The 45,263-nt window shown below is 33.7% G+C and carries 42 protein-coding genes, 1 tRNA gene and 1 riboswitch; of the genes, 42 read left to right on the top strand and 1 reads right to left on the bottom strand.

What is annotated here, in order from left to right:
* Positions 1 to 51: 51 nt before the first annotated feature.
* From BX659_RS15650 to BX659_RS15670, 5 genes are all read left to right on the top strand, one after another.
* Entirely contained in the window at positions 52 to 1,029 is a 978-nt protein-coding gene (locus BX659_RS15650) for a TRCF domain-containing protein (protein ID WP_106231943.1), read from the top strand.
* 161 nt (positions 1,030 to 1,190) lie between these two features.
* On the top strand, positions 1,191 to 1,745 hold the full coding sequence (gene spoVT / locus BX659_RS15655) for a stage V sporulation protein T (RefSeq protein ID WP_097017874.1): 555 nt from the start codon (positions 1,191 to 1,193) through the stop codon (positions 1,743 to 1,745).
* 368 nt (positions 1,746 to 2,113) lie between these two features.
* Positions 2,114 to 3,718, top strand: a complete 1,605-nt coding sequence (locus tag BX659_RS15660) for a putative polysaccharide biosynthesis protein (RefSeq protein WP_097017875.1) — start codon at positions 2,114 to 2,116, stop codon at positions 3,716 to 3,718.
* A 1-nt stretch (position 3,719) separates the two neighbouring features.
* Complete coding sequence (gene mazG / locus BX659_RS15665) at positions 3,720 to 5,177, top strand: nucleoside triphosphate pyrophosphohydrolase (RefSeq protein ID WP_097017876.1); 1,458 nt, start codon at positions 3,720 to 3,722, stop codon at positions 5,175 to 5,177.
* A 1-nt stretch (position 5,178) separates the two neighbouring features.
* Positions 5,179 to 6,342 carry a D-alanyl-D-alanine carboxypeptidase family protein gene (locus BX659_RS15670; protein WP_097017877.1) on the top strand — a complete coding sequence of 388 codons (1,164 nt, stop codon included), beginning with the start codon at positions 5,179 to 5,181 and terminating at the stop codon, positions 6,340 to 6,342.
* Between the two features lie 236 nt (positions 6,343 to 6,578).
* Here BX659_RS15670 and BX659_RS15675 read toward each other — a convergent pair whose 3' ends face one another.
* On the bottom strand, positions 6,579 to 7,760 hold the full coding sequence (locus BX659_RS15675) for a cation:proton antiporter (RefSeq protein WP_097017878.1): 1,182 nt from the start codon (positions 7,758 to 7,760) through the stop codon (positions 6,579 to 6,581).
* Positions 7,761 to 7,856: 96 nt separating this feature from the next.
* A riboswitch (Fluoride riboswitch) is annotated at positions 7,857 to 7,936 on the bottom strand.
* Between the two features lie 108 nt (positions 7,937 to 8,044).
* On the opposite strand from BX659_RS15675, the gene BX659_RS15680 reads away from it, so the two are divergent.
* From BX659_RS15680 to BX659_RS15855, 37 genes are all read left to right on the top strand, one after another.
* Positions 8,045 to 8,947 (top strand): SpoIID/LytB domain-containing protein, encoded by a 903-nt coding sequence (locus tag BX659_RS15680; RefSeq protein WP_253250727.1) that lies wholly within the window; start codon positions 8,045 to 8,047, stop codon positions 8,945 to 8,947.
* A gap of 104 nt (positions 8,948 to 9,051) precedes the next feature.
* Positions 9,052 to 9,159, top strand: a complete 108-nt coding sequence (locus tag BX659_RS15685; RefSeq protein WP_106231945.1) for a MetS family NSS transporter small subunit — start codon at positions 9,052 to 9,054, stop codon at positions 9,157 to 9,159.
* A 165-nt stretch (positions 9,160 to 9,324) separates the two neighbouring features.
* The gene (locus tag BX659_RS15690) at positions 9,325 to 9,744 is read left to right on the top strand and encodes a PPC domain-containing DNA-binding protein (RefSeq protein WP_097017880.1); all 420 of its coding nucleotides are present in this window, start codon (positions 9,325 to 9,327) and stop codon (positions 9,742 to 9,744) included.
* A gap of 362 nt (positions 9,745 to 10,106) precedes the next feature.
* Positions 10,107 to 11,261: a CdaR family transcriptional regulator gene (locus BX659_RS15695; protein WP_097017881.1), complete on the top strand. Its 1,155-nt coding sequence runs from the start codon at positions 10,107 to 10,109 to the stop codon at positions 11,259 to 11,261.
* Positions 11,262 to 11,881: 620 nt separating this feature from the next.
* Positions 11,882 to 12,880: a tripartite tricarboxylate transporter substrate binding protein gene (locus BX659_RS15700; RefSeq protein WP_097017882.1), complete on the top strand. Its 999-nt coding sequence runs from the start codon at positions 11,882 to 11,884 to the stop codon at positions 12,878 to 12,880.
* A 190-nt stretch (positions 12,881 to 13,070) separates the two neighbouring features.
* Entirely contained in the window at positions 13,071 to 13,529 is a 459-nt protein-coding gene (locus BX659_RS15705) for a tripartite tricarboxylate transporter TctB family protein (RefSeq protein ID WP_097017883.1), read from the top strand.
* Positions 13,530 to 13,588: 59 nt separating this feature from the next.
* Positions 13,589 to 15,082, top strand: a complete 1,494-nt coding sequence (locus BX659_RS15710) for a tripartite tricarboxylate transporter permease (protein ID WP_097017913.1) — start codon at positions 13,589 to 13,591, stop codon at positions 15,080 to 15,082.
* A 27-nt stretch (positions 15,083 to 15,109) separates the two neighbouring features.
* Positions 15,110 to 16,456: an enolase C-terminal domain-like protein gene (locus BX659_RS15715; protein ID WP_097017884.1), complete on the top strand. Its 1,347-nt coding sequence runs from the start codon at positions 15,110 to 15,112 to the stop codon at positions 16,454 to 16,456.
* 48 nt (positions 16,457 to 16,504) lie between these two features.
* Positions 16,505 to 17,674 (top strand): glycerate kinase, encoded by a 1,170-nt coding sequence (locus BX659_RS15720; RefSeq protein ID WP_097017885.1) that lies wholly within the window; start codon positions 16,505 to 16,507, stop codon positions 17,672 to 17,674.
* A 105-nt stretch (positions 17,675 to 17,779) separates the two neighbouring features.
* A complete protein-coding gene (dapA, locus tag BX659_RS15725; protein WP_097017886.1) occupies positions 17,780 to 18,664 on the top strand; it encodes a 4-hydroxy-tetrahydrodipicolinate synthase in 885 nt (294 codons plus the stop codon).
* 45 nt (positions 18,665 to 18,709) lie between these two features.
* Complete coding sequence (gene garR, locus BX659_RS15730; protein WP_097017887.1) at positions 18,710 to 19,600, top strand: 2-hydroxy-3-oxopropionate reductase; 891 nt, start codon at positions 18,710 to 18,712, stop codon at positions 19,598 to 19,600.
* Positions 19,601 to 19,817: 217 nt separating this feature from the next.
* On the top strand, positions 19,818 to 21,095 hold the full coding sequence (locus tag BX659_RS15735; RefSeq protein ID WP_097017888.1) for a lactate racemase domain-containing protein: 1,278 nt from the start codon (positions 19,818 to 19,820) through the stop codon (positions 21,093 to 21,095).
* Between the two features lie 30 nt (positions 21,096 to 21,125).
* Positions 21,126 to 22,637: a galactarate dehydratase gene (gene garD / locus BX659_RS15740; protein ID WP_097017889.1), complete on the top strand. Its 1,512-nt coding sequence runs from the start codon at positions 21,126 to 21,128 to the stop codon at positions 22,635 to 22,637.
* Positions 22,638 to 22,695: 58 nt separating this feature from the next.
* Complete coding sequence (gene garR, locus BX659_RS15745; RefSeq protein WP_097017890.1) at positions 22,696 to 23,586, top strand: 2-hydroxy-3-oxopropionate reductase; 891 nt, start codon at positions 22,696 to 22,698, stop codon at positions 23,584 to 23,586.
* A 226-nt stretch (positions 23,587 to 23,812) separates the two neighbouring features.
* Positions 23,813 to 24,901 (top strand): DUF362 domain-containing protein, encoded by a 1,089-nt coding sequence (locus BX659_RS15750; protein ID WP_097017891.1) that lies wholly within the window; start codon positions 23,813 to 23,815, stop codon positions 24,899 to 24,901.
* A 32-nt stretch (positions 24,902 to 24,933) separates the two neighbouring features.
* Complete coding sequence (locus BX659_RS15755; RefSeq protein WP_097017892.1) at positions 24,934 to 25,614, top strand: redox-sensing transcriptional repressor Rex; 681 nt, start codon at positions 24,934 to 24,936, stop codon at positions 25,612 to 25,614.
* Positions 25,615 to 25,643: 29 nt separating this feature from the next.
* Positions 25,644 to 26,585: an AEC family transporter gene (locus BX659_RS15760; RefSeq protein WP_172431889.1), complete on the top strand. Its 942-nt coding sequence runs from the start codon at positions 25,644 to 25,646 to the stop codon at positions 26,583 to 26,585.
* A gap of 42 nt (positions 26,586 to 26,627) precedes the next feature.
* Positions 26,628 to 27,911 (top strand): cation:proton antiporter, encoded by a 1,284-nt coding sequence (locus tag BX659_RS15765; RefSeq protein WP_097017893.1) that lies wholly within the window; start codon positions 26,628 to 26,630, stop codon positions 27,909 to 27,911.
* A gap of 13 nt (positions 27,912 to 27,924) precedes the next feature.
* Complete coding sequence (locus tag BX659_RS15770; protein WP_097017894.1) at positions 27,925 to 28,392, top strand: hypothetical protein; 468 nt, start codon at positions 27,925 to 27,927, stop codon at positions 28,390 to 28,392.
* 31 nt (positions 28,393 to 28,423) lie between these two features.
* On the top strand, positions 28,424 to 29,665 hold the full coding sequence (locus BX659_RS15775) for a DUF1576 domain-containing protein (RefSeq protein WP_097017895.1): 1,242 nt from the start codon (positions 28,424 to 28,426) through the stop codon (positions 29,663 to 29,665).
* 4 nt (positions 29,666 to 29,669) lie between these two features.
* Positions 29,670 to 30,017 carry a hypothetical protein gene (locus tag BX659_RS15780; protein ID WP_106231947.1) on the top strand — a complete coding sequence of 116 codons (348 nt, stop codon included), beginning with the start codon at positions 29,670 to 29,672 and terminating at the stop codon, positions 30,015 to 30,017.
* Positions 30,018 to 30,046: 29 nt separating this feature from the next.
* Positions 30,047 to 31,024 carry an NAD(P)-dependent oxidoreductase gene (locus tag BX659_RS15785; protein WP_172431890.1) on the top strand — a complete coding sequence of 326 codons (978 nt, stop codon included), beginning with the start codon at positions 30,047 to 30,049 and terminating at the stop codon, positions 31,022 to 31,024.
* 422 nt (positions 31,025 to 31,446) lie between these two features.
* Positions 31,447 to 31,599, top strand: coding sequence for a hypothetical protein (locus BX659_RS19100; RefSeq protein WP_172431891.1), 153 nt, complete (start codon positions 31,447 to 31,449; stop codon positions 31,597 to 31,599).
* Positions 31,600 to 31,909: 310 nt separating this feature from the next.
* Positions 31,910 to 33,625, top strand: a complete 1,716-nt coding sequence (locus tag BX659_RS15790; RefSeq protein ID WP_097017898.1) for a phospho-sugar mutase — start codon at positions 31,910 to 31,912, stop codon at positions 33,623 to 33,625.
* Positions 33,626 to 33,937: 312 nt separating this feature from the next.
* Positions 33,938 to 34,942, top strand: coding sequence for a LacI family DNA-binding transcriptional regulator (locus tag BX659_RS15795; RefSeq protein ID WP_097017899.1), 1,005 nt, complete (start codon positions 33,938 to 33,940; stop codon positions 34,940 to 34,942).
* Positions 34,943 to 35,217: 275 nt separating this feature from the next.
* Positions 35,218 to 36,210 carry a LacI family DNA-binding transcriptional regulator gene (locus BX659_RS15800; RefSeq protein ID WP_097017900.1) on the top strand — a complete coding sequence of 331 codons (993 nt, stop codon included), beginning with the start codon at positions 35,218 to 35,220 and terminating at the stop codon, positions 36,208 to 36,210.
* Between the two features lie 33 nt (positions 36,211 to 36,243).
* Complete coding sequence (locus BX659_RS15805) at positions 36,244 to 37,356, top strand: ABC transporter ATP-binding protein (RefSeq protein ID WP_097017901.1); 1,113 nt, start codon at positions 36,244 to 36,246, stop codon at positions 37,354 to 37,356.
* A 394-nt stretch (positions 37,357 to 37,750) separates the two neighbouring features.
* On the top strand, positions 37,751 to 37,936 hold the full coding sequence (locus BX659_RS15810; protein WP_097017902.1) for a hypothetical protein: 186 nt from the start codon (positions 37,751 to 37,753) through the stop codon (positions 37,934 to 37,936).
* Between the two features lie 141 nt (positions 37,937 to 38,077).
* Positions 38,078 to 38,341, top strand: coding sequence for a sporulation protein YabP (yabP, locus tag BX659_RS15815; RefSeq protein ID WP_097017903.1), 264 nt, complete (start codon positions 38,078 to 38,080; stop codon positions 38,339 to 38,341).
* Between the two features lie 61 nt (positions 38,342 to 38,402).
* Positions 38,403 to 38,819: a spore cortex biosynthesis protein YabQ gene (gene yabQ / locus BX659_RS15820; RefSeq protein WP_097017904.1), complete on the top strand. Its 417-nt coding sequence runs from the start codon at positions 38,403 to 38,405 to the stop codon at positions 38,817 to 38,819.
* 70 nt (positions 38,820 to 38,889) lie between these two features.
* Positions 38,890 to 39,210: an FtsB family cell division protein gene (locus tag BX659_RS15825; protein ID WP_172431892.1), complete on the top strand. Its 321-nt coding sequence runs from the start codon at positions 38,890 to 38,892 to the stop codon at positions 39,208 to 39,210.
* Positions 39,211 to 39,269: 59 nt separating this feature from the next.
* Entirely contained in the window at positions 39,270 to 41,441 is a 2,172-nt protein-coding gene (locus BX659_RS15830) for a Tex family protein (protein ID WP_097017906.1), read from the top strand.
* A 92-nt stretch (positions 41,442 to 41,533) separates the two neighbouring features.
* On the top strand, positions 41,534 to 41,905 hold the full coding sequence (locus tag BX659_RS15835) for a S1 RNA-binding domain-containing protein (protein WP_097017907.1): 372 nt from the start codon (positions 41,534 to 41,536) through the stop codon (positions 41,903 to 41,905).
* 211 nt (positions 41,906 to 42,116) lie between these two features.
* Positions 42,117 to 42,683 (top strand): DUF501 domain-containing protein, encoded by a 567-nt coding sequence (locus BX659_RS15840; RefSeq protein WP_097017908.1) that lies wholly within the window; start codon positions 42,117 to 42,119, stop codon positions 42,681 to 42,683.
* 2 nt (positions 42,684 to 42,685) lie between these two features.
* Entirely contained in the window at positions 42,686 to 43,573 is an 888-nt protein-coding gene (locus BX659_RS15845; RefSeq protein ID WP_097017909.1) for a Ppx/GppA phosphatase family protein, read from the top strand.
* Positions 43,574 to 43,691: 118 nt separating this feature from the next.
* Positions 43,692 to 44,798, top strand: coding sequence for a GerAB/ArcD/ProY family transporter (locus tag BX659_RS15850; RefSeq protein ID WP_097017910.1), 1,107 nt, complete (start codon positions 43,692 to 43,694; stop codon positions 44,796 to 44,798).
* Between the two features lie 371 nt (positions 44,799 to 45,169).
* Positions 45,170 to 45,258: transfer RNA gene (locus BX659_RS15855), tRNA-Leu, on the top strand.
* The last annotated feature ends 5 nt before the right edge of the window (positions 45,259 to 45,263 follow it).

A 45,263-nucleotide genomic window follows, 5' to 3' on the forward strand; every position in this document is an offset into this window, starting at 1 on the left:
TATAAAATATAAACGATGTCCTGTAACAAAATAATCACTAGTGAATAAACGATGTCTTGGAATTTTTACCGTAAACGATGTTCTGGAACATATCACTTAGTTCCTGATGCTAGAGTAGCGATTGCCCATGGTCAGATGAGTGAGTTGAAGTTAGAAGAGCTAATGTTAGATTTTTTAGAAGGAAACTTTGATGTGCTGGTCTGCACAACGATTATTGAAACAGGTATGGATATATCAAATGTAAATACTATTATTATTAATGAAGCTGATAAGCTGGGATTATCACAGCTTTATCAACTGCGTGGTAGAGTTGGAAGGACTAATAGAATTGCCTATGCTTATTTATTATATAAGCCAGAAAAGATACTTTCTGAGATAGCAGAGAAGAGGTTGAAGGCAATTAAAGAGTTTACTAACTTAGGTTCAGGATTTAAGATTGCTATGAGAGATTTAGAGATTAGAGGAGCAGGAAATATATTAGGTCCTGAACAGCATGGGCATATTGAAGCGATTGGCTTCTCTTTGTATTGTAAGCTATTAGAAGAAGCGGTGAATAATTTAAAGAATGAAGGAATAGAAGAAGATGTAGAGGTATCCTTAGAGCTGAAGGTAGATGCTTATATACCTGATGAGTATATCAGTGATTCAAGACAGAAGATTGAAGTATATAAGAAGATAGATGCTATTTCAGATATGGAAGAGTATAGTCGATTAAAGAAAGAGTTGCAGGATAGATTTGGTGATTTGAAAAAAGAAGTAATAATTTTATTAGAATTGGCTAAAATTAAGATAAAGGGAAGGGAGATGTCCCTAGTACAGATCAAAGAAAAGGGTCAAGCTTTGGAGCTGCAGTTTAGCAAAAATCATTCTCTATCAGGAGAGAAGTTAGTGGCTATAAGTCAAGAGTTTGATGGACTAAAATTTGTGGCAAGTAATGAACCTAAAATAAAAATGTCAAATAGTAATTTAAGTGATCAAGATAAAGTTAACTTAATAATAGATATCTTAAATTTTTTGTCACCCCAATAAAATTTCCAGAATTATTCAAGTGATTTTTTACATTAGTTGGCATAATAAGAATAAAATTTTTAAAGTAATTATATACTAATAGTGAGTGATAAGGAAATAAAACTATTAGGAGGTGACAATTACTTAGTATTCCTGCTTTTAGGATGCTAAATAATTAAAAAATGAAAGCAACTGGAATAGTACGTCGTATAGATGATTTAGGTAGAGTTGTAATCCCCAAAGAGATTAGAAGAACAATGAGAATCAGAGAGGGAGAGCCTTTAGAAATATTTGTAGATCGTGATGGTGAAGTGATTTTAAAGAAGTACTCTCCAATTGGTGAGCTAGGAGAATTTGCTCAAGAATATGTTGATTCCTTATCAGAGGTAACAGGACATATGGCATGTGTTCTAGATAGAGATGCTATTGTTGCAGTAGCCGGTGGTAAGAAGAATAAGTTTATCGATAAGCCTGTTAGTTCAATTACAGAAGATGTAATGAACAGTGGAGAAATTAAGATTATCAATGAAAAAACAGAAGAGATTTTCTGTGAAGGAATTTATGGAGAAGAAGAGAGTACCTTTACAGCACAAGTGATAGTACCGATTATGATGGATGGTGATGCAATTGGTGCTGTTGTATTAGCTTCTAAAAAAGATAATGCAGAAATGGCTGACCTTGAAGTTAAGTTAGCCAGTACAGCAGCTGGTTTTTTAGCAAAACAGATGAAAAGTTAGTTTCTCGGTGGGCGTATAGCTCACCTTTTTTTATTTTAATAATGGTAAGTAGATAATAGAACTTATTTATATATTGGCGGAAAGGTTTATAGATAGTTATAATATGAGTATATTGCGATACTTTCGATATTAGGTTGGTAGGTAGTTGGATGGTTAGGGTTTTTCCTAACTATCTACCCCCAAACTATCTGACTACCAAAGTAAAAAGTGTCGTAATACCTCTCTTTTGTATCACTATTTCCATATTACGATTAGTAAATTGAGGTTTTGCTCTATAATAAAAGCCTAGGTAAAAGGGTAGCATAATTGGTGAAAATCTGTTATCATTAATATTTGAAAGGAATAGTATTCAAGGAAGGAAGATGTAGTTGAGTACAACAAAAAAGGACTCATTATTAAAAGGAACAGCTATTTTAGCTGCTGCTGGTTTTATTAGTAAATTTTTAGGATTTATCTATAGATCTTTTTTGGGAAGAGTTATTGGTGATCAAGGTTTTGGTCTTTATGAGAAGGCTTATCCTATCTATACTATGATCTTAACAATCTCTACAGTAGCTATTCCTATTGCTATTTCTAAGTTAATATCTGAGAAAAGAGCTGAAGGAAGGCATGATTTAGCTTATTACATATTTAAAGTAGCTTTAAGATTCAGTTTTATCTTTGGTTCTTTTGCAAGTATAATAGTTGCAATCTTTGCCAAACCTCTAGCTAAGTATTTATTGGGTGATATTAGAGTCTATTACTCTATTTTAGCAATAGCACCAGCTATATTTATCGTATCAATTATGGCAACCTATCGGGGATATTTTCAAGGTTGGCAACAGATGAAGCCTACAGCAATTTCGCAGGTTGTCGAACAGGTACTTAGAATGACAACTATGATCTTATTGGCTTATTTTCTTCTGCCTTATGGTGTAGAGTACGGTGCAGCTGGAGCAGCCTCTGGAGCTTTTTTTGGAGCTATTGCAGGTTTAATTATTATTTTAGTCATTTACTATAGATTTCAGAAAAAACATCAAGATAAGTTCGATGATTCTGCTGATCATCCTCCAGTCAAGGAAGTCTTAAATAAGATAGCTTCTCTAGCTATACCTGTAACTGTAGGTGCCTTAATTTTACCATTAATGAGACTAATCGATGCAATTATGATTACACCTAGGTTGGAAGTGGCAGGTTTTAGTCTACAAGAAGCTACGAGTTTATATGGTCAATTCAATGGGATGGCGATGACATTAGTTAGATTTCCTACAGTTATCGCTGCTTCTTTAGCGGTCAATTTAGTCCCTGCTATTTCAGAAGCTTATACTCTTGGTTCGGACAAGCTAGCTAAAAATAGAATTGCTAAAGCTTTTAAATTAAGCATATATATATCAATACCTGCTGCTATTGGTTTAATGACTTTGGCTGAACCATTATGTAGAGTTATTTTTGCAAATGAACAGGCAGCAATCTCTTTGCGTTATGTAGCTCTAGGGGTAGTCGCAGTCAGTTTACAACAGGTTAGTTCTAGTATGTTACAGGGCTTTGGTAAACCTAGATTGCCAGCTAGAAACCTCTTTTTTGGTGCTTTAGTCAATGTTATTTTAAATTATACACTAACAGCTATGCCTATTCTAGGAATTAGGGGAGCAGCTTTAGGTACAGTAGTTGGGTTCTCTGTTGCAGCAATTTTAAATATGGTAGCTGTATTTAAGATAGTAAAGCCAGATTTTGACTATAATATGCTCTTGATTAAGCCATTATTAGGTGGGGGAATGATGTTTTTAGTTATTTTATCAACTTATAATCTACTATCCTCTGTTTTGGAATTTGAAGTCTTTACTATTTTAGCAACAGTTATTATAGGAATGTTAGCTTATGGAATAGTACTAATATTGACCTCTGCTATAAAGAAGGAAGATTTAAGGATGATACCTAAAATTGGAGTTAGATTGGCAGATTTTTTAGATAAATTAGGATTAGTGAGGGGATAAAATGTTACAGATACTTGGTTTGGGAGCTGGTGGATTAAAACTATTGACCTTAGAGGCTTATCAGGCATTAAAGCAGGCTGATAAGGTTTACTTGCGAACTAAAAAACATCCAGCAGTAACAGACTTAGAGCGAGAGGGTATAGTTTTTGAGAGCTTTGATTATTTGTATGAAGACTGTGAAAGCTTTGATCAAGTTTATCAGACTATAGCTGAGAAAATCATAAATTTAGTAGATAGCGGAGATAATATCATTTATGGAGTGCCAGGACATCCTCTGGTAGCTGAAGATACAGTCCAAAAGATTATCAGCAATTTAGATGATAGTGATTATCAAATTATTGCAGGTCCTAGCTTTATAGATGCGATCTTTACTACTTTAGAAATTGATCCTATTACAGGTATTAAGATAATAGATGGGCTGAACTTTACAGCTAGGGATTTGGAGCCATCGATTGCCACTATTATCAGTCAGGTTTATAATCAAATGATAGCTTCTGAAGTTAAATTAACTTTGATGGAGATTTATCCAGATGATTTTATGGTAACAGTTATAAGAGGGGCAGGGCTTGTAGATCAGAGGATAGAAGAAGTACCTTTATACCAATTGGATCGTTTAGAGTGGATTGACCATCTAAGCTCTATCTATCTTCCAATAGATCAAGATAATAATCGAAGGTTTAACCGATTACTGGAGATTATGGAGATTCTAAGAAGACCTGATGGCTGTCCGTGGGACTTAGAGCAGGATCATTATTCTTTAAAGAAGCATTTAATCGAAGAAGCCTATGAAGTTGTAGAAAGGATTGAAGAAGATGATCTTTGGGGAATGGCCAATGAACTTGGAGATGTGTTGTTGCAGATAGTCTTTCATGCTCAAATAGCTAAACAAGAAGGAATTTTTACTATTTATGATGTAATTGAGGAGATAAATGAGAAGATGATTAGACGCCATCCCCATATCTTTGCTCAGGTTCAAGTGGAGGACTCTGATGAGGTAGTAGATAATTGGGAAGAGATTAAGCGTCAAGAGAAGGCTAGAAACGGTAAAGAAGAATTGGTTTCTATTTTAGATAGTGTTCCAATTCAATTGCCTGCTTTAATGCAAGCTCAAAAAATTCAATCTAAAGTAGGCAAAGTTGGCTTTGAATGGCCAGAGGTTGATGGAGCTTTAGACAAGGTAGAAGAAGAGATAGCTGAGCTTAAAGCAGAGATAAAGAAGAATAATTCTAAAGAGATTAAAGAGGAGTTAGGAGATTTATTATTCTCTTTGGTTAATATAGCAAAATTTTTAGGAATAGATGCTGAATTTAGTTTGCGACAGACAATCAATAAATTTAAGAGTAGGTTTAACTATATAGAAGAGAAGGTAGCTGAGCAAAATAAAGAATTAACGAATTTCTCTTTAGAAGAATTAGACAAATTCTGGGAGGAAGCTAAGGAGATTAGAAGGAGGAACTAAGATGTTGGAGATGCGAAGAAATATTAGTATCCTATTATTTTTACTATGTATATTCATACCAGCAACTGCTTATGGACAAGCAGGTAATTTTGATGTTAATGCTAAGTCTGCTATTTTGATGGAGGCAGAAAGTGGTCAAGTATTATTTGCTAAGAATGAACATTTGGAGTTACCGCCAGCTAGTATCACCAAAATTATGACTGCATTACTGGCGATGGAGGCGATTGACCATGGCGATGTGACTCTAGAAGATAAGGTTAAAGCCAGTGCTTTAGCAGAGTCTATGGGGGGGTCACAGATTTGGCTAGAAGCAGGCGAGAAGATGCCTTTAAAGGATTTATTAAAATCTATTTTGATTCCTTCTGCAAATGATTCAGCTGTTGCAGTAGCTGAACATATTGGGGGAACAGAACAGAATTTTGTAAGAATGATGAATCAGAAGGCTAAACAGCTAGGAATGAAAAATACATTATTTATTAATACAACTGGTTTGCCAGTAGAACATGGGGATCACCATAGTAGCGCTTATGATATAGCAGTTATGGGTAGAGAGTTGGTAAAACATGAGCAGATTTTTGATTGGACCAGTAAACGTTTGGCTTATATCAGAAATGGTAGCTATCCTATCTATACGACCAATGAGTTGTTAGGTCATTTTCCAGGTGCAGATGGTTTAAAGACTGGGTGGACTGAGGAAGCCGGATATTGTTTAGCAGGAACAGCTAAGCAAGGTGATTTGAGGCTGATTGCAGTGGTAATGGGAACTGATAGTCCTAGTGCTAGAGTAGATGAGACTGCTAAATTATTAAACTATGGGTTTAGAGCCTTTACTAAGGCTATTTTAATCAATTCTGGGATTGAAGTCTCTACAGTAGAGGTCAAGAAAGGAAAAGAATTAGAAGTTCCAGTTGAAACTGCTCAAAGTTTCTCAGCTATGATTGAACGAGGAACTAAAGAGTTGGTTGAGCAGGAAGTTGAGATTACTAAAGAGCTTGAAGCACCAGTTAAGAAGGGTGAGCAAGTTGGAAAGTTAATCTTTAAGAAGGATGATAGAGTTTTAGGAAAGGTTGATTTAGTAGTTGCTAAGGATGTTGAGAGGGCTGGATTCTTTACTTTGATTTGGCGATGGATAGTTGATTTTGTAATGGGGTTTTTTGAGAAGTAAAAATTAATTTTAAAATAGGGTAAGTTCTCAATTGAGAATTTACCCTATTTTCATATTTTAATTGAGTTTTAATGGGTATATTGCGACACTTTTTGAGTTTAAGTATAAGTCTAAGGATAGTTTAAGCAATGTTTTTATGATTTACTCAAACTTAATCTTAGCCTTATACTTAGTTGCAAAGTGTCGTAATATCTCTCTATTATACCAAATTCTATATTATTAAAAGATATTAATCATCAATTGCTCTGAGGTTGACTCAATAACTTGGGAGCAAAATAATCAATCCCAATAGCTCCAAGAGGTGCAGTTAAGATAATTGACATTACTGCTAAAGCTAAGATTAACTCTCCATTAGGCACTCCATTAGCTAAGGGGACAGCTCCGATAGCAGCCTGTACCGTTGCTTTGGGGATATAAGCAATTACACAAAAAACCCTCTCTTTGAAATTAAGGTAACTATTAGTTGTTGAAATTAACACACCTATACTTCTAGCAATCAATCCAAGGAATATCAATAAGATGCCTAGCCAGCCTGCATGCAAGGCTACTTGCACCTTAACAGCTGCTCCGATTAAGACAAATAAGAATATCTTAGCAGGAATCCATAATTTATTTAAAGCCAAAGATAAGTTAGTAGCCACCTCTTTGTTCTTCTCCAACAACCAATATCCAATAGTCATCAGTCCTAATAGACTGGCTACTCCTAAGTAATCTCCTAAAATTGTAGTAAAGATTGCTACAACCATTAAGATGATAGTTTGGTAGCTCAGGTTGAGTTTATTATACCTTCTAAAGAATTTTTCTAAAAGATAGCCAATAATTAATCCTAAGAGAACTCCTCCAATAATTTTAATAGGGATCTCTGTTAAGATGCTAAAGATTTGAACTTCACCACTTTTAAATAATCCTAAGAAGATACTGAAGATTGTGATAGCAAAGACATCATCAATAGAAGCTCCTGCTAAGACTAGAGTTGGTACCTCCTTATCCTTTCCTAGCTTCTTCTCTATTAACTGTAGCATTGATGGTACAATCACAGCTGGTGAGACAGCAGCAATGATAAAGGCCAACATTCCTGCAGACTGCCAATTTAGCTTAAAGATATGGGTAGCTATTAAGAAGATGGCAGCTCCTTCTAATAATCCAGGGATGAAACTAAGCTTAAAGGCGGTTTTACCAATCTTCTTTAAGGTCTCCTTACTGATTCCTAATCCTGCTCTAAGCAGAATAATAATCAAGGCTAATTCTCTAATCTCCTGAGAGATACCCATTAATTCTTGACTTAACAATCCATAGCCTGATGGTCCTAAGATGATTCCTGCCAATAACATTCCTAACAAACTAGGTAGATTTAATCTTTCAAAGATGAATCCTAAAATTAGTCCAACAATTAAAATTAAAGCAATACTCAATAACATTTTATTCCTCCTTAAATTAGTAATTAGTGATGAGTAGCATAATAATATCAGCCATTGTATAGAAATAAATGGAAAATAAAAATAGCTTCTACTCCCTAAGAAGTAGAAGCTATTAGCCTAAAAGACGGTTTTGATATATCTAGATTATCAAGGTGAGCCTCATCACCAATTTTATGTAATTTATGTTGCTATTATATTTACTTTTCTTAGCAAAGTCAAGGGCAGATTGAATAGAAGTGAAATTAAGATGAGATAATATCTTTATAAAGGGGAGGAATAAAATGATGATGAAATTATTAAAAAGGAGTATCATCTTGCTTGCTATAGTAATTTTAACAGGATGTGGTCAACAAGGAACTCAGGGAGAAGAGCCTACAATTCAAGTTAAGTTGGTTGATGGTCAGATAAATAAGATAAATATAGAAGAATATGTAGCAGGAGTAGTTGCAGGGGAGATGAAGAAGGGGTGGCTCAAAAATGCCTATGCAGCCCAAGCTATTATTGCTAGAACCTTTACCCTAAAACGTCTAGAGGAGAATGGAAATAATACAATCAGTGCTAGACATGAAGAGGCTCAAGCCTATCGACCAGAGAATATTAGCTCTGAAATTAGAGAGGCTGTTAAGATGACTAGAGGGGAAGTAGCTACTTATCAAGATAAATATATTCAGGGCTGGTTTCATTCAAGTGCAGGGGGGCAGACTACCAGTGCTAAAGTAGGACTGGCTTATAAAGAAGCAGAGCCACCTTATGTACAAAGTGTTGAATCTCCCGATGATGCAGCTCCTAGAGATATTCAAAATTGGCAAGTTAGTATTGGAAGAGAAGAGATAGCAGTGGCTTTAGAAAAAGCAGGAGAGAGAATGACACAGATAAAGGATATTAAAGTTCTCAAAAGGGACAGCACAGGGAGAATAATTCAAATAGCAGTTATACATGACCAAGGGAGTAAAGAGTTGCAGGGAGCAGAGTTTAGAACTTTAATCGGTCCTGATAAATTAAAGTCTACACTAATCAAATCTATTGAAAAATCTGGAGATAAGTTTATTTTTACCGGCAGTGGTTATGGGCATGGAGTGGGGATGAGCCAATGGGGAGCTTATAAGTTGGCCAAAGAAGGTAAGACACCTGAAGAGATAGTCAATTACTACTTTAAAGATGTTAAGATAGTAAAGAAATGGGACTGATTATTTTGATTATCTAAAAGAGGAATTAAAATATAGATTATCGAATAATTAATAAGGATTGATTCTTCTTTTGTACTATTACCTAAAAAAGGAGGAGAGCTACAATGACTGCTTCAGCAATTGGAATGCTTATCTTTGGTTCTGTAGTTCTTTATGGCGGATTAGGGTATTGTATTTATAGGTTCATCAAAGGAGAAAGAGAAAGAAGTTAATGATTAGTTTATATCAGTAATTGGATTAGTCCAGTTACTGATTTTTTATTATTTGGTGAAATATTTAATTAGCAATAAAATTAGAGGGAGAGATTAGAACTTATAGAAGAGTATACATAGATAATTAGTCAAAATATGAAAATTCTTTAACAAGGAGGTAGAGAGATGATTTATAAAGTATGTGAGAATACAGTGGTGTTACGCTTAGAAAAAGGTGAAGAGATTCTTAGTTCAATTAAGAAGGTCTGTGAAGCTGAAGATATTAAATTGGGAACTATTTCAGGCTTAGGAGCTGTTGACTATCTTTCTGTGGGGCTATATAAGACTAAGGAGAAGGAGTATATTTCTAATGTTTATCAGGGAGAGTTTGAAATTTCAAGTCTAATTGGAAATGTGACAACTAAAAATTCTAAAGTTTATCTACACATTCATGCTACCTTTTCAGATGTAAAGAATAAAGTTGTAGGAGGACACTTAAATAAAGCTATAGTCAGTGCAACTGCTGAGATATTTATTCTTAAGGTAAAGGGTACTGTTGAGCGAGAACTTGATGATACAATTGGATTAAATCTAATGAAATTTTAGGTTAAAAAGATCCAGAGTCAATAATATGGATTCTGCTTCTTTTTTAACAGATTAAGAATAGATTAATATACTGATCTCATAAGATATCTTAGCCAATAAGATTATAATAAGGTAAGGTGGTTAAAATGAGAGAGGATATTTTAGTTATTTTAGGTAGTTTATTAGCTACAGCAGGTATTGTTACAGTTTTAGCATTTATTTATTAACTAAGATAAAAGGGTTGTCCCAATTGGGGCGACCCTTTTATCTTAAGATCTTAGATTTATATAAAAAGAGGTTTCTTAAGTTTATAGATGAATATTGTAAAATAATAATAAAAAATAAAGTTGTTTTAGAATATATCTCTTTAAAGGAGGAGAAATATGAGATTAAATCGTTCTTTGGCACAAAAGATTGTAGAAAATACTGTACATGTATTGGGCAGGAATATCAATATTATGAATCATCAAGGGATAATCATAGGTAGTGGTGACTTAAATCGAATCGATACCTTTCATGAGATAGCATATGAGGTAATTAGAACTGAAGCTCCTTTTATTATTAAAAGAGAGGAGATTGATAAATTTAAAGGGGTGAAGGAAGGGATAAATCTACCAATAATATTTCATGATTCAATAATTGGGGTAGTAGGAATAACTGGAAGAATAGAAGAGGTCTCTGGTTATGGTCAGATCGTTAAAAACATGGTAGAGTTAATCCTAGAACAGGAATTTTTGCGCCAAGAGATAGAACTTAATAATAGAGCTTTGGAGAATTTTTATCAGCAGTTAATTACTAATAATATTCTAGATAGAGAGTCATTAAAGGATCGGATTAAATTATTTAAGATTAATCCTAACTTGGATAGAGTCGTGTTTTTGATCAGCTTTAAAAGTTTTGACAATCAATTGGTAACTAATGCAATTAATAAACTTAATAATCTCTCCTGTATAAATAATGAGGATATCTTCTTAATGTGGGGAGATAACCTTGTCTTAATTAAGGCTCTAAACTTCAAAGGTACCGAACTACAGAACAATCAAATTTTAAACTTGGCTAAGACTTTGGAATTTCAAATCAAGAAGTTCATTTCAGCTCCAATAATTGGTATTGGGCGAATTGTACATGACTTAAGTAAGCTTCATCTCTCCTATGAAGAGGCTAAATTCTCCTTAGAAATTGGCAACAAGGTCTATCGAGCCAAGGATAAAGAGAAGAGAATTTTTTATATTAATAACTTAGGTTGTGACTATATCCTACCTTTTATAGATTATTCTCATGCAGAGTATTATCTCCACAATCTATTTGATAGAGATATTGAGAAGGTATTCTCTGAAACCGATATAGGTGATATTATTGAATCTTTAGTTGATAATAATTTAAATATCAGCAAGGCAGCAGAAGAGCTGTATATCCATCGCAATACCCTGTTATATAGAATAAAGAAGATTGAAAAGGATACTGGACTGAATATTAAGAATTCAAAGGACTTATTTACCTTATTGTTGGCTTATCACCTTTATCTCTTTAATAAATAATGCTTTAGTGCAAGTTGCACAAAAAAGGCCTATTTATTTTTGTTTAATTGTGATATTTTAGACATTGTTTAGATGGAGAAACTATAGTAAACTTATATTAATAAGTGAAATTTAACACAATTTTATAATTATCTTAATATTCAATCAAGATATAATTTATCTAATTGCTTACTCTAATGTGCAGTTAGTACAATTAAATACAAGGCCATAATAATAACCAATAATAAGCTAATAAGAGCCTACTATTTAGACATTGAAGGAATCTATGTCTATTAGTGGCTCTTTATTTTTGAATAATCAATTAAATTATAACTATATTGTTGTATAATGTAAATTTTGAAATTGAGATAGATTAGCTATCTTTAATTTTGATAACAACTTAATTAAGTATAATCTGCAAAGAACTATAAGAACTTAATTAATATAAGATATATAAGCTTGATAGATTTAAGAGATTATAAAGCGGCCAATAATCCAAAATAGACACAAGTAGATATGGGAATATAAGAGGATTATTGGCTGTAAAGATTGGAGGGCTGATACTTTAAATTAAAGAGGTCCTATGGGGAAAGATAGTACTTTTATAACTATTAATTAAAATCATAAGGGAGGCTTATTAAATGAACAAGAAATCGTTAGTTATTTTATCATTAGCAATGGTTGCTACTTTAATATTTGCTGGTATGGCTAATGCTTGGTGGATATTTGGTGATGAAAGCAAAAAAGAGGGTGGATCAACTTATCCATCTAAACCAATTCAGATAATTGTACCTGCTGGACCAGGTGGAGATACTGATACTAATGCTAGAACAATTGCTAAGTATCTTGATGATACTTTAGGGGCTAATATCGCTGTTGTTAATATGGAGGGAGCTGGAAGTACTATCGCATCTCAACATGTTAAAAATTCTAAACCAGATGGACATACAGTAATGTTCTTTCACAGTTCTCTTTATTTAGCTAAAATCTTTGGAGTAGCAGAATATGATTTTGAAGCCTTTAAACAAGGACCAATGGTTACTTTAGAGCCAAGTAATACCTTCTTAATCAAAGGAGATGACCCTAGATTCAGCAATCTAGACGAATTAGTTGCTTATGGCAAGAAACATCCAGGTGAACTAACAATTGGTATTGAAACTGGTGGAATGTCTCATATGGTAAGCTTAGCTTTTGCTGATGCAGTTGGTGTAGAGTTTAATTTCGCTGATGTAGGTGGACAATCAGCTAAGAATGCTGCTTTATTAGGTGGTCATGTTGATTTAATTTATGGTATTGTATCTCCTGTTTTATCTTATATTAAGAGTGGTGATATGATCTCTTTAGGAATTACTGCAGAAGAGAGACAAGAGGCTTATGACTTTATTCCAACCTTTATTGAACAAGGTTATAAACTTAATATTGGTAAACCATATTACTTCTTATTCCCTAAAGATACTCCACAAGAGATAGTTGATACTTTTACCGCAGCTGTTAAGGAAGCTACAGAAGAACAAGGCTATAAAGATGACTTAGCTAAAGTTAAATTAAAGCCTAACTATAAGGATCCTGAAGAAGCAAGATCATTTATAACTCATCAAAGGGATTACTTCCAAATGCTATATAACAAGTTAGCATTTTAATTATGAATTAAGTCTATTAGACTATAAAAAGATAAATTAAAATGTTCTAAAATTACATGTTTAAAATTCTAAGGAAGAGAAATTTCTCTTCCTTAGTTATAAATCATCTATTATTAAAGTAAAAAATCTATTTCTAAATATAATCTATTTTGATGATAGAACTTAAGACAATCAGGATAGGAGGTAAAAGATGGCTAAAAAGAGGATTGGATTTGGAATCTTTCTGATATTGTTCTGTACTATAGCTTATATTATGACCTATTCAATTCCACAAAGAGTACAGATGGAAGTTTCAGCTGCATTCTTTCCTAGAGTAGTTTTGATAGCTTTAGCAGTATCTGCTCTTTTAGTAATTATAGGTGGCTTGAAGGAATATCGCCTTGAAAAAGTTCAAATAAAAAAAGAAGAGAAGGGAGAATTTCATTATAAATTATTGGTTCTTTCTCTGATAAATTGTCTAGGTTATGGCATATTATTAAAACCATTAGGTTTTGTCTTTACATCAAGCGTATTTCTAATCTTACAGATGTGGCTTATGACAGCTGATATAACTAAGAAAATCTTTATTAGAAACACTATTCTTTCAATTACTGTGGTTGTAGCACTTTATGTTCTTTTCACTACAGTATTTTATGTACCTTTACCATAATATAAGTAAAAATTTTATGTACTAATTATTTATTCTATAAGGAGGTAGACACAGTGGGAATGTTTTTAACAGGGCTTTTAGCTGTATTAAATATTAAGACCCTTATTTTAATGATTATAGGTGTAGCTGTGGGAATTATCTTTGGCTCTGTACCAGGTATGACTGCAACTATGGCTGTAGCATTATTTATTCCTGTTACTTTTTCTATGGATACAATCCCAGGAATGGCTGTTATGATTGCCCTTTATGTAGGTGGTATCAGTGGAGGTCTAATCCCTGCTATATTACTTAATATGCCTGGAACCCCTTCATCAATTGCTACAACCTTTGATGGTTATCCTTTAACTCAACAGGGTAAAGGGGGTAAGGCTCTTGGTACTGCAGTAGTTGTATCCTTTTTTGGTGGAGTTATCAGTTTCTTAATCTTAAGTTTTGCTTCTCCTTTATTGGCGAAAATAGCCCTTAAGTTCGGCCCTTTTGAGTATTTTTCTTTAATGCTCTTTGCTTTAACGATTATAGCTACAGTAACTAGAGGCTCCTTTATTATGGGGATTGTTAGTGGATTAATAGGAATGGTATTTACCTTTGTTGGTATGGCACCTGTAGATGGTGTAGATCGCTTTACCTTTGGCTTATATCAATTAAAGGGTGGATTTAGTTTACTTCCAGTATTGATTGGTTTATTTGCTGTTTCAGAGATATTTAAGGCAGCAGAGTCAGGCTTTAAAGAAGAAATTCAAGAAGTACCTGAGGTTAGTGGTTTCGGAATGACCTTCCAAGAGATAAAAGAACAGGCAGTTAATATTTTTAGATCAGGGGTTGTAGGAACTATAGTTGGGATTTTACCAGGTATTGGTGGAAGTACTGCTTCTATCTTATCCTATAGTCAAGCTAAAAAGGCTTCTAAGACACCTGAAAAGTTTGGTACGGGAATTGTTGATGGATTGATTGCTAGTGAGGCTGCAAATAATGGTTTAACTGGTGGAGCTTTAGTTCCGTTACTGGCTTTAGGTATTCCAGGTGATAGTACAACAGCTGTATTGCTTGGTGCCTTAATGATTCAAGGTGTGCAGCCTGGACCGTTATTATTTAGATCGAATCCAGATGTTATCTATGGAATCTTTGGTGCGTTATTAATTGCAAATGTTATTATGTTACTTATTGAGTTCTTTGGAATTAAGATATTTATCAATATTCTTAAAGTTCCTAAGAGTATCTTATTACCGATAGTATTTATTACTTGTGCTCTTGGAGCCTTTGCTGTTAATAATACCTTATTTGATGTTTGGGTAGTAATTATCTTTGGTATCCTTGGTTATGTACTATCTAAATTTGGAATACAGCTAGCACCATTAATCATTGGATTTATCTTAGGACCAATGGCTGAAGGTAACTTAAGAAGAGCTTTAATGTTAAGTTCAGGTAGTATTACACCGATGTTTACAAAGCCAATTTCATTATTATTTGTAGTAGCAACAGTTATTTCAGTAGGCTCTGTAATCTATAAAAGCTTTAAGAATAAAAACAAGGAAGAATCAAACATTTTAGCATAAAAGAAGATAATGTTAGGAGTGTGAAATATGGGAAAAATACCTGAGATAGTTGAAATGCAAGTCTTTCCTGTAGCAGGAAGAGATAGTATGTTATTAAATTTAAGTGGAGCTCATGGACCTTATTTTACTAGAAATATTGTTATTTTAAAAGATAGTTCAGGAAATACCGGAGTTGGAGAAGTTCCAGGTGGAGAGAAGATTACAAAAACTTTAGAAGAGGCTAAAGAGTATGTTATAGGTACAAGTATAGGTGCTTATAAGAATACTTTAAAAACAGTTCGAGAAAAATTTGATAATCCTAATGATGTAAGGGGATTACAAACCTTTGATCTTAGAACAACAGTACATGTGGTAACAGCTATAGAAGCAGCACTTTTAGATCTTTTAGGAAAGCATTTGGATGTACCAGTTGCTGCTTTATTAGGAGATGGACAGGTCAGAGATAAGGCTCTTATGTTAGGGTATCTTTTCTTTATAGGAGATCCTGATAAGACAGATCTGCCTTATTTAAGAGAACAAGATTCTGATTGCGAATGGTATAGAGTTCGTAGAGAAGAAGCCCTTACTCCTGAAGCTGTAGTAAAGTTAGCTGAAGCATCAAAGGAGAAATATGGATTTAATGATTTCAAATTAAAGGGTGGAGTATTAGCACCTATGGAAGAAGCAGAAGCTGTAAGAGCATTAAAAGATAGATTTCCTGATGCAAGAATTACTTTAGACCCAAATGGTGGCTGGATGCTAGATGAAGCAGTAGAAGTAGCAAATAGCTTAAAAGATGTGTTAACATACTGTGAAGATCCATGTGGAGCAGAAGGAAGATTCTCAGGAAGAGAGATCATGACTGAATTTAAAAAGAAAACAGGTTTTCCTACAGCTACAAACATGATTGCAACAGACTGGAGAGAGATGGCTCATACTATAGCTCTTAATTCTGTAGATATACCTTTAGCAGATCCTCATTTTTGGACTATGGCAGGATCAGTTAGAGTAGGACAGATGTGTAATGACTTTGGTCTTACATGGGGATCTCACTCAAACAACCACTTTGATATCTCATTAGCTATGTTCACTCATGTAGCTTGTGCAGTACCTGGAGATGTAACAGCTATAGATACTCACTGGATCTGGCAAGAAGGAACAGAAAGACTTACTATTGATCCTCTAAATATTGAAGATGGATATGTAGCAATCCCTGATAGACCAGGTCTAGGAATAGAGATAGATATGGAGCAGGTTAAAAAGGCCCATGAATTATATGTAAAAGAGAACTTAGGTGCTCGTGATGACTCTATAGGAATGCAGTACTTAATTCCTGGCTGGGAGTTTAATAATAAAAGACCTTGTCTAACTTGTGAACCAAAGGAAGATAAATAAGGTTTATTTAGGATAGATAATAGTAAAGATAACTAGGGAGGTGAATTAATGAAGATACTCATAGCCCCAGATTCATTTAAAGGAAGTTTGACTGCATTAGAAGTTGCAGAGAATATCGAAAAAGGGATTTTAAGGATTCTACCAGATGCAGAGGTTTTGAAAGTACCGATGGCTGATGGTGGAGAAGGTACTTTACAGTCATTAGTTGATGCTAACCAAGGAGAGGTTATAGAAAAAGAGGTAGTTGGTCCTCTTGGTGATAAAGTAGAAGGTTATTTTGGCTATCTAGCAAAGGATAATACAGGAGTTGTAGAGATGGCAGTTGCTTCTGGCTTACCACTTATCTCAGAGCAAGATCTCAACCCAATGAAAACTACTACCTATGGGACCGGTGAGTTGATCAAAGCTGCTCTAGATAAGGGTGTAAAAGAGCTAATCATTGGGATTGGTGGTAGTGCAACTAATGATGGTGGGGTTGGAATGGCTCAAGCATTAGGGGTCAAATTCTTAGATAGTAGTGGTGAAGAGATTGGGTTTGGTGGAGGAGAATTAGATAAGATTGAGTCAATTGATATGAGTGGACTAGACCCTAGGATCAAGGATGTAAAGATTAGAGTTGCATGTGATGTAACAAATTGCCTTTATGGTCCAGAGGGTGCTGCCCACATTTATGGTCCTCAAAAGGGTGCAACCCCGGAGATGATTAAAATTTTGGATGATAATCTACGCCATTTGGCTGAAGTTGTAAAAAGAGACCTTGCTAAGGATGTACAGAGTATAGTGGGTGGGGGAGCAGCTGGAGGTTTAGGGGCAGGACTAGTCGCCTTCTTAGATGCAAAGCTTGAAACTGGAGTTGATATTATCTTAGATGCTACTAACTTGGCTGCTAGGATGAAAGGTGTAGATTTAGTTATCACAGGTGAAGGTAGGTTAGATAGTCAGACAGTTAATGGCAAGACTCCAATTGGTGTTGCTAAGAAGGCAAAGGAATTTGGCTTACCTGTCATAGCTATCTCAGCTATCTTTGGAGATGGTGTAGAGAAGGTACTTGGTGAAGGAATAGATGCTGTCTTTAATATGTATCAAGATCCATCTGTCTCTATGGAAGATCAACCTACAGAAGAGTGGCTACAGTTTATAGCTGAACAGATAATGAGAGCTTTAAAAATAGAGACATCAGCACCTGATATGGGGATAGCTTTTGAATATATAAGCTAAAATAATAATTAAACCCTTGGAAATAAAGATTTAGGATTAATACTATTTATAAATCATTTTAAAAGGGAATGATTAAATAGATACCAAGATTAAGGATGTGGTGAAATGGATTTTGAGATTAAAGGAATTATCCCTGCCATGGTCACACCTATGGATAAGGAAGGGAATTTAAATAAAGCTGCTTTAAGAAAGCTGACTAATCACCTAATAGATGGTGGCGTTCATGGATTATTTCCAGTAGGAAGTACAGGTGAATATTATGGGTTGACTCTAGATCAAAAAAGGGAAGCTCTTGAAATTGTTATAGAAGAGGCTAATGGTAGATTACCTATTTATGCTGCTACAGGAATGATTACTACTAAAGAGACTATTCAGGTAACACAGATGGCAGAGGATGCAGGAGCAGATGCAGTTTCAGTTCTAACACCGATGTTTATTAGACCTAGTGAGAATGAGCTTTATAATCATTATAAGGCAGTTGCTGAAAGTGTAGATATTCCTGTATTATTGTACAATAACCCTGCTAGAACTGGTGTTAATGTCAGTGCTGACTTAATGGAGAAACTAAGTCAGATAGATAACATAGCTGGAATCAAGGATACTAGTGGTAATATGACTCTAACAGGAGAGTTTATTAGAAGAACACCTGATGATTTTACTGTTTTAGCTGGTTCAGATACTTTAATCTTAAGTACATTAGTTTATGGAGGAAAGGGTGCAATCAGTTCAACATCTAATATAGCACCAGAGTTGATCGTTAGAATCTATGAGGAGTATATTCAAGGAAATATAGAAGAGGCTCGTAAAGCACAGTTTGAATTGGCTCCACTTCGCTTAGCCTTTAGTCTAGGAACCTTCCCTGTAATTATGAAAGAAGGATTAAAGCTAATGGGAATTGATGCTGGTGATACTTTATCACCTGTAGAGTCAATTGGTGAAGAAGAAAGAGCTAAGTTAAAGGGTATCTTAGATAATTTAGGTCTTATTTAAATTATTTATAAATTTACTAAATCAAACTAAAAGGAGAGATGTACAGTGAAGAAGATTGGATTTATTGGATTAGGAATTATGGGTAAACCTATGGCAAAGAATTTAATGGATGCAGGGCATGAAATGATCGTTCTTGATATTAATCAGGACGTTTTAAAGGAAATGAAAGAGTATGGAGCAGAGGTAGCAGCTACTCCTAAAGAGATCGCAGAAAATAGTGAGGTTATTATTACAATGCTTCCTAACTCTCCTCATGTTAAAGCAGTAGTTTTAGGAGAGAATGGAGTAATTGAGGGAGTTAAAGAGGGGCAAGTATTAATCGATATGAGCTCAATCTCACCTTTAGTATCTCAAGAGGTAGCTGCAGAGCTAGAGAAGAAAGGTGTTGAAATGTTAGATGCACCAGTTAGTGGTGGTCAAGAAGGTGCAGAAGCTGGAACAGTAGCCTTTATGGTTGGAGGTAAAGAAGAGGTATTTGAAGAGAATAGAGCTATCTTAGATATCATGGGTGGTAGTGTTACTTTAGTAGGAAGTATCGGTGCTGGAGAGACTACTAAGCTTGTAAATCAAGTAATCGTTGGTATCAATATTGCAGCAGTAGCTGAAGCTTTAAGCTTTGGTAAGAAAGCAGGGGTAAATCCTGAGAATATCTTCAATGCAATTAGAGGAGGACTTGCTGGTAGCCAATGTTTAGAGGATAAAGCACCTAGAATGATAGCTGGAGAGTATGACCCAGGATTTAAGATGAAGTTACATGTAAAGGATTTAACAAATGCTTTTGAAACAAGTAGAGAGTTACACACATATATGCCATTAGCATCTCAAGTAATGCAGATGATGCAAAAGCTATTATCTGATGGTCATACAGAGGTAGATCATGGTGGATTAGGATTATTCTATGAAAAACTGAACAATATCTCTTTAAAGAAAGACTAATTAAAAATTACTAATGCCATTGTAATTTAGATATGATAGATTTACACTGGTTTAGATCTAAACCAGTGTAAATCTATCTACAAAATAAAAAAAGTTCCTTTGTAGCATTAGGTAAAGCAATCCAATATTCCAAATTCAATTGCTTTGCCAAATAGTGCACAGGATATTCTGTAATAATCAAATAAGCTTATTAAATTAATAATACAGGGAGGTTAAGATGGAAAATCTCTTTTTAAAAGCCAATCCAGGAGAGTTTCTAACTACTAAGGAGAAAGAAGAGCTGATTGAAAGATTTGTTTCTTCAATCTCAAAAGATGTTAAAAAGATTCTATTATTACCACCAGACTCTACCCGTAAACATGCTGGGATAGGTGAGTTAATAAGAATACTCTACTCTAAATTACCTGATAAACAGATAGAGATAATGCCTGCATTAGGGACTCATAGTCCAATGAGTACAGAGCAGTTAATAGATATGTTTGGAGAGAAGATACCTCTAGATAGATATCTAGTCCATAACTGGCGTGAAGATACTGTAACTGTTGGGGTAATCCCAGGAGCTTATGTGAGTGAGGTATCTGAAGGGATAGTAACAGAGGATATTGAGGTCAAGATCAATTATAGGCTAGTTAGTGGAGAGTATGATTTAATCATCTCTGTTGGTCAAGTCTTGCCCCATGCAGTAATAGGGATGTCTAACTATAGTAAGAACATCTTTGTAGGCTGTGGTGGTGAAGAGATGATCAATCAATCTCATTTTATTGGGGGGGCTTATGGTTTAGAGCGGTTTTTAGGTCAAGACCACTCTCCAGTTCGTAAGTTATTTGATTATGGTGAAGAGAGATTGTTAAAGGATATTCCTTTAACTTACATCTTAACTGCAAATACCCTAGATATTCAAGCAGATACTGGGATAACAGGGATGCTTGGAATCTTTATTGGTAAAGAGCGAGGCATCTTTGAAGAAGCCTTAAAGCTAAGCCAAGAGAATAATATTACTTATTTGGAAAAGCCACTAAAGAAGGTAGTTGTTTATTTAGGAGCTAAGTTTAAAAGTACCTGGCTAGCCAATAAAGCAATTTATAGAACAAGAATGGCCTTAGCAGATGGTGGTCAATTGATTATTATTGCTCCAGGCTTAAAGGAGTTTGGAGAGGATAAAGGGATTGACTCTATCATTAGAAAATATGGTTATTCAGGTAAAGAGGCTACCCTTATTGCTCTAGAGAATAATGAGGATTTGCAGGAATATCGGTCTGCTGTAGGACACTTAATCCGTGGCTCCTCTGATGGCAGATTTGAGGTTACTTATGCTTGTAAACAGTTATCCCAAGAGGAGATAGAAGGAGTTAATTACAATTATATGCCTTTAGATGAGGCTTTAGTTACTTATAAGCCAGAAAAATTAACTTATGGCTATAATACTTTAGATAATGGTGAAGAAGTATTCTTTATAGATAATCCAACTACTGGATTATGGATTTATGAAGGATAATGATGGTATAGATTAACGGAGGTGAATTCAATGGTAGATAATAAACCCTTATTAATTAGAATTAGTGAAGAAGATAATGTTGAGATAGTTGTCAATGAGAATGGTTTAAAAGCTGGTACAAAGATAAAAGATGATATTATCGTTAAAGAGGATATACCTCAAGCACATAAAGTGGCTTTAAAGGATTTTGAAGAAGGTGATGAGATAATCAGATATGGTAATGTAATTGGTTATGCAGCTAAAAGAATCGAAAAGGGAAGCTGGATAAATCAATATAATGTAACCTTACCTTCATCACCCAAGTTAGATAAATTAGAGTTTGCAACTAATCTTAAGGAGCTTCCGACCTTAGAAGGATATACCTTTAAGGGCTATAGAAATAGTGATGGGAGTGTAGGTACTAAGAATTTATTAGGAATATTCTCTTGTGTCCAATGTGCTGAAGGGGTACTAAATCGTGCAATTAAAAAGATTGAAGAGGAGTTACTTCCTCAATATCCTAATGTAGATGGAGTTGTACCAATCAATCATAATTATGGTTGTGGAGTAGCAATCAATTCTCCAAATGCTAAGATACCAATTAGAACTTTAAAGAATATTAGTGAGAATCCAAACTTTGGAGAGGTAATAGTTGTTAGCTTAGGCTGTGAAAAGTTAGAAGCAGACCGACTCTTTAAAGGAATGGATAAGAATGTAATAGTCTTACAAGAGGAAGCTGGCTTTGAAGAGATGCTAGAAACTATTGTAAGTAGAGCTAAAGAGGCTTTAGAGATATTAAATAGACGTCAAAGAGAGATCTGCCCTGCTTCAGAACTAGTTGTAGGGATGCAATGTGGTGGTAGTGATGCCTTTTCAGGGATTACTGCGAATCCAGCAGTAGGCTATGCAGCTGATTTATTGGTTAGAACAGGAGCTACTGTCATTTTTGCTGAGGTTTCTGAGGTTAGAGATGGACTCCACCTACTTGCTCCAAGGATAGTCAATCAAGAGCTTGGGGAAAAATTAAAAGAGGAGATAGCTTGGTATGATAACTACCTAGATCTAGGTAGTGTTGATCGAGATGCTAATCCAACACCTGGTAATAAGCAAGGGGGGCTAGCTAATATAGTAGAGAAATCTTTAGGGTCTATTCAAAAAGCAGGTACCTCTCCAATAGTAGATATCTTATCTCCAGGAGAGAAGGTCAAGAAGAAAGGACTTGTCTTTGCAGCAACTCCAGCCAGTGATTTTGTCTGTGGTACCTTACAATTAGCAGCAGGTATCACCTTACAGGTCTTTACAACAGGACGTGGTACTACTTATGGTCTAGCTATGGCTCCTGTGATCAAGGTCTCTAGCCGTACAGTTTTAAAGGATAAATGGCAGGACTTAATCGATATCGATGCTGGTAGGATTGCTACAGGAGAAGTAGATATTAAAGAGGTTGGAAAGGAGATTTTTGAATATATTCTGGCTGTAGCAAGTGGTGAAAAGAAGACTTGGGCTGATAAATGGCAGATTGAGAATAGACTATGCTTATTTAACCCAGCTCCAATAACTTGACAGATAGAGTAAATTAATTACAATTTTACTGAATTTAAACTAAAAGGAGAGATGTACAGTGAAGAAAATTGGATTTATCGGATTAGGAATCATGGGAAAACCTATGGCAAAGAATTTAATGGATGCAGGGCATGAAATGATCGTTCTTGATATTAATCAGGACGTTTTAAAGGAAATGAAAGAGTATGGAGCAGAGCTAGCAGCTACTCCTAAAGAGATCGCAGAAAATAGTGAGGTTATTATTACAATGCTTCCTAACTCTCCTCATGTTAAAGCAGTAGTTTTAGGAGAGAATGGAGTAATTGAGGGAGTTAAAGAGGGGCAAGTATTAATCGATATGAGCTCAATCTCACCTTTAGTATCTCAGGAGGTAGCTGCAGAGCTAGAGAAGAAAGGTGTTGAGATGTTAGACGCACCAGTTAGTGGAGGGCAAGAGGGTGCAGAAGCTGGAACAGTTGCCTTTATGGTTGGAGGTAAAGAAGATATATTTAAAGAGAATAAAGCAATCTTAGATATCATGGGTGGTAGTGTTACTTTAGTAGGAAGTATTGGTGCTGGAGAGACAACTAAGCTTGTAAATCAAGTAATTGTTGGAATCAATATTGCTGCAGTAGCAGAAGCCTTAAGCTTAGGTAAGAAAGCAGGAGTAGATCCAGAGAATATCTTCAATGCAATCAGAGGAGGGCTTGCTGGAAGTCAATGTTTAGAGGATAAAGCACCTAGAATGATAGCAGGAGAGTATGACCCAGGCTTTAAGATGAAGTTACATGTAAAGGATTTAACAAATGCTTTTGAAACAAGTAGAGAGTTACACACATATATGCCTTTAGCATCTCAGGTAATGGAGATGATGCAAAAGTTATTGGCTGATGGTCATACAGAGGTAGACCACGGGGGATTAGGTCTATTCTATGAAAAACTGAACAATATCTCTTTGAAGAAAGACTAAGGATTAAAGTAGCTAGCTGAAAAAACCAGTACTGGATGCTAAAGATTTTATTATTACCCTAGACTTTATTATATATCAAGGCAGCTTCTGATTATATTGCTGATGATAATAAAGAATTTTTAGCAGATAATCTAGTCAATGTTGTTAATAAATAAGGGCACTTTTTAAATTAGACAGCAATGTATCTTTAGATATATTGCTGTTTTCTATAATAAGGAGGGATAAAGTGAAGGTAAATAATATCTATGTCAGTTATGGAGACAGTCCAAAAGAGATGATAATAGAACTTTTAACCGAGATCAAGCCTGAAAGAGAGATAAGACCAGAGTCTTTAATTGGGATTAAGCCTAATTTAGTTGTCGCTAAAAAATCAAGCTCTGGTGCTACTACAGACCCCAATTTAGTGGCTGGAGTGATTGAATATTTACAATCTAAAGGCTATCATAATCTAATTATCCTAGAGGGATCTTGGGTAGGAGATAGAACTGCTAGAGCCTTTAAAGCTTGTGGCTATGAGGAGTTATCCAAAAGATATAATGTTCCCTTAATCGATCTCCAAAAGGATAAATATCAAACTCATCATGTTATGGGTCTTGATATTAATCTTTGCCAACAGGCTGTAGAAGTAGATTACTTGATTAATATGCCTGTCTTAAAAGGTCATTGCCAGACTAGAATGACCTGTGCTTTGAAGAATTTAAAGGGGTGTATTACAGATAATGAAAAGAGAAAGTTCCATACTCTAGGTTTGCATAAGCCAATTGCCTACTTAAATAAGGCTTTAAGGCAGGATTTGGTTATTGTTGATGGGATTATTGGAGATTTAGACTTTGAAGAAGGTGGAAACCCAGTCCAGATGAACCGAGTTATAGTAGGTAAAGATCCTGTGCTAATCGATACCTATGCAGCAGAGTTAATGGGCCATAATTTAGATGATGTTCCTTATATTAAAATGGCTGAAGCTATTGGAGTTGGTAGTACAGCTATAGAGAAGGCAGTTATTATTGAATTGAATAAAGACCAAGGTGTTCAGTTGATTAAGCCATCTAGAAAGATCAAAGGACTTGCTAAATATATTGAGGAAGCTGATGCCTGCTCAGCTTGTTATGGTAGTCTAATTCATGCTTTAAAGAGATTAGATGAGCAAGGGAGGCTAAGAGGATTAAAGGAGAAAATCTACATTGGACAGGGTTATCAGAATCAAGAGTTAATAGGTTTAGGGGTTGGAGTCTGTACTAGAGGGGCTACTAAGAATATCAAGGGATGCCCACCCAAGGCTAAGGATATTATTGAATTTATAGAGAAAAATCTTTAAATTTATATAAAAAGAATAACTGGGAGGTTATTATGAAAAAATCTAAAATTTCAAATACAACTTTGGATAGGTTACCTATTTATTATCGTTGTTTAAAGAAGCTAAAGGAGTATAAGATAGACTTTGTTTCATCAAAGGAGTTGGAGAAGAGAACAGGAATCAATTCTAATCAAATCAGAAGAGATTTATATGATGTTAGAATGGATATATCCTATTACCATGATTTTGGGGTCAGAGGAATGGGTTATCCCGTCTCTTCTTTGCTAGAGATTTTAGAGAAAATACTAGGCTTAAATAATGAAATAGAGATAGCATTAGTAGGGGCAGGTAGTTTAGGTCAGGCTTTAATCTCTTATAAGGAATTTAAGAAGATGGGATTAAAGATTAAATATGTCTTTGATATCGATTCAAAAAAGGACAGTAGCCAACTAGCTGATATCGAGCTTTATGATATAGCAAATATCAGTAATATAATCACTAAAAATCAAGTTAAGATGGCTATTATAGCTGTACCAGCCTCAGCAGCACAAGAGATTGCTAATGAGTTAGTAGAGGCTGGTGTTGAAGTCATTTTAAATTTTGCCCCTGTTTATTTAGAACTTCCAGAAGAGGTTACAGTTAGAAATGAGGATTTATCTATTGGATTGATTGGTTTATCCTATCATCTATCAAAGCAACAAGTACAGGAGGCACCTTTAAAGTATTTAGGATAATTAGTTATATAGATTTTTATGGTGAAAGGATGATAACAATAGACTTTTTAACAGTATTCAATCAAATACTAATCTTATTTCTTCTGTTATTAGTCGGTTTTACAATTAAGAAGTTAAAGGTGGTTAACGATCATTTTTCTAATAGTCTATCAAGTTTTATCATATATGTCTCATTACCAGCTTTAATTATCAATTCAATGGATTCAGATTTTAATCAAGAACAATTAAGTAAAGTCTTAAATATATTTCTAACAGGTTTAGGGGTTTATCTATTAATGATCTTAATCTCTTATTTAGTAGTCTATTTTATTCCAGCAACTACTGAAGAGAAGGGGGTTTACCAATTCTCTTTAATCTTTGCTAATGTATCCTTTGTAGGTTATCCAGTTGTTAATTTGCTTTTTGGAAAGGAAGGGATATTTTTAGTAACAATCTCAAATTTGTGGTATAAGGTCTTTGTATGGACTTTAGGTATTATCATTATCGGTTCTAATGCTAAAAGGAATAAGAAACTATCTTGGGATAAATTATTAAACCCCGGCATGTTCTCGGTAATAATAGGACTAATATTATTCATTCTACCAATCAAGTTACCTTACTCAATCACTACTACTTTAGCTATGTTAGGTTCGACTAGTACACCTTTATCGATGATTGTAGTAGGTTGTATCTTATCTGAAGTCAAGGTTTCTAATATCTTTAGTAACTGGAGATTATGGACAATTACTTTAGTTAGATTAGTTATTACACCTTTGATCGTTCTCTCTGTTTTAAAAGTAGTACCAAATATAAATCTCATAGTCTTTAATATCTCAGTTATCTTAGCAGGGATGCCAGCAGCAGCTAATACCGCCATCTTTGCCCAAAAATTTGGTGGTGATGCTGTGTTAGGCTCTGAAGCTATATTTTTAACTACTTTAGCATCACTAGTAACTATCCCTTTATTAGTCTATACTTTAGGAAATCTTTAAGGGCAAAGAGAAGCTATCTTCTTTTAGTTTGGAGGTAATCTTATGGAATTTAAATCAATTCATAGTTTGCATGAATTAAGTCGATTATTCATGTTAGAGCATTTAAGTAATAAGATCATTTATATCGTTGGGATCTTATTTATAGCTGCCTTTGTTGCCCATGTTATCACTAAAAAGCTTAGAATTCCTAGTGTAGTTGGTGATATCTTAGTTGGGATTTTATTCAGTATTGGTTTTATTAAAAAAGCCCCTTTCTTATCAGCAGAGCATAAGGAATGGTACTCTTATCTAATCCATTCCTTTGACTATGTAATCATCTTAGCAGTATCCTTTATCTCCTTTATTATCGGTAGTGAGTTGAATCTGAAGGTTTTAAAGAAGCTAGAGTTGGAGTTTACTTTGATTGTTTTGATCGAATCTTTGGCGACCTTTGCTTTGGTAACTACCTCGATGCTAGTAATCGGTAAGCCTTTGTTCTTTTCATTACTCTTAGGAGCAATAGCTACAGCAACAGCACCAGCGGCAACGGTCTTGGTATTAAAGGAGTACAAAGCTAGAGGAGAGCTAACCTCTACCTTATTAATCGTCTTAGCCCTTGATGAGGCCTTGGCTATTATAATCTTCAGCTTCATTAAGCCAATTGCTTTAATTAGTGTGTCACCAACTTTGCACTATTCTCTCTTTAACTCCTTTTTAATACCCTTAGTTAAGATTATTGGTGCAATAGTATTGGGATTAAATATTGGATATTTTTCACAGAAATTAATGGAGGTATATTCTGAAGAGAAGAGTAAGAAGATATTATTATTGTTAGCAACAGTTTTTGGTGGATCAGATGTTGCCATCTTCTTAGGGATATCACCTTTGATTACTAATCTATCTATCGGATTTGCTTTTAGAAACTTCTCTAAAAAGTATCTAGGCATCTCTGAAATTATAGATACCTTAAGTCTTCCTCTCCACACAGTCTTCTTCATCTTAGCAGGAACCCAAATTCAATTTCATAATATCACTTCCAAGTCCTTTCTCTTAATTGCTTTAGTCTATACTCTAGCAAGGATGATTGGTAAGGTGGGAGGTGCTAGATTAGGTGCCTTTTTATCTAAAGCACCTACCAATGTAAGAAAGTACATTGGCTTAGGTCTTTTGCCCCAAATAGGTGTCTCTATAGATTTAGCTTATAATGTCCAGCATGAATTTATTCATTTTTCTGATGTTGGTCAATTTATCTTAAATATTATCCTCTTTACTACTATTATTACAGAAATTCTAGGGGCGATTGGTACAGAGTATGGACTTAATAAGAGTGGGGAGATGAGAACTTAAAGGAGGATCTGAAATGTCTAGTAACTATCAACCTGAAGTTTTGGATAAAGAGGTAATCAGAAAGTCTTTACAACGTTATTATATTAGAAATGCCTTTGATAAAGACTGTACTCAGCTTGAATCTGGGGTCTGTTTAATAGCTGAAGGGGATAATAGTCTTGATTTGAGTCTTGAGGAGAATTATTGTTGGCAGCTTCAAGAATTAATGAGAGATTATCATCAGTACCGCCAACAACTCTTAATGACTGAGGATAAAGAGTATTTAGAGCAGTTATTAGAAGTATTTGAAGAAGAAGCTATCGAGATTTTAGAGTTTGACTGTGGTCATTTTGATATCAAAGATGGGCTCCATAGATTATGTATTGCAAGCAAATCTGAAGTTCCTGCTTATGCTGTTTATAAGAGTAAAGAGAGGTATTGCCCTAAATGTAAAGATCTAAAGAGGAGAAGTGAGCTTCTTGAGAAAAGACAATTCTCATAGATTGCCTATAAAATATTAATGGAGGTAAGAAATGATAGATAGATTATCAGAGAATCTAAAGTTCAATATCTTAGTTACTTATAATTTACTGCTAATAGTATTTAGTTTTATCTTTGATAACTATAAAAATATTCTATTGGGGATAAATAAGATAATACGTTCATCTGATATATTGATTACAGATTATTTAGGTATAGGTGGATTAGGTGCTACCTTTTTTAATGCAGGTATGTTAGGTTTACTAGCCTTATTCTTATTAAAGGTAGAGAAGTCTAAATTAAATGGTATTAGTATAGCTGCTGTCTTTACTGTAACTGGTTTTGCTATGTTTGGCAAGAATTCCTTAAATATCTGCCCAATAATGATTGGGGTCTGGTTACATTCTGCTTATCAGAAGGAGCCCTTTGCAAATTATGTTATTGTAGCCTTATTTGGAACAGCTCTAGCTCCTATGGTCAGCCAAATTATAATCATCTTTGGATTTTCAGCAAAAGGAGTTATACTAGGAACTTTAATTGGAATAATTATAGGATTTATTCTACCACCTGTTGCTTCAAGCCTATTAAATGTTCATCAAGGCTTTAATTTATATAACCTAGGATTTACAGCTGGAGTAATAGGAACTCTACTAATGTCAGTCTTTCGTAGTTATGAATTTGATACAGATAATCAATTGATTTGGACAGTAGAGTACACCAAACTAATAGGTGCTTTTCTGATTTTATACTTCTTATCGATGATGATTTTAGGTTATATTTTAAATGAGAAGAGTATCAAAGAGATTAAAAGGCTATGGGAAAGATCAGGAAGGACAGTCACAGATTTTGTAATTAGAGATGGCTTTGCCTTAACATTATTTAATATGGGAATAATGGGGTTGCTTTACACACTTTTAATTCTAGTCTTAGGTAGTCCTTTAAATGGTCCCGTTGTAGGAGGTCTATTTACAATCGTGGGTTTTTCTGCTTTTGGTAAGCACCCTTTAAATACAATTCCTGTAGTTTTAGGAGTGTTACTTGGTGTCTTAACAAATGTTTGGGATTTAAGTAATCCAGCTTTAATATTGGCATTATTATTCTCAACTACCTTAGCCCCCATAACAGGGGTTTTTGGAAATATCAGTGGAATAATAGCAGGATTTCTACATTTATCTGTAGTGATGAATATTGGCTATTTACATGGAGGTCTAAATCTATATAACAATGGTTTCTCAGGTGGTTTAGTAGCCTCAATCTTATTTCCGATATTTGACTCCTTAAGAAGGGATGGGTAAAGGCATGAAACATGAGAAGATGAAGATTATAAAGATGCTTGATGAAATATTATCTTTCTCTTTTTTACATCAAGCAACAAAGATGGATATTAAAATTGAGATTGATGGCAATAATACAATAATTAAATTTAATGATAACTCTAAGGATATTACTGGAGCAAAGTTAGAAGAGATTAGAGAATTACTAAATATTGAAAAGCAATCTGAAGTCGAGGAGTACTATTGGGAGTTGATTGGGCAAAGAGATTATGCCGATGAATTTACTATAGTAGGCTTTATGACCGATAAGGCAACTATCAATTATTCAGTAGATAAGGGGTTAGAGTTAACCTTATATAGAACTAATGTCTAGATAATGATATAGAAAAGAGGGGAATGAAATTGGCTTTTAAAGTCTTAGTAACTAAAAATATGCCTAAAGATGGCTTTAAAGAATTAGATAAGCACTGTGATTTAACTATTTACTCAGGAGCAGTAATCAGCAACGATGAGTTATTAGAGCTTGCGCCTAGCTTAGATGGGATAATAGCTTCTGGAGTTAAAATTAAGGAGGATTTTATTAAGAAAGCTACTAACCTAAAAATTATTAGCCGTTATGGGGTGGGCTATGACAGTATAGATATTCAAGCAGCAACTAAGGCTGGGGTTGTTGTTACTAACCTTCCTGATACTGTTACAGAGAGTACTGCTGAACTAACCTTTGCTCTTATGCTGACTTTATCTCGTAAGATTATAGAAGCAAATCAGATTGCTAGAAGCCAGAAGAGTAGCTGGGACTCTACCTTTATCTTAGGGAATAGTTTATATGATAAGAAGCTTGGTATAGTTGGCTTTGGTAGAATTGGGCAGGCAGTAGCTAAAAGGGCTAAAACCTTTGGAATGGAGATTTATTATTATGATCTTAAGCAGATTGATGCTAATAAACTAGATTTTAAAGCAACATATCTTCCTTTAGAGCAGCTACTTACTTCAATGGATTATATTACATTGCACCTTCCTTATCTAACAAGTACCCATCATTTAATTTCCATTAAGCAATTAGCAAGTATGAAAAAGACTGCTTATTTGATTAATGCTGCTAGAGGTGGATTGGTTAATCAAGAAGCTTTAATTCAAGCTTTGCAAAATAAAGAGATTGCTGGAGCAGCTTTAGATGTCTTTGAGGATGAACCTAATGTACCTAAAGAGTTAAGTCAGCTTCCAAATTTGGTTCTAACTCCCCATATCGGTACAGCTACAGCAGAGACAAGAAGAAAGATGTCACAAGAGGCAAGTAACAGAGTGCTGGCTATAATTAAAGGTGAAGTTCCTCCATCTATAGTAAATCCAGATTATCAGAGATATTTAAAGCAGAGCTGATCAGCTCTGCTTTTTGTGCATTTATCCAAAGATGTGAATTTAAAATGAGAGTTTATAGCGGTATTACGCCACTTTAGTAATCAGTGACGAGTGATGGGTAACGGGTAAGAAGCTATTCTAATCACTTGTCACTCATCCTTTGGGTTCTTTGAACCCTTTGTAATGGAAAAATCCCCAATTGGATTTTTCCTATCCACTCGTTATTGTCTTAATATTTTTCTATAAAGGTAGCTCTATTCTATACTTTAAAATTGCAAATCTACCTATATATAGATTCTATTTTTATATAAATTTAACAAAAATTCAATTTTATAAATTAATTAGAGATTTATCCTTGACAGAATAGGATTAAGAATATATAATATCGATAACAATAATCATTACTATAAGCTCATAACTCTATAAGAAAGGGTGATATGATTATGTCAAAACATATAATCAATTTCTTTAAGAAGGTTGATGATACAATTGATTTCTTACAAAAGACCAATTATGAGGAGTTAGAAGTTCATAATTATCCACAGCAAGCTAAAGAATTAGTAGAGCTAAAAAATTATATTTTAGCGAATAATTAGTCTTGAATAAAATTATATAAAGTCTACTTCTTAAAAGGAGAGCTTGAAGTTGATGAAAAACCCTGCTAAAAATTAGTGGGGTTTTTTCTAGTTGAATTATTTTAATCTTTTGATTGATAAAAGCTAATAATTATAGATGAGTAAATCTTATTATAATTTTTGGGTTCTATAACCAAATTAATATCATATCTTTATAGAGTCGCTTTCAATAAGAAAATTTTTGCAGATTGATTATTTGAAATTATTTGCTAAAAACTAGTACCTTAGTGTAAAATAGATAACGAGAAATTAAAAGAGAAGGAGAGATATTATGAGTTATAAGGCTAAGTATGAAGAATGGTTAAAGAGTGATTATTTTGACCAAGAAACCAAAGAAGAATTAAAGGCAATAGCTGGTGATGAAAAGGAGATTGAAGAGAGATTCTATACCAGCTTAGACTTTGGAACTGGTGGTTTGAGAGGTATTATTGGAGCAGGTACTAATAGAATCAATAAGTATACTATTAGAAAGGCTACTCAAGGTTTGGCCAACTATATCGAGAAGAATGGCGACAAATCTAAAGGTGTAGTGATTTCCCATGATTCTAGACATAAATCAAGGGAGTTTTCAGTGGAAGCAGCCTTGGTTCTAGCAGCAAGTGGAATCAAAGCCTATCTATTTGATGATTTAAGACCTACTCCAGAGCTTTCTTTTGCAGTTAGAGAGTTGGGAGCAACTGCAGGAATTATGGTAACAGCAAGCCATAACCCGCCAGAGTACAATGGTTACAAAGTCTATTGGGAAGATGGAGCCCAAGTTGTTTCACCTCATGATAAAGGGATTATTGCAGAGGTTAATGCTATTGAAAGCTTTGACAATGTTAAAACTATCTCTGAAGAAGAGGCACGTGCAAACGATCTATTTAAAATTATTGATCCTGAAATGGATGACAAGTATATCAAGACTTTAAAGGATTTATCTTTAAACCCTGAAGCTATTAAAAAGGTGGCTGATGACTTACATATCGTTTATACCCCATTACATGGGACAGGAAATATGCCTGTACAGAGAGTTTTAGATGAATTAGGTTTTAAAAATCTGCATGTAGTAGCAGAGCAAGAGAAACCTGATCCTAACTTCTCTACAGTATCTTATCCTAACCCAGAGGAGCCAGCAGTATTTGAGTTAGGGATTGAATTGGCTGAAGAGAAGGGTGCAGAATTGATTATGGCAACTGACCCTGATGCAGACCGTGTAGGTATTGCTGTTAAGGATACTAAAGGAGAATGGGTATTCTTAAATGGAAATCAAGTAGGAGTTCTATTAACTGAGTATATTGTTAACTCTTTAGCAGAGGTGCCTAAGAATGGCGTAGTTATCAAGACTGTTGTAACAACAGAGATGATTAAGCCGATTGCTAAGAAGTATGGTCTTGATGTAATGGATACTTTAACTGGATTTAAATATATTGGTGAAAAGATTAAAGAGTTTGAAGAAGGAAAATATGATAAGGAGTATATCTTTGGATTTGAAGAGAGCTATGGGTACTTATATGGAATCCATGCTCGTGATAAGGATGCAATAGTAGCTACTATGTTAATTGCAGAGATGGCAGCTTATTATAAATCTAAAGAGAGCTCAATCTATGAAGAACTAATGAGAATGTATGAAGAGTATGGTTATTATAAAGCTGACTTGGAAGCAATTACTATGCCAGGAAAAGAAGGAAAAGAGAAGATTGCTGCCTTACTTAAATCTTTAAGAGAAGATAGTCCAGCAGAGATCAATGGACAGAAGGTAGTTGTTATCAAGGATTACTTAGTTAGTAAGGAATATAATGTAGCTAGTGGAGAAGAGCAGTCTATCGATTTACCAGAATCTAATGTGCTACAGTTTTTATTAGAGGATGATAGTTTAGTAACAGTAAGACCATCTGGAACAGAGCCAAAGGTTAAGTTTTACTTCTCAGTTACAGCAGAGAGTAATCAGGCAGCAGATGAGAAGTTGGCTAGGTTAAAAGAAGCTGTAATGGAGTTAATTGATTAATTTATAGGATAATTAAATATAAAAAGAGCAAACAAAGTCTGTAATGTTTGCTCTTTTTTATATTATATAGCTTTTATCTTTAAATAATAAAACAAATTAGGATGAGTTAGAAAAAATAAAAATTATTGAGTTATAATAATAATTTTTATATAATAGAGATAGTGATTAAATTTATTATTAATTTTCTTAATTTACTAATCATGAGATGATACTCATTGAATTTTAATTAAATTTGATAAATTACATTAAATAGAATATAATTTGTAAAAACTATTCTATCCCCTTTACAGGGAAGGAGTGTAAGTTTAAAATATGGAGAAGGTTACTATTTATGATGTAGCTAAAGAAGCAAATGTAGGAATTGGTACTGTATCGAGAGTATTAAATAATAGTCAAAGGGTTAGTGATAAGACTAAGAAGAAGGTCTTAAAGGCTATTAAGAGATTAAAGTATCAACCAAATGCAATGGCTAGAGGGTTGGCTTTACAAAAGACAGGCTCTATAGGTATTTTGGTACCTGCAGTTACGAGCCATTTTTTTATAGAGGTGCTAAAAGGAGTTCAACATGGACTAGAAGAACGGGATATGGATTTGGTTTTATATAATGTTAATTTTGATGATTCTTATAATATAAGCAACAAAGAGAGATACATAAATAGGATATTGAGTGAGAAAAGAGTAGATGGAGTATTAGCAATTACGATGAAAATGACTGAAGATGAGATTAATAGATTTAAAAATCTTAGAGTCCCACTTGTATTGGTCAATGATTTTTATGAAAAGATCAGCTCTGTTTTTGTAGATGATTTGGCAGGAGCTAAGAAAGCTACTAACTATTTGACCGCTTTAAATCATCAGAGAATAGCTTTTCTAAATGGCTGTATGGACTGTAGACAGGGGCAAGATAGAATGAAGGGCTTTAAAACTGCTTTATTAGAAGCTAATACTGGAGTTTATGATGAGTTGATAAAGATAGGTGACTTTAATAAGGAATCTGGCTATGAAATGATGAAAGAGATATTAGATTTACCTAGAGAAGATTATCCTACGGCTATCTTTGCTGCATCAGACATTCAGGCTATTGGAGCATTAGAAGCTATTAATGAAGCGGGTTATTCTGTACCTGAAGATTTCTCTTTGGTTGGTTATGATAATATAGAGTTATCAAAATATTTAAAATTAACTACTATAGCCCAACCTATGTTTGAGATGGGGAAGTTAGGTGTTGAACTTTTAGTTGATTCTATTCAAAGTAATGGAGATGAAATAGTTCAAAAAGAGTTAGAACCAGAGCTATTAATCAGGGAATCGTGTTAAATGTAAATCTTAGGAAACAAGAAGCAGGGATTATTCTATTTTTTGATCGAATTTAAATTCGATCAAAAAATAGAATAATCCCTTGTTATTAAAATACAATTATGCTATAATGTATACATAAGCAGAAATAAGTACAAGATCATAAGTCTATAAGAACTTGTTACACCTGCAATAGGAGTAGTAGGTTCTTTTTTGTTATAACTATTACGCAAGCGGTTGCGAAATTATTTTTTGAACTTTACTCAAGCGGTTGCGTAATCCATGAGGTGGATATTATGAGTATTACAATGAAAGATATTGCAGCAAAGCTTGGGGTATCGGAATCTACTGTTTCTCGAGCTATTAACAATAAGCCAGGAGTAGGAGAAGATACAAAACAGAAGATATTAAATCTTGCTAGAAGGTATAATTATCAGCCCAATTTATTGGCTCGTAATTTAGCTAGACAAGAGAGCAATATGATAGGTTTAATCCTACCTGACATTTCCAGCTTATTTTACTCTGAGGTTACTCGTGCTATTCAGGATATTGCTACTAAACATGGTTATCAGGTGATGGTATGTAATACCGATAGTGATGAAAAGAGAGAGTCTGCTTATATAGAATGGCTACAGGGTAATAAGATTGCAGGTATTATCTTTTTGGGTAATGGTCTAGCAAATAATAAAATCATTAACTTGGGATTATCGGGTTATCCTATTGTATTAGCAAATCGATTGGTAGAGGAAGTTATGCTACCTTCAGTAATTATCGATAATAATACTGGTGCTTTTGAAGCTACTAAACATTTATTGGAGAGAGGTCATAAAAGAATTGCTTTAATAAATGGTCCTAAGGATAATTTGACAGCGCAAAATCGTTTCCGAGGATATCGAGAAGCACTCAAAGAGTATAATCTAGATTATGATCCAAGTTTAATCATTAATAAAGATTGGAGTAGGGAGTGTGGTTATCAAGGTTTTTTAGAGCTATTAAATTTAGAAGAACCACCTACTGCGATCTTTGCAGCTAATGATTTAATTGCTGTAGGGGTAATTGAGGCGATTAAGATGGGAGGGTATTTAATCCCAGAAGAGATAGCTGTGGTAGGTTTTGAAGATACTATTGTAACTTCTATAATAGAACCACCACTAACTACTGTAGCACAGCCAATGTATGAACTTGGTGCTAATTCAGCTAAAAAGCTATTTTCTTTGATTGAAGATGAAGATATTGAAGAGAATATAGAGATATTGACAAGTAAATTAATTGTTAGAAAGTCTACTTAATATATACTACAAACTATAAGGAGGAAATTTTAAATGGCTAAGGTAACTTTAAAGAATATTGATAAGATTTATCCAAATGGATTTCAGGCTGTTTATGATGCAAATATTGAGATTCAGGACAAAGAATTTATGGTATTTGTTGGACCATCTGGATGTGCTAAATCTACAACTTTAAGAATGGTTGCCGGTTTAGAAGAGATATCTGGTGGAGAGCTTTATATTGGTGATAAGTTAGTAAATGATGTTGCTCCAAAGGATAGAGATATTGCAATGGTATTCCAAAACTATGCTTTATATCCACATATGAATGTATATGATAATATGGCTTTTGGACTTAAATTAAGAAAGTTTGATAGCTCAGAAATTGATAGAAGAGTTAAAGAAGCTGCAAGAGTATTAGGAATTGAAACTTTATTAGATAGAAAGCCTAAAGAATTATCTGGTGGTCAGCGTCAACGTGTTGCTATGGGTCGTGCTATTGTACGTGAACCAAAGGTATTCTTAATGGATGAGCCATTATCTAACTTGGATGCTAAATTAAGAGTACAGATGAGAGCTGAGTTGAGTAAATTACATGAAAGATTACAGACAACAACTATTTATGTAACACATGATCAGGTTGAAGCGATGACTTTGGCAGATCGTATTGTTGTAATGAAAGATGGAGTTATCCAACAGATTGATGATCCAATTACGCTTTATAACCAACCAACTAATATGTTTGTAGCAGGATTTATTGGTAGCCCTGCAATGAACTTCTTAGATGCTAAGATTGAAGCAAGAGGTGATAAGTTAGTATTAACAGGAACAGGATTTGATTTAACTATTCCTGCTAAGATGTCCCAAGCTATGAAGGAATTAGAGACTTATGTTGGTAAAGAGGTTGTATTTGGAATTCGTCCAGAGGATATTATGGATCCTGCATTTGTAGAAACTAATGAGAATGTAGATACTGTAGAAGCTACAGTAGAAGTTATTGAGCCAATGGGTTCTTCAATTCATCTACATCTTAGTGTAGGAGAAAGAACTATTGTAGCTATTGTAGATCCTCAAAGTGAAGCTAAAGTTGGAGATGTAATGAAGATTGCATTTGATCTTAAAAAGATGCATATCTTCGATGCTGAAACTGAAGAAGCAATTATCTAATTTAAGTATATAATAAGTTATAGAAGATGATAAATGCTTCATATTATAAGCCAATAAGATCATTTAGAATGCTAAAGCAATGTAAGAACCGTTTTATCATATCACCATAATTGGTGATCTTCACATATGTTAACTAATGCTAAGTAATAAGTATCTTTTTCATATTATATAGACGGATAAAGATAAGAATCGCAGGAGAATCTTCTCTTGCGATTTTTTTATTTTGTAAACTTTAGTTATAATTTGCAATATTACTTTAGATAGTTTAGAGGTGGTCTGAGACTAAATTTTAATTTATTAGATTAAAAATTTTAATATTTAGGCAGAATAATAGTAGTTGATATATATTAGTTAGAATTTTTATTATCCACTAAATTTATTAAGGAGTGACTTTATGAGGAGTAGAAAAGGTGAGTTTGATCAATTTATTGACTGTAGATATGATGAAGAACTGGATAATTGGATTATGCAGCATAATGATTTTGATTCTACTTCTAATGCTCAGAAGGATGCTCTAGAGAGTATTACAGAAAAATATAAATATGACCTGCCTTGGAATGACGATTATTATCCCTTCTAAAAGCTTTCAGTTTTTAACTGAAAGCTTTTATTTTTATTTAGTAGCTTAATAGTTAATGAATAGATTTAATTACTATTTCATAAATATTAATTAGATTCAAATGAAGTTTACTAAAGGAGTATCATTAAGGAGGCAGGTCAGATGGAAGATAATAAAGAACAGAAGTTAACTTTATCAAATAGAGAGTACTTAGAGTTGACAGGTGTTACTGAAGTTATTAATTTTACTGAAGATGCGATTCTATTAGAAAGTAATTTAGGTAATTTAACAATTTCCGGTGAGAATTTACATGTAAAGCATTTAGATTTAGAGAATTCTCAATTGGTTGTAACTGGATATGTAACAGAGTTGAAATATAATCAAGAAGGGAAAGCAGAGAATTTTATTAAAAGATTATTTAAATAATTAGTTATATAGTTTATCTATTTCCTGTTATTTATTGTAGTCAATATTAGGGGGTGATAGGTTGGTTTCTTTGAAGTTGCAATTCTTTACCTTTTTAAATATGATGGTTGTTGGAATTTTAGTCGGGGTAGCATTTGACTTTTATCGGGTCTTAAGGGGAAAGATCAAGCCTAAAAGGCTTATTACTGATATATTTGATTTATTATTTGCAATTATAGTGACTATAATTATCTTTATAGCTTTAATCTATAGTAATGGGGGAGTAATTAGAATATATGTCTTTGTAGGAGTTCTCTTGGGAGAAATAATTTATTATTGGCTATTTAGTGATTATATTATTTTATTATTTTCAAAATTAATTGAATTTATTTATTATATTATCGGTAAGCTTAAAAATTTTACCTTATTAATATATAATAATATTAAGAAAATAATTATAAATATACAGAATTGGCTCAAGATAAGATTTAAGAGGTGATGCAGGAATGACACTAGTTATGAAGAAAGAATTAATACTACATTTAGCATTAATAAGGTGGGATTCAATTATGGAAAATTATAATATCAGAAGGCAGAAGAAAAAGAAGCCTTCTAAATCTATTAAACTAAGACGTTTAGTAGTAATTATAGTTTTATTCTGCTTTTCTGCTATTCTTTATAATTTTTATCAAGGAAATCAGGAGAAAGAAGTGATGGAGGCTAGGGTCTTGGCCTTACAAGATGAGATTAGTAAGTTAAAGAGTAGCAAAGAAGATTTAAAGGAGCAGATAGAGCATATTAACTCTAAAGGTTTTATTGAAAAGATAGCAAGAGAAGAGTTGGGTTTAGTTAAAAAAGGAGAGATATTGTATATAATTGTAGATGAATAAATTTAATATTGAGTTTAAGTTGAAGGTATAGTCATTTATACTTAAACTCAATCTTGATTATGATAGGAGGAAGTCAGTTGAGTTTTAATATAGAGAAGCAATTAGCCAAAGAGTTGAATCTAAAAGTTGGACAAGTTAAAAGAACAATTAATTTATTTGATAAAGGAAATACTATCCCTTTTATTGCTCGATATAGAAAAGAGGTTACTGATAGTTTAGATGAAGAGCAATTAAGAGGTTTAGCAGAAAGATTAGATTATTTAAGAAGGCTTGAAGAGAGAAAAGAAGAGGTTATTAATTCGATTGATAAGCAGGAAAAATTAACAGAAGATTTAGAAATTAAAATTAGACAAGCTAGCCAACTTCAAGAGCTTGAAGACTTATATCGACCCTATAAGCAGAAGAGAAAGACTAGAGCAACAAAGGCAAAAGAGCGAGGGCTAGAACCTTTAGCAGAGCTCTTCTTAAAGCAAGAATTGATTTTGGGTGATGTTAAGGACCTAGCTAAAGAGTATGTAGATCCTGCAAAAGAGTTGGAAAGCATTGAAGAGGTATTACAAGGAGTTAGAGATATTATAGCTGAGTACATAGCTGATGATCCATATAGTAGAAGGACAGCTAGAAAGTTAACCTTTGAATATGGAAGTTTGGTATCTGAAGCAAAAGTTGAAGAGAGAACAGATTATGAAGTATATTATGATTATCAGGAAGGTATCAAGAAGGTACGCCCTCACAGTACGCTAGCGATTAATCGAGGAGAGAAGGAAGATGTTTTAAGGGTCAAAGTTGCTACTATTGATGAGAGTATCATAGACAAATTAAAGCAGAACTTTATCTTAGAAGAGTCTATCTTTACAAAAGAGATAGAAGAGGCTATTATTGATGCTTATAATAGATTGGTTGCTCCTGCTATTGAAAGAGAGGTAAGAAGCCATTTAACGGAGCTGGCTGAGGAGCATGCGATTAATGTATTTGCCAAAAATTTAAGAAATCTATTATTGCAGCCACCTTTATCTAAAGTAAGGGTTATGGCAATTGATCCTGGTTTTAGAACAGGTTCTAAGGTAAGCACTTTAGACGAATTTGGCAAATTTATCTCCTATGATACCATCTATCCCCATCCCCCTCAAAAAAGATGGGATGAAGCTAAAGAGAAGTTAAGTGCCTTGGTTAAAAAGCATGATATAGATATAATTGCTATTGGAAATGGAACCGCCTCTCGAGAGACAGAGAGTTTAGTTGTCGAATTGATTGGAGAGTTATCAAGAGATTTAAAGTATATTATCGTCAATGAAGCAGGGGCATCGGTCTATTCTGCTTCCAAACTGGCTGTTAAAGAGTTTCCTGATTTAGATGTATCGATAAGAGGTGCAATCTCCATTGGAAGAAGACTGCAAGACCCTTTAGCAGAATTGGTCAAGATTGCTCCTAAGCATCTGGGGGTAGGAATGTATCAGCATGATGTGACAGAGTCTAGCTTAGAAGAGTCTCTAAAGGATGTAGTAGAATCTGTTGTAAACTATGTAGGAGTAGATTTAAATACAGCATCTAGTGCCTTGTTAGAATATGTTGCTGGAATTAATTCTAATGTTGCTAAGAATATAATAAAATATAGAGAAGAGAATGGCAAGTTTAAAAGTAGAGATGAATTAAAAGATGTTTATCGTTTAGGACCTAAGACCTTTACTCAAGCTGCAGGATTTTTAAAGATTAGAGAGGGTAATAATCCTCTAGATCAAACATTTATACATCCAGAATCCTATCATATAGCTGAAAAATTATTACACAGATTAGATTTTGAGTTAGAAGACTTATCAAAGAAGGAAGTATTAAAGAGTTTGCAGGATAAGATAAAATCGTTAGATTTGAATGATTTAGTTGAAGAGTTAGAAGTTGGCTTACCAACATTAAAAGATATAGTCTCATCTTTAGCAAAACCTGATCGTGATCCACGAGAAGAGTTGCCTAAACCTATTTTCAGAACCGATGTCCTTAAATTTGAGGATTTAGAAGTAGGGATGGTATTGCAAGGTACTATACGTAATGTGGTGGATTTTGGAGCTTTTGTGGATATTGGAGTTAAACAAGATGGGTTGGTTCATATTTCACAATTAAGTGATAAGTATATTAAAAACCCTTTAGATGTGGTGGCAGTAGGTGATATTGTTAGTGTTTCAATTTTAGAAATTGATTCCCAAAGAGGTAGGATATCACTAACTATGAACTTTTAAACTATTTGACACTTGACAGATGATAGGATATAATGTAAGGGATTAATATACTTATAAACACATAAAATCTTATGAGGAGGAATTTTTTTAGCATGTCAATTGAGGTTGGAAGTATTGTAAAAGGGGTAGTGACTGGGATCACCAAATTTGGAGCTTTTGTTGAATTAGATGGAGGTGAGAGCGGTCTAGTTCATATCTCTGAAGTAGCTGATGCTTATGTTAAAGATGTTAATAATTATTTAAAACTTAATGAAGAAATTAATGTTAAGGTAATTTCTATTGGAAAAGATGGTAAAATAGGATTATCTATTAAACAATTATCTGAAGCTAATAAAAAAACTAAATTCACACAAGCACCTAAAAAGTCTTTTGATGATATGATGAGTGACTTTTTGAAAGAAAGTACTGAAAAACAACAAGATTTAAGACGTAGTTTAGATAAAAAAAGTGGTAATATAAGATAAATATAGATTTTTATAAATCAGTAGATTTTTAATAATGGGTAATCATTATTATAATTTATAATAGTAATATATAGATATATTCAAGCAATATATCTATTGTATATAAAATTTACTGAATGACTGTTATTAGAACACCCTCAATTATTGGGGGTGTTTATTTATATTAGATAAGGGAGAATATAATATAATAAATTATAAAAGGAGTGATTTGGTGGGGTATAATCAAAAAGATTTAGAGATATTAGAGAGACAATTAGGAAGAAAGCCAAGAAATCTAGTTGATATTATTAAAAGATGCAAGGATGGGAGTCCACAGGTGGTAGTGACTGCACCTATTTTGGATAAGGGAGATAGTATAGGAATCTTTCCAACTACTTTATGGCTAACTTGTCCAGAATTAAATTATAGAATCGGAAAGTTAGAGAGCAGGGGCTTAGTCCAAGAGGTTCAAAATAAGATCTTAGGTGATAAGAAATTATCTAAGAGGTTAGCAGAAGCACACAAAGATTATGCTAACTATAGGATGAGTTTGGTTGAAGATGATAGGCTAGAAGATTTAAAAGAGAATAATCCAGGACAATATAAGGTCTTAAAAGAATCAGGTGTAGGTGGTATTTTAGAATTTGAAGGGATTAAGTGTTTACATACACATTTTGCCCAGTATTTGGTTGATGAGAAGAATCCAGTAGGAGAGATGGTAGCCGAGTTATTGAAGAAAGAGTATGGGCAGATAGAGCCAGAAGAATGCTCTATGGGAGAAAGTTTAGAGGAGGAGTAAAGATGAGAGTAGGCGCAATTGATATTGGAACCAATTCAGTTCGACTGTTGATTGCTGAGCACAATAGTGGTGGCTTGAATAAATTAGTGAGTCAATTAAGAACTCCTAGATTAGGTGAAGGGATTCATCAGAGTGGATACTTAAAAGAGGAAGCTATCTTGAGAACTATTGAAGCTTTAAGAGAGTATAGAGAGATACTCAATGATTACAACGCTGAAGTTATAGCAGTAGCAACAAGTGCTGTTAGAGATGCTAAAAATCAGGATATATTCTTAGAAAGGGTTAAAGATGAGACTGGGATAGATATAAAGGTGATTAAAGGGACTGAAGAGGCTAAATTATCCTATTTAGGAGTTATATCGGCTATTGAAGATTTAAAAGATCAGGTTTTGGTTATTGACATTGGTGGTGGAAGTACAGAGTTTATCTTTGGTAAATCTAAAGAGATAAGTGAATTTAATAGCATCAATCTTGGAGCAGTGAGATTAACAGAGAGTTATAATGAAAATGTGGAAGATATGAGAAAAGAAGCTAAGAGGATGCTTGCTGATTTATTAAAAGATAGTAATGTAGAGCAATTAATAGGCGTTGGAGGTACTGTGACTACTCTGGTATCAATTAGAGAAGAATTAGAGAGTTATGATTATAATTCTATTCATGGAGCTGACTTATCTAAAAGAGATATTATAAAGATATTAGATGATTTAAGTTTATTGTCTTTAAAAGAGAGAAGAGAGGTAATTGGCTTAGAGGCTAAAAGGGCAGATATAATTTTAGCAGGAATAGTCATACTCTTAGAGATAATGGAGGCAAGTGGACAGGTTACAGTTAAGGTCAGTGATGATAGTATTTTAGAGGGAATAGTATATGATGCTATTAATAGAAAATAATAATTAAAAGGGAGTGGGAAGCAACAGGCTTCCTTTTTTTTATAAAAGAGGAAAATGTATAGTATATGATGATTTAAGGTAAAATATCATAAAAGCTATTAGAGAGGACACTTAGAAAATGGGTGCTGAAAATACAACTATAAGTATACAGGAATTATTTATGTTAATGTTTTTATTTGAAATAGGAAGTACTACACTTTTTGCTTTAGGTATTGATGCTAAGCAAGATGCTTGGCTTGTTATCTTAGTTGCTTTAATTATAGGTTTAGCCTTTATCTGGGTGTATACCGAACTTCAAAGAAAATTTCCTGAGCAAAATTATATAGAAATAATTATCTCTATCTTAGGAAGAGGTTTTGGAATACCGCTAGCTTTACTTTATGCAGTATATTGGCTTTGGCCTGCTGCTCGTAACCTTCGTGAATTTGGAGAGTTAATTACTATAGTAGCTTTGCCAGAGGAATCATTGGCAGCTATACTCTTTCTCTTTATTTTATTGAGTTTATATGTGCTTTTATCAGGAATAGAAGTATTAGGTCGTACTAGTTTGATTACCCTACCAATAGTTTTAATCTTTATGTTAAGTATATTTATCTTGATATATCTATCAGGAGTGGCAGATTTCAATAATATCAGACCAATTATGGCTAATGGTATAAAGCCTGTTTTAAAGACTGCCTATCCAAATGTAGCTATATTTCCCTTTGGAGAGATATTAATCTGTTCTATGTTCTGGTGTTATACAGAAGAGGAGAAACTGATACGTAAGACTGCTATGTTAGTTATTATCTTATCAGGTTTATTACTCTCATTTACTTTATTTTTTGATGTCTCTGTTTTAGGAGATTATTATACCTCTGTAACTAGAATACCATTATTACGAATTATTAGAGTAGTAGATGTGGGCATACTAACAAATATTGATATTATAGGTATAGTTATTATCTTTCTTGGTGGCTTTTATAAGATGTCTATCTTCTTATATGGTGTTGCTAGAGTAGTTGCTACAGTATTTAATGTGAAGAACTATTCAAGATTACTTACTATTACAGGTTTCTTTCTATTGTGGGTTGCAATTGTTTTTGAACCAAGTTATGTATTTCATCGTTGGATGACACCTTTTGATACAAATTATTTCTATATTACATTCTTACATATTATCCCACTATTATTGCTTTTTATTAATTGGATAAAAGAAAGGATCAATATATTATCAGAGGGATAGTTCAGATATGAAAATATATTCACAGAGGATTGATATTAAAAATGTTTATTATTCAATATTTAGAGCAATTGTTGGAAGGACGTGGATTTTTTGCTTCTTTTCTTGTAATTTCTGGTTGGATTTATGTGTTTATTTTAATAGGTATCCTTATTTTCTATATTTTTTTATATTTTACTCAAGTGATTTTGAATATTATCAAGAGATAAAGTTATAATAGAGAGTAAAAGTTAGTTATTAGCAGTAATGCACATTAATAAAGAGCTAAACTAGTTTAATGTCGATATTTTGCTTGTTGATTTGTTGACTAATTAGTTATGATATCATATAATAGCTATTGTCGTTTGAGGAAATTATCTTCAAACAAGTGATTTGCCGAGGTGGCGGAATAGGCAGACGCACCGGACTTAAAATCCGGTGGGATTTAACTCCCGTGTCGGTTCGAGTCCGACCCTCGGTACCATCTTT

The organism is Orenia metallireducens (assembly GCF_003001995.1).
Taxonomy (GTDB): domain Bacteria; phylum Bacillota; class Halanaerobiia; order Halobacteroidales; family Halobacteroidaceae; genus Orenia; species Orenia metallireducens_B.

Coding starts and splice junctions, on each gene's coding strand:
- BX659_RS15650 (WP_106231943.1), top strand. CDS start 52: ATGTCTTGGAATTTTTACCGTAAACGATGTTCTGGAACATATCACTTA.
- spoVT (WP_097017874.1), top strand. CDS start 1,191: ATGAAAGCAACTGGAATAGTACGTCGTATAGATGATTTAGGTAGAGTT.
- mazG (WP_097017876.1), top strand. CDS start 3,720: ATGTTACAGATACTTGGTTTGGGAGCTGGTGGATTAAAACTATTGACC.
- BX659_RS15670 (WP_097017877.1), top strand. CDS start 5,179: ATGTTGGAGATGCGAAGAAATATTAGTATCCTATTATTTTTACTATGT.
- BX659_RS15675 (WP_097017878.1), bottom strand. CDS start 7,760: ATGTTATTGAGTATTGCTTTAATTTTAATTGTTGGACTAATTTTAGGA.
- BX659_RS15680 (WP_253250727.1), top strand. CDS start 8,045: ATGATGAAATTATTAAAAAGGAGTATCATCTTGCTTGCTATAGTAATT.
- BX659_RS15685 (WP_106231945.1), top strand. CDS start 9,052: ATGACTGCTTCAGCAATTGGAATGCTTATCTTTGGTTCTGTAGTTCTT.
- BX659_RS15690 (WP_097017880.1), top strand. CDS start 9,325: ATGATTTATAAAGTATGTGAGAATACAGTGGTGTTACGCTTAGAAAAA.
- BX659_RS15695 (WP_097017881.1), top strand. CDS start 10,107: ATGAGATTAAATCGTTCTTTGGCACAAAAGATTGTAGAAAATACTGTA.
- BX659_RS15700 (WP_097017882.1), top strand. CDS start 11,882: ATGAACAAGAAATCGTTAGTTATTTTATCATTAGCAATGGTTGCTACT.
- BX659_RS15705 (WP_097017883.1), top strand. CDS start 13,071: ATGGCTAAAAAGAGGATTGGATTTGGAATCTTTCTGATATTGTTCTGT.
- BX659_RS15710 (WP_097017913.1), top strand. CDS start 13,589: ATGTTTTTAACAGGGCTTTTAGCTGTATTAAATATTAAGACCCTTATT.
- BX659_RS15715 (WP_097017884.1), top strand. CDS start 15,110: ATGGGAAAAATACCTGAGATAGTTGAAATGCAAGTCTTTCCTGTAGCA.
- BX659_RS15720 (WP_097017885.1), top strand. CDS start 16,505: ATGAAGATACTCATAGCCCCAGATTCATTTAAAGGAAGTTTGACTGCA.
- dapA (WP_097017886.1), top strand. CDS start 17,780: ATGGATTTTGAGATTAAAGGAATTATCCCTGCCATGGTCACACCTATG.
- BX659_RS15735 (WP_097017888.1), top strand. CDS start 19,818: ATGGAAAATCTCTTTTTAAAAGCCAATCCAGGAGAGTTTCTAACTACT.
- garD (WP_097017889.1), top strand. CDS start 21,126: ATGGTAGATAATAAACCCTTATTAATTAGAATTAGTGAAGAAGATAAT.
- BX659_RS15755 (WP_097017892.1), top strand. CDS start 24,934: ATGAAAAAATCTAAAATTTCAAATACAACTTTGGATAGGTTACCTATT.
- BX659_RS15760 (WP_172431889.1), top strand. CDS start 25,644: ATGATAACAATAGACTTTTTAACAGTATTCAATCAAATACTAATCTTA.
- BX659_RS15765 (WP_097017893.1), top strand. CDS start 26,628: ATGGAATTTAAATCAATTCATAGTTTGCATGAATTAAGTCGATTATTC.
- BX659_RS15770 (WP_097017894.1), top strand. CDS start 27,925: ATGTCTAGTAACTATCAACCTGAAGTTTTGGATAAAGAGGTAATCAGA.
- BX659_RS15775 (WP_097017895.1), top strand. CDS start 28,424: ATGATAGATAGATTATCAGAGAATCTAAAGTTCAATATCTTAGTTACT.
- BX659_RS15780 (WP_106231947.1), top strand. CDS start 29,670: ATGAAACATGAGAAGATGAAGATTATAAAGATGCTTGATGAAATATTA.
- BX659_RS19100 (WP_172431891.1), top strand. CDS start 31,447: ATGTCAAAACATATAATCAATTTCTTTAAGAAGGTTGATGATACAATT.
- BX659_RS15790 (WP_097017898.1), top strand. CDS start 31,910: ATGAGTTATAAGGCTAAGTATGAAGAATGGTTAAAGAGTGATTATTTT.
- BX659_RS15795 (WP_097017899.1), top strand. CDS start 33,938: ATGGAGAAGGTTACTATTTATGATGTAGCTAAAGAAGCAAATGTAGGA.
- BX659_RS15800 (WP_097017900.1), top strand. CDS start 35,218: ATGAGTATTACAATGAAAGATATTGCAGCAAAGCTTGGGGTATCGGAA.
- BX659_RS15805 (WP_097017901.1), top strand. CDS start 36,244: ATGGCTAAGGTAACTTTAAAGAATATTGATAAGATTTATCCAAATGGA.
- BX659_RS15810 (WP_097017902.1), top strand. CDS start 37,751: ATGAGGAGTAGAAAAGGTGAGTTTGATCAATTTATTGACTGTAGATAT.
- yabP (WP_097017903.1), top strand. CDS start 38,078: ATGGAAGATAATAAAGAACAGAAGTTAACTTTATCAAATAGAGAGTAC.
- BX659_RS15825 (WP_172431892.1), top strand. CDS start 38,890: ATGGAAAATTATAATATCAGAAGGCAGAAGAAAAAGAAGCCTTCTAAA.
- BX659_RS15830 (WP_097017906.1), top strand. CDS start 39,270: ATGATAGGAGGAAGTCAGTTGAGTTTTAATATAGAGAAGCAATTAGCC.
- BX659_RS15835 (WP_097017907.1), top strand. CDS start 41,534: ATGTCAATTGAGGTTGGAAGTATTGTAAAAGGGGTAGTGACTGGGATC.
- BX659_RS15845 (WP_097017909.1), top strand. CDS start 42,686: ATGAGAGTAGGCGCAATTGATATTGGAACCAATTCAGTTCGACTGTTG.
- BX659_RS15850 (WP_097017910.1), top strand. CDS start 43,692: ATGGGTGCTGAAAATACAACTATAAGTATACAGGAATTATTTATGTTA.